We start from the raw sequence: 40,967 nt of genomic DNA, 5'->3' as shown, positions 1-40,967 counted from the left end.
GGTAGTCGGCAAATAATGTCTAACAATTCGTTCAAGCCGACGCCGCTTCGCGGCGCGGCTTAACTCAAGCGTTAGGCATAAAGATGGCTGAGAATCAATACACCAAATTTCTGGCGTTCAAAGGGGTGATTGAAGATCTCTTTGGCTCAGATGCTTGGTACGCATTGAAAGAATCAAATCATATCCCTACTTGGCGGAAGTATTGCTCAAAAGCGCTGAAATTACTGGGATTGGCGATCGAGGATACGGTCACCGTTTGTGATGAAAGCTGGAAGAGGCAGGTGAAAAGCATCTTAGACCACGGAATAGATAGCCTTGGCAAAGCCAAGGAAATTGATGAAATGATAGGCCTCGTGGCAGCAAGCGTTCTTGAGGTTTCTTTTCTCCAGATTGGCCTCATGCCTAGGCGTAAGGGTAGTGATTCAAAAGTATCTCTGCGCAAGGGAGCATGGAAGCTGGATGCGTTTAGAAGTGTTCAGTATGTGCAAACTGATACGCAGAAAGAGGAGAGTGTAAAAATATCTGTGTAAATGGCATTCTTAACAATATCGAAGAAGGATATCAGAATGCCAATATCAGACAAACTCATCGATCAGCTGCTTGATGGCTGTGATTCTTTACGCTGGGCCTCTCTGAGTTTTCTTTTTAACTCATTGGGATTAAACGTTGCCATAGCTACCAACTCCTTTAACAGTTTTTGTGATCTGCTCTAATAACTACCGTAATTTACAAATAGCCCTCTAATTGACGTCCCTCCCCTTTACCCACCAATCTCCCCGTCGTATTATCCATTCGATAATGCACAATACTGCCGTCAATGATGCGTCTGACCACTTCTCGTGCGGTGTCTAATGGCACTGAAAACCATTCTTTTGGGCTGTAATTTTTGCCATCCTTACCCACTAGAGTCATTTTTAAACGTTGAGCATGCAAAAAACCATGAATCAATGATTCAAACTTATTGGGATTTAAGTTATAGCATTCGATAGAGGCTAGGATCTTAACGGGAGCTTCTAAAAAGGCGATATCTCGTTCGGCATTTTTTATACGTTCTTCTACCGTTTGTTCGGTGTAGCCAATTTTAATCAGGTTGGGTATGGCTTTTAAAACCGGATTGTCGCTTAGCGTTGTCACAAAGTAGATTTGTCCAGCACGCTTGTCTTTATGAGAAATATTATTAAACGCATCGACGACGGACTCGGCACTACGTACAACCCTACGCCCTGTTTCATCCATATAAAGACGCTTGGCAAGTGACTGTAAAAGGTGATTTGACTCGGTGCCATTTTCAAAAATGACTCGTAGCCGAGGGTCATAACGACCTTGGCTGTCTTCTCTGTACTCGCCTATTTCATCAATTAAGCAAAGCACCCCTTCCATGATGAACAGATCACCTTCCTCCACCCGTGAGGTCAGGTTAAAGCGAACTGTCTTCATCTCTCCTGATTTCAGCCCTTGCTGCACTTCCAAAAAGATTGGCTCAAACTGATAGAAATCTTCACACACACGACGCTGAGCTATTTCATCAGGCTGCTCTCGCTCTGTGATAGCGGGGACATGTTTAATATCGAATAAACTTTGGTCACCTAAATTTAGGTCATTGAATTCAGCGCTAGCAAAAATATCATCTAAAGAGGTAACCTCATCGGGAGGAATATTCTTGGGCTGTCCATCATCAACCAAATCACAGGAAGCCGCCTCTAGCGCTTCTTGCGGCGCGATGCCCTTTTCCTTTCCCGAAACCAACAAACCATACCGATCATATGGAGCCAAAGTGGAGTGAAAACTGCTATTGTTTTGATAACCCGCCAAACGTCTGGCTAACAGCTTTTCTGCTAAATCGCCATCTTGGCTCGGCGCTCGCCCATGCTGATCCACAAAAGCGTTAATCGCCTCAAAATTCGTAATTTCAATCGGTGCATTTTGGCTTATTGCCTTGGGTGCCACATCCAACAACCCAAACTCATCCGGACCACTAAAAATATCATCCAGTGATAAGCGATTGGCCATTTTGCTTTTACTATGCCTAATTGCCATGCCCCTACCCTATGACATACTAACCTGTGCAGCCTTGCGTTCCTGAGCCTTACGCTTCAAATAGGCCAAACCTTCAGCTAAGCGCTTCTCATACGGATCACCGGAAGTCACAGAGGGCTCTCGTCCTTTATCCTTTCTAAAATTCTGAATGCGTGGCCATAAAATAATCGCTTCTTCTTCAGACATGTTAGAGCGCATAGCGACTACCGTATCTTGAATCGTTTTTAATACAGCAGGGGTCACAGCCTTAGAAAGAATCTCATACGCCCCTTGAAATGGATTAATCTGACGAATTAAATCCACATTCAAATGCTCAATATTAACGAACTTCTTATCAATCAAAACAAACTTACGATTTAGTTTCGGCGCACCGCCCGTCTCCTCAGTTGGCTTCTGGTACGGCTCCCCCGTTTCTTTTACTCCAGGAGGCACAAAGATATCTGCTCCTTCTGGCAAGTCCGCTTCATCAATCACACCACCAGTCGCCTGTACACCCAACGATAACTGCACCGCCTCTGCTACCGTCTGCACCTCATGCTCATCCATATCAGGGTAGAGGGTTTCTACAATCTTAGGGATCTCTACCTGACCTAACACCTCGGAATCAACCTCGCCCGTCACCGCGGGTGCAACCACCTCTGGTTTTTGCAAAATGGCCGCTTTAATGTTGTCTATGTTTTCCAGTGCTTTCATCACCTTTTCAGATACGGGTGCCGTCGTATCATCAATCAGCACGGTGCCAGGCTCCACCTTCTCACCAGGCTCCATACGAGAGCGTGGTTTAAACTTAATAGACGGCGCTAACACCTGCTCCATCAGCAATGACACAGTAATCGCTTTCAGCATGTTATTAACAGAAACTCTCACATCCTTGTCATTGGCATCCGGCTGCGCAATCAGATTCGTAAATTGCGCATGGGTTTTACCCTCACAATCACGTGTAGCACGTCCTATAATCTGCACAATTTCGGTTAAAGACGACCTATAGCCCACGGTAAGCACATGCTCACACCATGGCCAGTCAAAGCCTTCTTTAGCCATTCCCAATGCAATAATAATGTCCATGTCCTCTGCTTTAGACACATTGCGTAGGTAGTTTTGCACCTCGACTCGCATGGGGTTGTCATCGACTAAGTCCGCCACTTTTAATAAGCGACCGCTTTTATCTTTAACCGTGATAATCCCCGTTTTCATATCTCTATCCACGACCGTACCGATCACATCTAAAATATGATCCACTTCTGAGTACTTGTCTTTGGTGGATTCCACGGAATTAACATTTGGAATATGGATAATGGTTTTTTTAGTGGTATCTAATACCTCATGCAGCGCATCCAAATAACGCCCTGTATAAAAGTGATAGCCAATCCCCAAGGACTTTAAGTAGCGATACCCATTTAACTGTTCATAATAAGAATAGGTAACCTGAGTGAATTTTTCCTCGTCCTCGGGCAGCAAAATCGGTACCGCATCACCACGGAAATACGAACCCGTCATGGCAATAATATGGGCATTAGAGCCTTTCATTAAGCCGTCAATCAGTTCTCCTAACCGATTTTCTTCATCCGCAGAGGTATGATGAAACTCGTCAATGGCCACAACGGTGTCATTAAAAGCAGATGGCGTCAGTTTTTGATAAGCAAAACGCAAAGTGGCATGTGTACACACTAAAATCTGTGCGGCAGGATCTGACATAAAGCGCACAAAGGTATTCACCTTGCCTTCTTCATTCGCTCCTGGCACACACAGGTTATAGCCCGCATCAACCACCCAATCTGCAAAAAAACCAAACTCGCTTAAGCGGGTATTTCTGAACGAAGCGCCGATGGACATTTCCGGTACCGCCACAATCACTTTTTTAATACCTTGATGGTGAAGCTTATCTAAGCCCAAAAACATCAACGCCCGTGACTTCCCAGAGGCAGGTGGCGCTTTAAGCAAGAGATACTGCGCATTTCTGTACTCAAAAGCACGGGCCTGCATTTCACGCATGCCCATTTCATTAAGGTTAGCGCTTTTGCCAGTTTGTTTGTAATTGACGGTCAATAAATTAGCCATTACGACTTACTCCCCTTTTTCTTTTTTGCCAACGCCTGTTCTTTCTCTGCCGCAATTAACTTTTCATAGCGAGCAAATAGATGCTCTAAGCGCTCGGAAGCATCACGAAATGGTCTTTCTCTATACAAGGCTTCTACGGCACGGTCTAATTTTTTGTGTGCCTGTAATAAAGGCTCGGGCATGGTGTCGGGATCATAAAGCTGCGCTAAGGTCTTATCTGGGTAATCCTCACGGATAAGTAAAACCTCTTCAGCTAAAGACTCAATGTGCTTACGCTTGGGCTCGGTCACGTCTGGCCAAGGGAACGTGTTATAGACCAAGGTGGCTGAGTAGCGGTAACGACTTTCTAAACGCCCAGCTACGGTGCGCATCCAGTCGTTGTGCATTTCAGAGGTAAGGATGCCGAACTCGTAGAGGGTGGCGTTGGGGATCATCATGTTAGCGTTACTTGCAATCACATCAGCACTCATAAACCCTATAGGTATATAGTGACGGCGCTCAGAGGAAACGCTTGGTACTAGAATGTAATGACCGTCTTTGGGTTGTCGTATTTCACCAAAAAGATGCGGTTGCTGGGCAAGTTGTTGCGTTGCTGTTCTAGCACTTTCTAATCGAGCGGTTTTCACTTGATTAACTCGATTCTGAACCAAAGGTAAAGAATCAAGTTCTGTTTGAGTTATACCTTCAAGCCATAAACACCAACGCTGTTTGCCTTGTAGGAACTCCTGAGCCCCCAACAAAGGTTTAATCCATTTGACTGCATCAGGCTCATGATAAACCAAGCTTTGTTTCTCCTCGTTGCTCAACAAGAGATGGCCGCTGTCGTTTGGCATATTTCCAAAAACCATTGGAGATACCTTGCAAATAGGGTCTCTCCGGCTTATGACCACTCTATCTGTTCCCTCAAAGAGATAAGGACTGACATTTTTAACAACTATACGGTGTGTAGAGCCCTCTTTCTCTGTCCGATACAAGACACATTCTTTTGCATCAGCTACATTGGCGACCCCTATAATCACAACATGAACCGCGGCATTCTGTTTTGCTTGGTTTTTCCATGAAAAAGTGGGGTATGCAAACCGGATCTTTAAATTTTGTTCAAAAATAGTGGGCCACAACATCGCCACTTGCTCCCCTTGGCAAATGGAGTTCGTTGATACCAAGGCAAATTGCGCAGTACGACCTGAGATATATTGCGCTGCTTTCCAAAACCAAGAAGCAACAAGATCAAGGTCTCCATACCCCTTCCACCCAACAAATACAGCGGCCATATCTTGCTTCTGCTCTTTATTCATATTACGAGCCCCAAGATAAGGCGGATTCCCACAAATATAAACCTCTCGCTCTTCACCCTGCTCGTCAACTGGTGGGCAAACCTCCTCCCAATCCAAACGCAAGCTATTACCACAGACCACGTTCCCGCCATCACGTAAGGGTAATGCAGGCTCAGCATAACCAAACTTTGCCTTAAACTCAGTATTCATTTGGTGCTCTGCCAACCAAAGCGATAAGGTAGCGATTTCACAGGCAAAGTCGTCTATTTCGATACCGTAAAACTGGCTTAGCTTAATGCCGGAGTAATACATCACTGTTTGCTGACTGGCGGCATTGAGCGCATCAATGATCTGCATTTCAAGGCGACGTAACTCTTTATAGGCAATAATCAAAAAGTTACCCGAACCACAAGCAGGGTCAAAAATACTCAACTTTTGTAAGCGCACGAGCAATGCTTTGAGCTTTTTCTCGTTGCCTTTGGCTTTGTCTAACTCGGCATAAAGGTCATCAAGAAATAACGGCTGGATGACTTTCATAATGTTAGACACAGAGGTGTAGTGCTGGCCTAGATTGCTCCGCTGTTCCTCATCAATCACTGCCTGAAACATAGAACCAAAAATATCGGGGTTGATTTCAGACCAATTTAGACGAGCACAATCCAGCAAAATACGACGGGCTCTGCGGCTGAACTCGGGAATAGGCTCATCAGCACTGAACAAGTCCCCATTGACATACTTAAAGGACTGAAAGTGCGCTGGCATTTTTTTGCGCTCTGCCGAGTTTTCCTCTAAATTCAGCACAGTGAAAAGATCATAGAAAAACTGATCTAAATCCGAACCGTCCTCTTTGGTATAAGACTCAAGCGCATAACTGAACTGCCCTTCCTCAAAAATCCCTGTATCTTCTGCATAAAAGCAAAATAAAAGGCGCGTCAGAAATACGTTTAATGCATGAATGTCTTCGCTATTGGTTAATTCATTACGCTCACGAATTAAATCAAACAGCTGCCCCATTTTTTCAGAGGCCTTTAGGTCTGCGGGGTGCTCAGAATACATTACGGCTTTTTCATAACCAGCTAAGGGTAAGAAAAAGCCATAATGTTTATCTAATTCGTGAATTTCAATGTCTAATCGCTCTTCCGCCTTCAGGTCAACAGCCAGTAGGTTTTTGAAGTCTGTCACTAGCACAAAACGGATGTCATTGCGTGCGACCACGCTGCTCTCGGACAACGCGTCTAGCTGAGCACTCAGGTCTTCACCCTGATCTACGGCACGAAAATACAGCTGCTTACGTAGCCCGATATCACCATTTTCTGCCACATTTCGGCTGTCCCCCTCTTTTCTTAGCCGAGTGATGGTGCTTTTAGGAAAACCGTAAGCGTCGAGAAAAGAAAAAATAAACTCACTCTGATCCAAGTCAGAGACCAGGTTTTCTAATGACTGAATTATGCTTGCCTGGCTAACTGCCATTTACTACTCCTTAGCGCACCGTAGACATATTGCAGAGCGATCCACTGCTGCAAAGGCCTGTACATCTTGTTTCAAACTAGATAGTAAGGTGTAAAAATCTAATTAGCAATTTTACCTTTAGTAAGCCACCATAAAAAGACTTTAGCAAATAATTGATGTATATTAGAAACCATTTACTCTAGTTTAAAAATACGAATGACCATCCTAAAAAAAATACTCTTTCAGATCGCCCATAAAACCCTTGTGGTTGCCTTGGCCATTTTTTTTATTTTTATTTTTTACTTTGGGGTGGGAAATCTGCTTAACGCACTGCTTTTGTAAAAATAACAAAAGGCCCTACCGTCTTTAAAACGATAGAGCCTGGCTTATTTTCTAAGCGAATAAATTAGCTAAATTTGACGCAGGTTCTGCGTGTTAGGCAGTTCTTTAAGCTGATCTTTTGTATAACCTCGCAAAACAAAACGATCGCCGGTGTGTTCAATGTGATCGCATGCAATACGTACATCATGCTCTCCCATGCCTAAAAAACCTCCCACGCCCACAACATAATATTGGGCGCGGCCGTCTGCGCCTAATATTACATCGCGTAAATCCCCCATTTTGTCGCCATGCTCGTTATAGATGTCTTGATCTAAAAGATTTTCTTTAACTGAACAACCGTTCGTGTAATGGCTGTAAGGGGCTGGGTTGATCGTCGCCTGCCCTGTTGGGTGGGTAGCGGTGGTCTGTCCAGGACGAATTGGATCCATGATAGTACTCCTTACAAGTAGAGTTGAGTGCCGTGAGCTAGTTCCGTATTACTTCCACTTCGGTAACTCTTTTAAGCGCTCTTTGGTGTAACCCTGTAAATTAAAGCGGTCATTAACCAGTTGCAATTCATTAAAAGGAAGGGAGACATCATGCTCACCCATTCCTAAAAATCCACCCACCCCTACTACATAATGGGTAGCCGTTCCATTCTCATTTAAAATCACATCACGGATATCGCCAATTTTTTCATCCTGTTCGTTATAAACATTTTTACCGATCAGGTTATGTTTGACACCCCACCCTTTTACCATTTCAGCCTGTGTTGCCGACGCAGCCGGTGCCGGTGGTGCAGAGGGTGCAGTGGTTTGAGCAAATGCACTGGTACCAAATACACATGCTAATGAGCATACTGTGATAGCTGTTAATTTATTCATTGAACTCTCCTTTTCATTGGTCAAAACAATAAATTAGGGCGGAGCTGTTATGTTCGCCCGGCGTCATTGTTAAGTTCAAAGTAGCACGCCTAATGACATACCAAAATGCTCAAGCTCTCTGCTTTTGTTGCAAAACCTGACAAATACCAAAAAAAAGCGGCCCACACGGAGCCGCTTATAACCCATTGATTTTAAATCGGTTTATTTTTATATAAAAAGTGTCCTTAATAAGGTAATTGATACAACTGAACAAATCCTTTACGAGGTCATCATGAAATCAGCGTGATTTTTGTAAAAACCAAATCGCTATCATTAAAGGCAAGCCCACTAAAGCCCCCACCACATTTGGGAAAATCAGCATAATACCTGCGACAAATAACAAAATCCGCTCGTAAGGTTTGGAGTACGCTTTATAAAAACCGATCATCGAGCTGCTAACAGCTACCATACCTAAAACCGCGGTGATAATCGTAGCAATTAAAGGCAGTGCCGTCACATTTTCCATTACCAGAATAGGGCTATACACAAAGATATAAGGCACAATAAATGCAGCAATAGCAAGTTTTACGGCAGTAACACCGCTTTTAAATGGGTTAGCCTGTGCAATACCCGCACCGGCATAAGCAGCTAAACATACAGGTGGAGTGATGTCTGCCAAAATCCCAAAATAAAATACAAACATATGCACCGATATGGGGGCTAAATCAAAACCGTTAATGAGCGCTGGCGCCGCAATCGTTGCGGTCACCACATAGTTGGCCGTGGTAGGTAGCCCCATTCCTAACACTAAACAAGCAATCATGGTAAAGAACAGCGCTAAAAACAAATAACCGTTTGAAAGCGCAATAATGCTAGCGGCAAATTTTGCTCCTAAGCCTGTCATACTGACTACGCCAGCAATAATCCCCGCGGTAGCAACGGCGGCAATCACCGGCAAAGCCACGCGAGCCCCCTGCTCTAACACATAAAAAAACTTTTTAATCCCCAAGCGTGTTTCTTTGCGAACAAAGCTAACTAAAAAGGCAGTCACAATCCCATAGATCACGGCACGCTGTGGTGTGTAGCCAATCATAACGGTGCTAATAATCACCATCAAAGGAAGCAACATATAGCCGTACTGTTTCATCTGCTGCGCAACATTTGGCAGCTCAGATTTGGGTAAACCAACAATGCCTAAACGTTTGGCTTCAAAATGGGTACCAATAAAAATCCCTAAAAAATAGAGGCTTGCTGGAATTATGGCGGCCGCCATAATCACTGCATACGACACCCCCAGATACTCCATCATAATAAACGCTGCTGCCCCCATAATGGGCGGCATAATCTGCCCCCCGGTGGAGGCCGCGGCCTCGGTGCCTGCGGCAAACTCGGGCTTAAACCCAGAGTTTTTCATCATAGGGATGGTAAACGAACCGGAGGCCACCGTATTTCCCACAGAGCTCCCCGACACCATGCCCTGTAATGAGCTTGCAACCACAGCGGCCTTTGCTGTGCCGCCGGTAAAACGTCCGGTTAAGCCAAAGGCCAAATCATTAAAAAATTGCCCAATACGGGTGTTGACTAAAATCACACCAAAAAACAAAAACAGATAAATGTATTTAGCGGAAATCTGTAAAGGTGTCCCAAAAATCCCGCTGTCGCGATACCAAAGACGAGTCGCTACGTCGGTAAACTCGTAACCCTGATGCGATAAGGTTTTTGTAGGAATGTAATTGCCATACAAGGCATAACCAATCATGACAGTAGCCACAATCACAATAGGTATTCCTACCGTTCTACGTGTGGCTTCTAACAATAAAAAAACGGCAATAACAGACAAAACCGTATCAAACTGGCTATATCCCCACGTAATGCTCTGTAACAACTCATCAAAATTGATAATTTTGTAATAGGTAACGTACATCGCCAAAAAGGCCAAAAGAACGTCATACCAAGGCACCGTTTTCTGAAAAAGCTGCTGCCCTTTTTTAAAGGGAAATAACAAAAAAATCAGCCCGAGCGCGGTTCCCAAATGGACAGCGCCCTGCTTTTGAGAGGGAAAGGTACCAAAATAACCGGTATAAATATGGAATACAGTCAGTGATATTCCTAGAAAAGCAACCACCCAAGCCCACACCCCGATTTCTTCACGAAAATTACTTTCTCTATCGTATTTTTGTAATACGGCTTTTGCTTCTTGTTCTGCTTTTGTTATTTGTTCAACCTGGGTTAACTTGTTATTTTTGCTAATCATAAAAACACCACTTTTCGTTACTGCCCCAAGGAAATCCACAAAAAAACAGAAAAGGAACGTTATGTTCCTTTTCTGTTTTAATTTCATTACTTAGCAAGATCTGCCAAGTTTGTAATACCAGTTTTTTTACGTGTCACGATCTGTACGACTTCTGGGTAAACATGGCCGATAAAAGACACATTTTCGACTTTTCTGCCTTTAAATTCCCCTGTTCCGTTAATCGCATCCAAGGCCGGCACGTGTACTGACATGCCTACATCCATACGACCGCGGCCAATACTTGCCAAGTTTTCTAAAGAGGCGCCTGTTTCCACGTTCGTAAAGCTACCCGCGGTGTGTTTATTCCAAATATTAGCAATCTCCCCACCTAAAGGATAGTACGTGCCCCCCTGACTACCTGTTCCTAAGGTAAATTCGGATTTGCGTTTGCTCGCATCGGCTTTGAGTTTCGCCACAGGGCCCTCTACGGTTAAACCTTGCTCTTCGTAATAACGCTTAGCACCAGGGTGAATAGGAATACCAGCCGCACCATTTAGCGCATTTTCTAGCGTGAGCTGAGCACCTTGAGCATGCGTGATTTCCTTGGCATTTTCTACCATGACTTTAGCCAACTGATAGCCTAGCTCTTCGTCAATGGTGTCATTATTTGCTACCATGATGGCAAAAGCGGCAATGGTGGGTACATCCGCATCTAAAAAACCATAGGCCTCTTTAGGAATGTTATAGCTTTGGTAGCCACTGGTTTGTTCTGCTTTAGCGATCACCTCATCAGATAGCCCCAGCATCACCACATCACCCGTGGAAGCATTTAGGCTCTCAATACTGCCAGCCGGCACACCCAAGATCCCAAAAGAAATATCAATATTACCGTCTTGGACTAAATCTGCCGCGTTCCCAAACCCTTCTTGGAATGCTTGATAATCTTTGATGCCATAGGCTTCTAAAATCACTTTGGAGACAGAGTTCGTCTCACTGGCGGGCGGGCCAATCGCAATACGAGCGGCTTGAGCTGATCCAAAAACAGCAACCATCGATACGATACTTGCCGTCGTAAGCCGCATAAGTGTTTTTTTAACTTTCATTTGTACTCCTCTCCTTCCTCGTCAAGGGGGAACTAAAGATAAGCTCACCTTTTGACACTTTTTACAATTTAAATGAAAAACATCGCCCTAGTGTATTGAAAAGCCGTTTTAACCGTCAAGATAACATAAACCCTAAGCTCCACCCTTCAATTTGCAGTATCATAGGCAACATTTGAGCTGTAGCTCATTTTTGTTTTCTTGTGTATTTCCTATGAACTCCACTCTACGCGCCCAAGATATCATTAGCTTGGGCTTCATGACTTTTGCTCTATTTTTAGGTGCAGGCAACATCATTTTTCCTCCTTTGGTCGGTCAGCTTGCTGGTGACTCTATCTGGGCAGCAGCGCTCGGTTTTCTTTTAACCGGAGTCGGCCTGCCATTGCTAACGGTAGTTGCTTTAGCCCGCATAGGCGGTGGTTTAGAAGTAGTCACCCGACCTATAGGAAGTCTCGCAGGCACTGTTTTTGGCACCGCGATTTATTTGACTATTGGGCCTTTGTTTGCCACCCCCCGGACAGCCACCGTGTCTTACTCCATTGGCGTTGTTCCTTTTCTTGGGGAAAGTGAACTGGCTTTAGCCATTTACAGCTTCATCTATTTCCTCATTGTGATGCTAATCGCGCTCTACCCTGGACGCCTGGTCGATACGGTAGGTAAGCTCATCACGCCTATATTAATCATAGGGTTAGCCGTTCTGGCGCTCGCCGCCATCTTCTGGCCGGCCGGCAGCGTACAAGTGCCCAGCGGTCCTTATGTAGAAAATGCCTTTGCCGAAGGGTTCACTCAGGGCTATCAAACCATGGACGCGCTTGCTGCATTAGTCTTTGGGATCGTGATCATTCAAGCTCTGCGCGCAAAAGGGATACATGACCCTAAACGCCTAACCCGTTACACCATGACTGCTGGGCTGATTGCAGCGCTAGGTTTAGCTGTGGTGTACCTATCATTGATTTGGCTAGGAGCAAGTAGCGGTATACTTGCCCCGCAGGCGGCTACTGGCGCCCCCATTCTGAGTGCTTTTGTTAACCACATATTTGGAGCAATGGGTAATGCGCTCTTGGCTTTGATTATTATTTTGGCGTGCTTAACCACTGCTATTGGTTTAATTTCTGCATGTGGTTTATATTTTAGCCAGCTATTACATATTTCCTATCCTAAAGCGGTCTTTGCTTTGAGCTTAATAAGCATGCTCATCGCCAACCAAGGGCTCGAACAGCTTATTGCTATCGCCGTCCCTGCGCTGCTTATCCTCTACCCCATTGCCATTACGCTTGTTTTCTTATGTTTAGCCATGCCCTATTGGCGCAACGCCTCACGTGTATTTATCCCCACTTTAAGTATTGCTGCCCTGTTTGGGCTCATGGATGGGCTCGTGGCGGCCAATATTACAGGCTTTACTCCCGCTTGGATCCAAACCCTTCCTGGTGCCACCATTGGTTTAGGCTGGGTCGCACCCGTTATAGCCGTATTAATCATCAGCGCTCTTATAGATCAACGCGTCAAATAACCCTGCATGTCTCTAAGCTGCCTATGCGGCAGCGAACAGTGCGAATTGGTAATCGTCGTGACGTGTACATTTCTAAGCTGCCTATGCGGCAGCGAACACATGCCTGACGTCTGGCGCGCTAAACCAGATTTTCTAAGCTGCCTATGCGGCAGCGAACAAGCCAATACAAAGCCGCTCACATCCTCCATATTTCTAAGCTGCCTATGCGGCAGCGAACAAGACGGCACCAGTAATAATGCGTGAAAGTGCTTTCTAAGCTGCCTATGCGGCAGCGAACTGCAATGTGCTCGTTAACTCTTGCCTCATATCTTTCTAAGCTGCCTATGCGGCAGCGAACGGTTCTTTCGTGTTGGGCTGCAACGTTTTTATTTTCTAAGCTGCCTATGCGGCAGCGAACGGCCAGAGCTCATGCGTTTTGATACGCAGGCTTTTCTAAGCTGCCTATGCGGCAGCGAACCGGGCGCACCGATAATACGTGGCTTAACTCGCTTTCTAAGCTGCCTATGCGGCAGCGAACAAGCCAATACAAAGCCGCTCACATCCTCCATATTTCTAAGCTGCCTATGCGGCAGCGAACCCAGAAAACTCGGAGTTAATCGAAGTTGCAAATTTCTAAGCTGCCTATGCGGCAGCGAACGGCTGTGGGCGATAGCGTTGTTAGTGCTTCTCTTTCTAAGCTGCCTATGCGGCAGCGAACTTAACACCTGTGCTTTTTCACGGTCTCGGTCTTTTCTAAGCTGCCTATGCGGCAGCGAACGCGCATACGATTAAGACGGAATTCTTGAAGATTTTCTAAGCTGCCTATGCGGCAGCGAACACTTGTGGGTACACCCCAGCGAGCGCGGCAAATTTCTAAGCTGCCTATGCGGCAGCGAACATGGTGGCGTGGATATGTCGCTTCTTTTCATCTTTCTAAGCTGCCTATGCGGCAGCGAACCTCTGGAGCGTGTGGCAATGGTCAGCGATACATTTCTAAGCTGCCTATGCGGCAGCGAACATAACGGCGAGGAGATCGACCAAATTTACATTTTTCTAAGCTGCCTATGCGGCAGCGAACGACTCAGCCGCGCAGCTATTAAGAGACTACGATTTCTAAGCTGCCTATGCGGCAGCGAACGTTAAGCCGGAGGTTATATGAAACTAGTTAAATTTCTAAGCTGCCTATGCGGCAGCGAACCGATCGTCCAGTAGCCCAAGCTGTCTTTGTATTTTCTAAGCTGCCTATGCGGCAGCGAACTGCAGGAAAAAGCAAAGCAACTTAGACGACAGTTTCTAAGCTGCCTATGCGGCAGCGAACCTATAATAGACGCAACAAGCCCAAGCCTTTACTTTCTAAGCTGCCTATGCGGCAGCGAACTACCATTGGCGTTGGGGGCTGGATTCCCTAAATTTCTAAGCTGCCTATGCGGCAGCGAACTCTTGATCAGGTCGCCAGCTCGGTCTTGGGGTTTTCTAAGCTGCCTATGCGGCAGCGAACCTGTAGTCTTAGCGGTCATAGCGTCTTGCTATTTTCTAAGCTGCCTATGCGGCAGCGAACGTGCTACGTGTTGATGAAGAAACCGACCAAGACTTTCTAAGCTGCCTATGCGGCAGCGAACCCCCCCAGCGGGGGGCGGAGGGGGGAGAATGCTTTCTAAGCTGCCTATGCGGCAGCGAACTAAGACGAGCTCACTGGCATACTTTTGTATCTTTTCTAAGCTGCCTATGCGGCAGCGAACGCATGATGATTCTATTTGTAGCTATGTGGGGTTTTCTAAGCTGCCTATGCGGCAGCGAACGCAGTGCCCGTCGAGCTGGACTTCCTTGCGACTTTCTAAGCTGCCTATGCGGCAGCGAACTATCAAAGCTGCGACGCGAGTTGGACGACGATTTTCTAAGCTGCCTATGCGGCAGCGAACCTCAGTGGATCATCACCAGCCGCGCGCTTCATTTTCTAAGCTGCCTATGCGGCAGCGAACGATCGGCCGCCTGATCTACCAGCCAGAAACGATTTCTAAGCTGCCTATGCGGCAGCGAACTATCAAAGCTGCGACGCGAGTTGGACGACGATTTTCTAAGCTGCCTATGCGGCAGCGAACTGTCAAATCACGCTCAAAGCCTTGCCACATAATTTCTAAGCTGCCTATGCGGCAGCGAACGTTGGTTGGGGGTATCAAATCCAAAGCTCAAATTTCTAAGCTGCCTATGCGGCAGCGAACTTGGTGATGACGTAGCCGAGCAGCCAGACGATTTTCTAAGCTGCCTATGCGGCAGCGAACGTGTCGGGGCGCAGCACCTGACCAAGGTCACATTTCTAAGCTGCCTATGCGGCAGCGAACGGAGCTATGCGGGGTGCTGTAGAGACGCTAAATTTCTAAGCTGCCTATGCGGCAGCGAACTTGACGAGGTGCTAACCGAAAGAGCCGTACAGTTTCTAAGCTGCCTATGCGGCAGCGAACTTGTGTGATGGTAGAAAATCATTGGTGCGTATTTTCTAAGCTGCCTATGCGGCAGCGAACCCCGTGTTGCTACGCACCCGTGGCCTTGTCATTTTCTAAGCTGCCTATGCGGCAGCGAACGAAGCTGCTGAAGCCATTAATGATGGTTTGCATTTCTAAGCTGCCTATGCGGCAGCGAACGGTTCTTTCGTGTTGGGCTGCAACGTTTTTATTTTCTAAGCTGCCTATGCGGCAGCGAACGAAGCAACGCGCGCAGAGCGATTCTCGCTACTTTTCTAAGCTGCCTATGCGGCAGCGAACTTCAACGCTTCATCTATCTTAGACTCGATCTTTTTCTAAGCTGCCTATGCGGCAGCGAACCTCAGCATTTTTCACTTCCTCTAGCGTTGATCTTTCTAAGCTGCCTATGCGGCAGCGAACATCTGATAGCCCTAGAAAATGCTTTTTGTACTTTTCTAAGCTGCCTATGCGGCAGCGAACGATGAAGCGCATCGCATAACGCCTACCGTAAATTTCTAAGCTGCCTATGCGGCAGCGAACGTTTAATGTATTGCTTACCACCAAGCATTGATTTTCTAAGCTGCCTATGCGGCAGCGAACTTGTTTGTTGCTCGACACTTCAAATAATACGATTTCTAAGCTGCCTATGCGGCAGCGAACTGCTTGGTGTAGAATTAACACAAAGGGGCTTTTTTCTAAGCTGCCTATGCGGCAGCGAACGGAATGATTAAGAGATGCCAACACGAGTACGTTTTCTAAGCTGCCTATGCGGCAGCGAACTTTAACAGCTTCCACGGCGTTATACCTCGCTATTTCTAAGCTGCCTATGCGGCAGCGAACTAGATGATTTTAAAAAAAACCTCTTTGTTTTTAAAGACCTATAAGCTCTACATGAAAAATACCCTTTTTTGCATAAAATTATAAATAGCAATGAAATCAATGACTTATGACAACGCTATAAAAAAGGGTAAATATTAAGGATTTAAAACCAAGGGACTGTTGCTTGGCTACTTAACCCATAAAAGCTAAAAACACCTGTTTTTTCTATAGACGTTAGTTGCTGACTGATAAATAATGGAAAAGTCTGCGCACTGCTTTTACTTCGCATTTCAACAAAAGGCCATCTCTGTGTCGAGGGCGTAAAATGCTCATAAAGCTCCAGCGCTTCCTGATAAGATAACGACTTTCTACGCTGTTGGCGTCGCACTAAACGAGCTTTATTATATTTAGGCTGGACACGAGATACATGACAATGCATATCTGTTTGTGGGGCCTGCATCGTATCAGAAACAATAATATGGTCACGCACGCCCTGCTGTAACCATACGCCTTCTCGCAATGCCGCTAAATCCTGCTGCGTACCATGTAGGCGCAATATCTCTCCTAAAGTTCTAGGGTTTTTCCGGTAGTGAGGAAAACTCACCCCAATATGATTCTGCTGTAATTGCACCAAGGCTTGATGCAAACGCATATAAACAGCAGTCATAACCTGATGAACAGGAAAATCAGGATCATTCAAAATATTTATCGTGAAATAATGACTCAGTGTTTTAGCTTGCATCACCAAAAACTCCACCTCGGATTAAAACTGCCATCACATAATGTTGTTGCTCCGTCTCAGGTGCTTGATCTTTTAAAAGCCAATTATCCAACAAACTATAAAAATCCATTTTCTGCCTTGGTTGGCGATATGCTTTGCCCTGAGTAGTCACTGAACCATATGGCTCAACGGCAATGGGTCCTAAACATAGTTGCTCAACGTCCTGAGGGTACCAAGTATCAATAGTACGAATCGCATTACCCACTTTTTGTGAATGCAATGCCGCCGCATTTTCTACCACATATAAAGTCTTACTCTTGTCTGCTCGCCCTCGATCTAAAATTAACTCCTGCGAAGGAAATACCTCTTGCCCTGCTCCCACACGAGCAAATGCCCGAACTTTTAGCAATACATGTTTTTTTCCAAGTAAACCTGCTTCAATTAATGTAGCCAGCTTTTCCAGATCTGAAGAGGACGTTTCAAAATTTCTCAAAGAAAAGTCTAGCGCATTAAACTCCCAGCCATCTTGCACTTGCCCTTGCACAACATGCTCTATATGCACGATGATTTGTTCAGCACCCATACGGTTACGCCATAAGAATCGAGCATTAGCTAAATTAATCGCATAACGTCTAGCCAACTCCTTAAACCCATGCTCTTGCTGATACGCCTGCACCACTTGCTGCAGTTTTTCTTGGTAATCCATATTATTGCAAGCGGAAGGAATCCCCGCCCCTGCTAGGACTCGGAGCGTAAAACGAACCTGCAATGTATCGTCCTCTGAGGACAAGGCAGCCATATCAACCGTTTGTAAATTCGGATTTTCTATTTGGGCATCAACTTTAGTTGGGTCTTGATCTTTCGCTTTTAATCGATTGGATATTGTTCCTCTTACCGATTTCTCTTTAACCTCTACTTTTTGCCATTGATCACCATTACTTCTTTCTTCCCACTTTCCAGAAAAGAACAAAGCATCAGAAGGATCCAGTTTACGCTCAAACGCTAATACAGAAGCAGTTTTTAGCTGTGACATTTTTAACTCCTTAATTAAATTCCTGAAGCGAATTTTTATTAACGCAACGATATATACCTAGCTGATGATCCGTAACGCTAGACCAAAGTAAATCCGTTAAATCAAATAACCGATGAGGGCTCACCCACTGTCCGATCGAACACATACTTTCCACAAACCGAAAGGCAACTCGTGAATCTCTTGTATTATTCACCACGCCAGTCTCGTAACGTTCTGATAAGGCGCTATAACCTACAGGAATCGGAACAATCCAACCAGCCTCACCCGCAGCCCTATATATCTCCCACTTAATCTTCTCGCTATGCATCCCATCCTTTTCTTCTATCTCCATCACACAATGACGGTTAATCCGTGATAGATCTAACCAAGCGTCTAAAGCCGTTGCATTGGCATTTATACTTTGTAAGTACTGCGTGTGTTTGATTAAAAGATCATCTCGACTTAACAGGGCAAATCCAGGTAAGAGACTGCGCTTAATTTTTCCCCACACAAGCTCGTTAGTTTCTTCCCCTTCCATAAAAAACAAAGGGAGCTGACTAAAATGGTCATGAGGAATGATGCTCCCGCCAGCAAACCGCATCGTATTAACTATTGATGAAATATCTCCTAACCTTTGTTGATTTTGATTCTCATCCACTTGCTGCCCCAAAGCGAACACACCAAACACTAAGCTAACTATTGCGTGAGCCCTACCTTCCTCAATAATGCCCTGCGTTTCCCCGCCTTTACCTAAAGGGTTGCGTGTCAAGTTAAACTTTTTAACCCAATCGCCATTGACCTGTGGTTCAAAATCATGAATGACCATCCCTACAGAAGTGAACATCCACTTCCAGTCTTTCGGAAGCCTTCGTTGTAATGCGTGCATAAACCCCAGAGCAGCAGTAATAGAAGGCGCCCCCCAAGTAAATGGGCTAGAAATCGTATTGAGATTTTGAACTTTTAAGCGTGGTAAAACCAAATAAGAATTATGTGTTAACGCCATACTCGCTTTTATCCTTAAAACGTTGTTCTAGCTGCTTTCTACTCTGGCGAATGACTTGCTGCCAAGTCTGCTGGTTACGCATTGCTCTCGCCCACCGATGAAACTCTACATCCCCTAAGTAGCTCACGGATTGCCCTAGCTCTAGATTAAGCCAACGAGCAAAATCATTTTCTAATTGGCGCTCCCAATCTAAACTTAACCAACGTTGAGCAAAATCTTCGTCTTGCAAAGCACGATTTTCATCCAACCAAAATTGCTGTGACGATGGAAGCTGACAACGCACATCTGCACTCCAGCCTGGCTCTAACTGTTGTTGATACATTAAGCCAAACATATACAACTCATCCAACAGCCCTTGCACAAGACGCTCAACTTTCTGCCGAGTTTTTCGATTAGCAGGAGGATTTAATGCAAACAACTGCTTTAACTCTCTAAGCCAGTAGTTAGGGTTACAGACCTCATTACGCTGACGCACAAACAATTTAAATATTGAGTCTATATAAAAAGGAGGTAAAAGCTTCTTTGTTTTCCACTGTGGTGGTAAAGAAGCTAATAAATAGTTCACTCCTTTCCGTTTATTCGTTAATGCAGAAATATTCTGTGGCTTAGAACCACCTATCATCTGTACGGCTAAATTGGGGTAATAATGCGCGACTCCTTCATGTTTCTTATTGTTTTTAATCGCTTCTCGTATTTCTTTTGCCTGTTCACTAAATCGACTGGCATCTATATGCTGAAAAATCGCTTGCGCGAGCGAGCTCGAATGTAACGGTGAAAGCAGTAAGTAATGATCGTCCTCATACGGATCATTACCCTCTAACCAATAGAGTTGCTTTGCAGCTGTATGCGAGGCAACCCCCGAAGTTTTAGGCTCTACCACACTAGCAAAGGCTTGCGCCCACTGCTCAGCAACCTCTAGGTCATCATGTAAAGCAGCAATAAATGCTTTATCTTCATCTAAACATAATTGCAAAAGTGTTTTGTTTTCATATTCTTGTTGCAATAGCGCAAAAATATCTAACGCTGCCGCATTACCTGTTACATCATCCTCAAAACTCTCCCCTAATACATGAGAAGCAATTAAATCGTGCTGAGGCAAGTCTTTAGGTCGGCAATATAAACTGCTACTTTCCCGAATCTGCGCATTCGGATATGTGGATTTCAACGGATGCGTTACAACCTGAATCTGCCCTACGCGTGTCACAGCATTTTCTAGCCATACCTCAGGTTGATATTTCTGCTTTTCTGCTAAATATTTTGGGTCCTCAGTATCCATTTTTTCTAACTTACTCTGCGCTCTCTGCAGAATAAACCCATGGATAACCTGTTTTATCCCCATTTTTCTTTTTTGAAAAGAATCAATCATTCAGCCCTTCCCTTCTATATGAATAAAACATCTAGGTTTTGTTTTTAGAAAAGCCTAACGCTGTGTGATAACGCCATCCCTGGATATTTTCATATAAGCTCACCCCACCAAAGCGTTGGGAACAAGCCGTCACACTTATACCCATATTTTGTGCGTACAATCGGGCCTGCTCAATATAATTTTCTTGTATCCATGGCGACATGTATGGAGTCTGTACACAGCTATCCGGTAAGCGTACTAACATCGACGCATCTATAGGAACATCAATAGCTAAAACGCCCTTTCTTTCTGTCACGCGACGATGCAATACATAGTCATCTTCTGCCTCTGTCATTAGTAAAACAACCTCTATTCGCTCTCCCTCTTCCTTACGAAAGGGCTGTGCTTTTTGTAATAAAGCCATATAGGTAGCATAAGCAGCTGTCCACCAACTATGTGCCCCTAGTTTTGGTGTCAGTGCTTGGTCTCCAACGCCTTCAAGCATCCAAGCTGGCAGATCTTCAGAAATAGGCTGAGCTTGAGGAAGCATTTTTTTCTGTAGCTGATAGTGTTCTAAATCCACTAAGCTATTTTCTGCATCAAGCTGCTCACGTGCCATAATACGAGGGCGTGCATCCAAGCAACGCCACTCATGCTCTTGCAGCAACTCAGATAAAAGATGCGTTTGTAGTCGTATTGTCTTATCTTCAAACCCTGGACGTGTAAAAGCGGGCTCATTAGGATATAAAAACGAGCGTATATTCCGATTCAATAAGTGAATATTTGTTTTCAAATAGGGTTCTGGACGGTGGCGTCTTACCCTCCCTACTAGCTGGATCATAGAGCGTACTGACGACGGCTCAACCACAGCCCAATCATAGTCATGGTCCCTTCCAACTTCGGTAACAGGCGAGCCTAGCACTACAAAAAGATGCTCACTATGAGAGTGAGTATCTAGACATTTTCTAATTCTAGGTAAGGAGAAAACCTGCTCTAGCCGTCGCCTATCTAAACTTGCATCTAGCTCTTGTTCAATAGCAGAACGTAACAATAATGGGAACTGAGAATGATAAACACAAAGATGAATATAATAATTTTCAGGTAGCACTTGTTTAAATAGCTGCAAAGCCACCTCTATCAAGGGCTCTATATTCGCCATTCGCACAAGGCCAAAGCTCACTCTCTTTCCTGTTTGCGGATCAATATGATGGTTTTCTTGATGTAGACTCAAAGCACTTTTTATGATGCGCTGAGCAAAAGCCTGATAAACATCCTGATCTTGCTCAGCGTCAACCACAATATCTACAATTTTAGAAGTTCTACGTACATTTTTTTGTTGAACTAAAGACGCTAGCTTAGCAACCCGCCGTGCAACAAACTCTGTGTGGACCTGCTGAAAGCTCTCCATCGTTGAGCAAAATTGTTTTTTCTGATCATTCTCATCAACCCATAAGCAACATATATTTATTGGCTGGTTGGCCTGTCTACGATTCTCTTGATACTGCTTTCTACCCGCAGCATAAGCCTCAAATAGCCCTGTAACCAAAGCAGGAGGTAATGTTGCTGAAGATAACATCACCCTAGCACCCAATAGCCCCGCCCAATGAACTAGTCGCGCCAAAGCTGGCAAATCCTCTACACCATAATCATCAATCTCATCTAAAACTAGATCACTAGTCATTAAACGCAACATAGGAGCAATTTGACGCCCCCCTCTATACCCCTCTGTAGCGGGTGTAAGATGATCCACTGTACAGACTAAAACGGGCGCTGCAATCAAAGACTTAACATTCTGATTATGCAAAGTACGCTGCAACAAAGGATGAGCATCATAATCGCCCTCGTACAGCACTCCCCCCTCATCATCTATTAAATCCTGTCTGGATTCAGAGCCAAACTTCTCTATCTGCTGCTGATGATAATCAAAGAGTGCACAACTAGCTCCCCCACCAACTCGAACCGCTAACTGCTCATCATCTAAATACATTTTCTCGTCACGGTATGCTTTTCCCGTCTGCATTGTCAGTGTTCTCAACCCCAACGCAATAGAGAAACGGGCCCCCTTTTCTGGGTTAGATAACGCATACATAATCCGAGCATTAGCAAGTGTTTTTCCGCACCCCGTCGATGCCATATTGACAATAAATGCCCCAAACTGTTGGCTATCCTCCCTGCTGCTAACAGCCAAATCCGCTGCTTTATCCTGCCAGCGAAACCGAGCGATGGCGCTACGTTTACGTAATCCTTTATGGTTTTTCAACCGAGGTAAAGATCGTTCTAAGTCTGGGAAACTATGCGATATATAGCCAGCATGAATCGCCACCCCAACTAAATGCTCTTCTAGTGTCTGATTCAAACTGCCATCGTGACGACGTGTATTCGCATACAGCTCTGTACCCGAACGAATTTTTATACGTTGCTTAATGTTCTCTAGACTAGAATAATGATGGTCTGCCAGCATTAAGCTTAATCGTGCCAAATGCATGACATATAAATTATTGAAATATTGATTCAAAGAGGCATTATCTTCCACATAAGCAAGCAATCGCTGTGCTAAACGTGCCGCTCGTTTTTGCCAAGCTATATTCGATACAGGCAAACCACGACTAAAGCTCCAATAGGGTCGTATTAATTTTTTATCTGCCTCGATCAATCTTTCATTCCAGCTAGCATCAATTTGCTTAAAATAATTCTCAAACTGATTTGTCTGCAAACCCGAATCACTACTAGGATTAACCGGTAAGCGATGATGCGTAAGTACTAGCCAAGCAATAGCAGCTGCTAAAGGGGGGAGTTTTGAAAATGGCTTATCAACAGACACATCCAAACCATCTTTTTGTATGTTTTCTAACCAATAGCTAGTATCTAACCTATCTTTTTGTGCTAATCTTTGTAACCATTGTTTATCAGAGCTGCCTCCAACAAAAGATTGAAACAAGCGAACTGACACCCACTCATGACGATAAAGATTGCGCTCTTTGCTATATAATCCTACTAACCTAGCTTGAAATGCATCACTGGCTTTACCTAAATCATGTAATAAAGCAGCAAGTCCACTTAACAAATAGATTAAATCCCCAGTTAGCCAGTCATCCTCATCACTTAAACGTAATATATTGCGTCGAGTCATATTCGTTGGTACAGCGCCTTGAGAATTAAATCGCCTCGTATTACCCACTACCCATAATAACTCGCTGTGGTTTACACCACGTATCCAATGGCAAGCTACTGCTGTATTTTTTCTAGCCGTTTTTCGTAATAAACGCCTTAATGTTTTTAACCCCTCTGCTGTAATAGCTGTTTGCCAAGTTCTCTCTCCTCTGCGTTCAGCAAATTGATCTAAAATACGTCGACTTTCTTTTAAAGCCGCTTTTGTACATTCTGAGATCAAAACGACATTCACGCTTTTACCCTTGATAAGTCTTGTGCTATTTGCTGTAGGGATTTAATCATAAAATCTAAGGCTTCGGCTTGAGTTAATTGCTGGATACACCGTTGTCTAAACACTTGCTCTGAGTCTCCATGCACAGCAGCAATAAAAGCTGTAGGTAAGACTAAAGCATCCTTAACCAAATCAGCCACATCAAAAACCAACCCGCCCCGACGCGTTTTCCCATGTAAGACAGCTAGCCCATGCGGTATTCCCAAAACCCAGGTAGCGGTAGCACCTAAACCATAGGCTAAATAATTGCCATGATCTAAAAATCGATTAGCAGGATCAATACTCTCCCCCCTTTTAGAGCGCGTAAACTCACCATACTTCATGGTGTCAGCAGCTAACTGATAGAGCTTTTTTGTTAAGCGCGCCTCTGCAGTCAAAAGATCTATGCTACTTCCTTTTTTATCTATTTCTGTCATAGCATTCTCTATCAATTCTTCAATTTTTTCTCTGCTAACAACAAACCCTTGATCATGTATTTTTTTATTGTTTAACCAATTTCCACTTAAAAATCTCAAACGTAACTTTTGAAAACGCTTAGCAGCCTCCAACCGAAGTCCTTCGTCAAACCAAAAAGAAACCCAATCTTGTAAATATTGTGTCGGCCTGTATTCGGATTGTGGGTTTAGCCAACTCACTTCAACATCCACATCATTTGCACTAAATAAAGGTGTGCCACCCCCACCACAAAAACCTACTAAAACACCAGCTTTCGCCAACTCTCTCATTGCCGCCTGCGTAATAGAAGTTCCAGTCCCTAATAGAATACTAGTGGTATTAGCTATAGGTATATTCCAATATAAAGACTGTTTTCCCTCATCGGTCACGTATTCTACCCGCCCCCCATTTACTAACACGCGACAGTGCTCTAAGTAATAAATATTTGCCCTTTTAGAGTGCAGAATAGACTTTAGATCTGAAGAAGATATGGATTCCATCAGATAAAAAAGAATTAATTAGTTACAAAAAAAACAGTATATTAAATTATGAAAAACAAATCCACTGCCTCCAATACTCAAGTATATTTAAATACTACTCTGTACTCACTGCCTGCGCATACAATTCAAAAGCAACCATCATGTAAAACTATCGTGCTATAGCCCATACTACTGCATCCATACATATGGCTCATCGCGCCAACAAACACCAACGCCTCTACGTCATTTGCAGTAAGTTATTGCCGCAAATCGGCTTCTCTAAAAGCATTGATATGATGCTTAGTAAATGACGGACTCTTTTTTCAGGCCCAATCTAATACCCGAGCAGCATTGACAGCAGCCTCTTCAATTCCCGTTAAGGGCAGTTTGCCTGTTACTAAGTACTCATTTTGTAAATCCACTATAATTAAAGCCGTTTTTTTCATCCTTTTTCCTCTTAATTCATGATCTGAGTTCTGTATAGCTATACATATAAATAAAAATCAGGTGCAAGGAAAGGGGGGGTAACGATAGGTTCAAATGCATATTAGGAGCACCGCCATGAAAAAAAATCCCGCAGATCAATTACGCGCTCGCATTCATGAGCACGCCGAGTCCATTGGTAACTTACTGGTCGAAGCCTTTCATTATCTGGCGCTTTTTGCCATTGGTGCCATTACCGTCTGGGCTGGAGGCATGACAGCACTGGAGATTTTTGCTAAAGGCAAAGCATCTATTGATGATATCTTGCTGCTATTTATCTATCTGGAGCTTGGTGCTATGGTAGGGATATATTTCAAAACCAACCATATGCCCGTGCGCTTTTTGATCTATGTGGCGATCACCGCTTTGACGCGTTTGATGATTGCCGATATTTCCCACCACAATGACCCGAATATGGGGGTGGTTTATATTTCTGGCGCCATTTTATTATTAGCTATCGCTGTCTTAGTCGTACGTTATGCGTCAGCACGTTTTCCTGCAACGGAAAAACAAAGCAAAAGCCACCGCATTACCGATGAAAGCCACGAAGGCATTGAACCCTAAGAAAACATGAGAATGACGTTGATGCACAAAGCCTATATCGCCATTATTCTACTTGTAGCGACGTGGCTAGCACCTTTTGCGCAAGCCCAAACCATTGACCATGTCGATGCGGTTTTTACCGTGAAGTACAACAATAAGCTCACCGATGGTGAGAACCATCTTAAGATCCACCGCCATCAAAACCATTACGAAGTCACTTTTTCCATGGATCACTGGATGTCCATGGCAACACAAACGGCACGCTTTGTGATGCAGGACTGCCAAGTCCAACCTCAGCACTACGCCTCAAGCACCAAGCGACCGCTAAAAGCAGAAATAACGCAGCGTTTAGATTTCGATTGGCAAGCTCAAACGGCGCATTATCAGGATAATGACACACAAAAAGACTTTGCCTTGCACACGACACTATACGACCCTTTAAGCTTTTTTTTCGAAGCGCGTTGTGACTTAATGGCGGGCAAAACACAATTTTCTTACCCTGTCATTCATAAAGGCAAACAAAAAACGCATACTTATCGTGTCGTAGGACAAGAAAAAGTCGACACCGGTCAGGGTACTGTAAACGCCCTTATCGTTGAACGTCAACGCAGCAGCAAAAATCGTAAAACACGACTCTATGTTGCTCCCGAACTCGATTACCTTTTAGTCAAAATCGAACACCAAGAAAGCCGCTTAGCCACCATCAACGCCAGCTTAAAAAAGATGGAGTATCAAGTCCAATAGCACTGCTACTAAATTGATATATATCATACAAATCCAGCTTAATACTTCCGCTATCTCCCCGCTCCTTTATACTAAAGATAGGTCACTCTTTCTTCCCACTTTAAAGGAGCTTGTATGTTCGATCTAAATCAACAAATCGCTATTGTGACAGGGGGTGCAAAAGGTATTGGTAAAGGCATTGTTGCCACCCTAATCCAAGGGGGTGCAACCGTAGTGATTGCCGATATTGATGAGGCCGCTGGCAAGCAAACAGCAGCCGAACTTGGCGCCACCTTTAAAACAGTGGATGTGACATCACAAGCCGCATGTAAAGCCCTGGTTGATGAGGTGATCCAAGAACATGGGCGTCTGGATATTCTCTGCTCTAATACCGGTATTTTCCCACAAGCCAGCCTAGCAGAGATGACCGAAGCCGATTGGGATCAAATGCACAATGTTAATCTCAAAGGTACGTTTTTCATGACACAAGCCGCGCTGGCCCCCATGAAAAAACAAGGTTATGGGCGGGTAGTCATCACCTCCTCCATTACAGGTGCCATTACTGGCTATCCAAACTGGAGTCACTACGGCGCCAGCAAAGCCGGCCAGCTTGGCTTTATGCGTAGTGCAGCCTTAGAATACGCCAAAGACGGTATTACTATCAACGCCGTTATGCCTGGTAACATTTTAACCGAGGGCTTAGCCGACCAAGGCCAGTCCTATCTGGATCAAATGACCCGTGCTGTACCTGTGGGCACCTTAGGTAAGCCCGAGGATATTGGCTATGCGGTCTGTTTCCTCGCCTCTAAAGAAGCCAGCTTTATTACCGGACAAACGATTATTGTCGACGGTGGTCAGATCCTTCCTGAGTCGCCCGAAGCCATTCTCTAAGCTTGTCTTTTCTCGCCCCCTTATCTAGGGGGCGCAGCCATTTTTTTGCTGATGGTGTATCGTATAAGCTCACTGACTTCTCTTTACCCCATCGCCTATGAAAAACCGTTCCACCTCTTCCCCCTCTACTCCTAGTTTTAATACCATTCGCTGGCGCATATTACTGGTGATCCTCGGAGCGATTTTTATGTCGCTCATGAGCGTCAGTGTGGTCAATGTGGCTCTACCTGCGATGCAAATTGGTCTGGATGCGAGTCACTCGGATTTGCAATGGATTCTGTCTGGGTATGCTCTTACTTTTGGTGTGGTCTTGGTGAGCGCTGGTCGCGCCGGAGACCTCATGGGGCGTGGTGGTTTTTTTATGCTAGGGGTGGGGATTTTTACCCTCTCCTCTATAGCAGCTGGTTTCGCTCCTGATGCCCACTCATTAAACCTAGCGCGTTTTGCCCAAGGGGTTGGCTCGGGTTTCTTAAACCCTCAGGGGGTAGGCATGATCCAGCAGTATTTTAAAGGCCCGGAACGCGGCCGTGCCTTTGGCTTATTTGGGACAACGGTAGGGGTTTCCGTCGCCATTGGTCCTGTATTAGGGGGGTTGTTAATTAAATTAGGCGGTCCAGAACTGGGCTGGCGCTTCACCTTTTTAATCAATGTACCTGTGGGCTTGCTGACTCTCTATTTAGCGTGGCGCTGGTTCCCTCGCCCCCTTATTAGTTTTGCTGAGCTCAAAAAACCCCATGGTTTTAGCTCACTCGATCCTATCGGCGCTCTGTTACTCGGTGCTGGTGTGCTAAGTGTCCTTTTCCCTTTTGTCGAATCCCAAATTTCCCCGTATATTTGGCTACTTATTCCACTTGGCTTATTACTCTTTTACCTTTGGGTCCAATGGGAAGCTTGGTATACCAAAAAAGGCTATAGCCCCATGGTTGACCTTGCTATCTTTTCCATCCCCAGCTACCGCAATGGTAGCCTGATCATGGCCTTATATTTTTTAGGCATGACAAGCGTATGGGTACTGATTCCAATCTACGTTCAACAAGCCATTGGGCTCAGTGCTTTTGAGGCCGGTTTTATCGGTATCCCGTCAGCCTTATTATCTGCTACGGCTTCTCATTGGGCAGGCAAACGCATTAGTCAATATGGCAGAAAGGTAGTGATTGGTGGGCTTTGTATGGCTATGTTCGGCTTAGCATTAAGCGTAGTCGTCATTTTATTACACCAATATGCAGGCATCAGTATTTGGTGGTTGTTGGGTAGTCTTGGCTTATTTGGTCTAGGACAAGGCTCTTCCATTAGTCCTAATCAGGCATTAACTCTTGCCGAAGTACCGTTGAATTATGCCGGTAGCTCAGGTGCCATCATGCAAACAGGCCAACGTATTGGTACCTCGGTCGGTATCGCCGTCATTACCGCCCTTGTCTTTGGTATCCAACCCTATACCTCGTGGACTACTGCTGTAACCATCGGTTTTATCGCTATTCTGTTCATTATGAGCCTCGCTCTCTGGATGGCATTTAAAGACTTACAGCAACGTCAACGTCAACGTCAACAATAACAAAACCCTCTTGCTTGGTAGCAAGAGGGTTTTCACCACCGATCACCGTTATTGATCACCAAACCGTGTTTCTAGGTACTGAATGATCGCATTGGACTCATAGAGCCAGCGCTCACTGCCATCACTTTCTTGAATACGCAAACAGGGTACTTGGCGTTTCCCCCCTTTTTGTATTAATTCCTGTTCAATGACTGGGTCTTTTTGGGCATCTTTAAGTGGGACTGGTACATTAAGCTTATGCATGGCTCGACGCACCTTGATACAAAACGGGCAGGCATGGAACTGATAAAGCGCCATGGTTGCTGCCGCGGCATCCACCTGAGCCTGCACTTGGGGATCCCGTTGTTTTTTAGGGGGGCGCGTTAATGTATCAACACCCGCTATTAACGAACCTAAACCATTCCGAACGACTTTTAAAATCATAAAATGCTCAATAATGAGTGAGTTATCAACAGATAACATTATTTTACGCTTTAGCGCATGATTATCGCAAACGGCTGACTTTTCTGTTCGCGCTTGTCGATATAATGATGCTTCTTGTTCTGCTTATCACAAAGGGCAACTATGTCTACTCGAAGCCGCCTCTATTTTCACAGCTTCCTCGTTTTATTAGGCGTTGTATCGCTGGCCTTTATTTGGGTTCTCCTGCCCTTTTACGGTGCTATTTTTTGGGGGGTAATCCTGGCGATTATTTTTGCCCCAGTCCAGCGCAAACTGCTTTTAAAAACCAAAGGGCGTAAAACTATCTCTGCTCTCATCAATCTCGTTTTTATTCTGCTGATTGTGATTATTCCCGTTATGCTCCTTACCGGAGCCATCATTCAGGAAATCCTCTCCCTCTATAAACGGATGGATAGCGGTGATATCAACGCAGGACAGTACTTAGAGCAAATCATCAACTCGTTACCACCTTTTGTCACAGACGGCTTGCACCGCGTAGGGATTGCTAACCTAAACGATGTGGCAGAAAAATTCTCTGATTTTGCCATGAATGCGGGACAGTTTTTAACCAAGCAGGCCGTCAACATTGGCTCGAACACCTTTCAATTTATTGTTAGCCTTGGGGTCATGCTGTACCTGCTCTTTTTCTTACTAAAAGATGGTCCTGAGCTGGCCCGTCACTGTAGTCGCCTGATCCCTTTAAGCGAAGACCAAAAAACGCACCTTTTCCGAAAATTCACTACGGTGGTGCGCGCAACCGTAAAAGGCAATATTGCCGTTGCCGCCACCCAAGGTGCCTTAGGAGGAATTATTTTCTGGATTCTGGATGTAGAGGGTGCCTTATTTTGGGGGGTACTCATGGGGATTCTTTCATTGCTCCCCGCAGTCGGCGCCTCGCTGATTTGGGTACCTGTAGCTATTTACTTCTTTAGTACCGGCTTAGTGGTAAAAGGCGCGATTCTAACGGCATTTGGTTTACTAGTGATCGGCTTAGCCGATAATGTTCTACGCCCCCTATTAGTGGGCAAAGATACAAAAATCCCTGATTACGTGATCTTAATCTCAACCCTTGGGGGCTTATCATTATTTGGTTTAAACGGTTTTGTGATTGGCCCATTGATTGCAGCGATGTTTATGGCTTGCTGGGACCTATTCCCCTCTGCCATTCAACGCCAAGATGAGCTAAATGAGGCTGAGCATATTGAAATCCACGCTGGCCCAATCGAAAGCATTGAACAAGCGACGGTAACCATTCAAGCTCCCCCACCCTCACAGCCCCCTGCTTAATCGATACGCCGCCTAAATAAGGCGGCGTTTTTTATGCTTGAAATAGCAACCAAATATTTACCAACAGCGCAGCGGCCCATAGCCCGCTGCGCAATAAGCCAATATTTAATATATAAGCCCCAATATAAAGCAAGCGCAATACCAACCAAAGCCCCGCTAAATAATGAATCTGCCCTGCTTGTGCTCCACTAAAATGTGCATACAATATCGCCACATAAAATAAAGGGAGTGCCTCAAACGTATTGGCCTGTGCCGCATTTGCTCGCGCTCGCCAGCCAACTTGCTTAGCTAACCACTCACGCGGCATCTGGTTATCAAATTTCTCCCCTCCCGCCTTAGCGCTAACCGCTGCCACAAAGGGCAACAAGGCTGCCAACACTATCCAGCCAGCAATAGACATACCCGCTCCTTGAAAAAAATCCTACTAATGGTTTACAGTATTTTATGACAGGTTTATACTATATCGTGTTGCCGACATAGCTCAGTTGGTAGAGCAGCGCATTCGTAATGCGAAGGTCGGAGGTTCGACTCCTCTTGTCGGCACCACTTACTGCCCACCGTTATCGGTGGCTTTTTTATTCGCCGCTGTCACACCCTTTTCCTTATAATAAAACAAAGACCATCGCTAAGGAAAAAAATGGAAAGTATTGGTGTGATTTTTGCGATGCTTATCGCTATTGTCATCAGTGGTGTCATCGTTCGGGTTATCCCGTGGGGCATTCCATTGCCTCTTATCCAAATCTTACTTGGGATTGTTATTGCTGGGGTTTTCCAAGAGGGCATGGAGCTACACCCCGATGTTTTCTTTTTACTTTTTTTACCCCCGCTATTATTTTTAGATGGCTGGCGTATTTCCAAAGAAGCGTTAAAAAGAGAACGAGCTAGCATTTTTCATTTAGCCTTTGGTTTAGTCATTATCACCGTATTTGGGCTAGGCTTTATCATCCACTGGCTAATCCCAGCTATGCCTTTACCCGTAGCCTTTGCTTTAGCAGCGATTGTTTCTCCTACCGACCCGATTGCAGTAGCGGGGATCGCACGCAAGCTGGCAGTACCTGAGCGAATTTTATCCATTCTAGAGGGCGAGGCCTTATTTAATGATGCAAGCGGTCTAGTCGCCTTTAGGATGGCAATTTTAGTCATGATGACTGGCCATTTTTCCCTTTCAGAGGCCGTCATGTCTTTTGTTTGGGTCGCTTTTGCTGGCTTTTGTACTGGTATTATTATTACGTGGCTCTTGTCTTTTTTCCGTGGTCAATTCACCAAAAAATATGGCGAGGACATTGGGGCAGAAATCCTGTTAAATATTCTTATGCCTTTTGCTGCTTATGTAGCGGCTGAACATATTGGCGCATCGGGCATTTTAGCCGCCGTAGCTGCTGGGTTAACCATGAGCTATCTCGAGCTTTCAGGGCAGGTTTCGCCACTGACGCGCATGCGGCGCGCTACCATTTGGGACACAGTCCAGTTTACTCTCAATGGCATGATGTTTGTTTTACTAGGAGAGCAGCTTCCCAATATTTTTAAAGGCGCCGTTCAAGTCGTACAGCAAACCGGTCATCATAATCCATGGTGGTTAATTATTTATGCCAGTGTGATCTGTTTATCCTTGGCCGCCTTACGTTTTGGCTGGGTATTTTTCTCTATTCATGTATTGCGCTGGCTTAAAAAAACACCCAAAAATCAGTCACAACAAGCCACCCTGCGGGATATTCTTATTCTATCTTTAGGTGGGGTTCGAGGTGCTGTGACTTTAGCCGGGGTGTTAACCCTGCCACTCCTGCTACCAAACCAAGAAGCGTTTCCTGCTCGAGACCTTGCTATTTTCTTAGCGGCTACTGTCATTATTATTTCTTTAATTACCGCCAGCATCTTATTGCCCTGGTTACTCAAAAAACAAAATCTGGCTCCTCAAGCCATCGCTAGGCCTTTGCATAAGCAACAAACACTCGCTTTACAGATGGCCCAAGATGCCATCACTAAACATTTATCTGGTCTGCTACCAAGCTTACAAAAAGCCTACCCACAAATTGAACCCAACTTTTATACAGCAGTATTAGAGCGCGTGCTGGTCGAGTTTAGTAATAGCTTAGATCCCGACCCTGATACCAATTCAGAAAGTTATCAAAAATACCTTAGTGAAAAACAAATTCGTCTTATGGCTATCGACACAGCACGTCAAACCATTTATCGCTTAGCCCGCGATCAAAAAATATCCGATGATGTCGCTCGCGACATGGTGAAACAATTGGATTTTGATGAAATACGTTTCACCCCTTAGCCGCTATTTTTTCTTTTACGGGGGAAAATTCGCAAAGTGAGCCCTCAATCGACACGGGCCCGCTTTGCCTAGCCCCATTACAAGGTGCGATTAAACTCAATTTGCTGATCTTTTAAAAATGCCTCGATGCGTTTGGTTTGTTGATGATCTCGAGAATGCATCACTAATGACCAATAACCTTCGTCCACTGCTTCATCGACCTCTTGAATCACAGCTTGATGATCGACACGCATCGTGACAAATCCCCCTAGCATCAGACCACCCGCTGTACAAAAAAACAAAATAGGAATCAGACTTTTTATGGGCGACGACACAATGAGCTCCACGCCAGCCAAATATAACCCACCCCAAATCAACCAAGCCAAAACAAACCCCGCCGCGCCTAAAACCACATGGGACCGTATCGCTGTACGCTTAACCCCTTGCTGCTCGGGCTCAAGTTTTCGGCTATAGTGTTTTTCATGGGGCGCAATAATCGCTAACTGATTGCTATCAAAACCTCGCTGTTGTAATTGCTCGGCACATTGTTCAGCACCTTGCTTGGACTTAAAAATAGCGACCAGCTTGGTATTGGATTGCTCACCTGACAACATATTCGTACTCATCATGCTCTCCTTACTGAACAGAAAAAACAGCTTAATACTTTAAGCCTATGTTTTGACTGTAACGCAGGAGCTGGTCTAGCCTCTTTCTTAAATGCAAAGAGTTACTACGACCCTAGCCCTTTCTGCAGCACGAGCAATAATTAGTAAAACCCATTACATTTCGCAATACGATTTTTTTATTTTAGTTCTGATTATGACCCTTCACACTGCCAATGCCGTCCTTCATTTTTGGTTCCATGTGGCCACCCCCACCCAATGGTTTACCAAAGATGCCCATTTTGACCAAATGATCCGTACACGGTTTTTAGCTACAACCCAAGCCGCTGCTCAAGGAGAATGCGCCCATTGGCGTTACTCTTTATATGGGCGTCTGGCTGAAATCATTGTTTTGGATCAGTTTTCTCGTAATATTTGGCGAGATACTCCCCAAGCTTTTAGCCAAGACCCCATGGCTTTAGCATTAGCTCAGGAAGCCATTCGCCAACCAGCTTTTGCCACACTAAACATCGATCAAAAAAAATTTATGTTGATGCCTTTTATGCATTCGGAATCCCGTGCTATTCATGCCCAAGCTGAACCACTTTTTCGTATGCACACCGATGAAAACACCCTACATTATGAGCAGCTACATAAAAAAATTATTGATCGTTTTGGGCGCTACCCACATCGCAATGCGATTTTGAACCGCCCCTCTACACCAGAAGAGAAACAGTTTTTACTTGAGCCTAATTCCTCTTTTTAATCGTTTCACCAACATAAAGCGGGGTTTAGCAACGTAACAACCCGCTTTATAACCATTTCATGCGTTTAAAACGATAATATAAAACACCACAAATACCGGCCATCGTACCCAGTGCTGCTGGATAACCAAAACGCCAGCTAAGTTCCGGCATGTGTTCAAAGTTCATGCCATAAATCCCCGCTACGGCGGTAGGAATCGCTATCATCGCTGCCCACGCCGCCAGCTTACGCGTAATATCATTTTGCTGGAGCTGAATAATCATCATGCCGCCTTCAAAAGCAAAAGCCAATGTTTCGCGTAAAGCACCGATCAGTTCAGCTTGACGAGCAATACGATCAGCCACTTCAGCAAAATAGGCGCGGCTATCCTCTCCAATATAAGGCGTATTTTGGCGGGCAAATCGACGTGACAGCTCTGATAAAGGACTAATACTACTCTGAATACGTAATAACATACGGCGTAACTGGTACACCTGCTCAATATCTTTTTTCTGTGAACGCCCTACAAAAAAATGCGTCTCCGCTTTTTCTACTTTTTTCTCAAAACCTAATAAGGCTTCTGTATAGTCGTCCGTAATCGTGTCCAATATTTCTGCAGCAATATAATCAGCGCCCCGTGCAATAAGCTGTGGACTGGCTTCTAAATGTTGCTGTACCGTTTCATCGGTTAATTGCGTATTACGCCATATGGTAATTAAAAAGCCCTGTCCAAATAACAGCTGGCTCTCCCCAAAACGCACGACCCCTTGATCCATAGAAAAAGTCACGGCCACAATCAAACTAGCCCCTTCATACTCGATGACTTTAGGGCGGCGATGTAAAGTTTGCATTTCCTCGACTACCCGCTCTACCCCCACCCATTTCTTGACAACTTTGGCGATTTCTTGGGCACTGGGATCCACCAAGCTGATCCAAACTAGTCCTTTATGATCTTTAGACAAGAGCAAGTCGTCAACATCAGCTACATTTATAGGAGCTTGGGTTGGTGCATAGTAACGAATACGCTGACGCTTTGATATCAATGGCTGAGACATAAAGTTTACTCATTTGCTAAGGTAAATAAGCATTAATGTAACACTTACTCTTCTTCTCTCAAGCTCATTGACAGTTATACAAGCTGCCGATTACTCGTATAACCAAAAGTTAATCTTGAATCTATACCGCTAAAAATTCACGCACAAAAGGCGTGGCTGGCTGCGCAAACAACTGTGCTGGCGTATCCATTTGCTCTACGTTGCCTTTATTCATCACAACAATGCGATCAGCGACTTCCGCGGCCTCTTCTTGGTCATGCGTCACAAATACACTTGTGATTTTTAATTCGTGGTGTAACGCACGTAACCACTGCCGTAACTCTTTGCGCACCTTTGCATCGAGCGCGCCAAATGGCTCATCAAGCAATAACACACGCGGCTTAATTGCCAACGCGCGTGCAAGCGCTACCCGTTGCCGTTGCCCCCCCGATAACTGAGCAGGATAACGATCACCCAGTCCTTGTAACTGTACCAACGCCAGTAAATCATCAACCGTTTTTTGAATCTGTGCTTTATGCGGACGTTTTGCTTTAGGCAACATGCGCAAACCAAAAGAGATGTTATCGTTTACTGTCATAGATGGAAATAAAGCATAGTTTTGAAAGACAAATCCAATACCACGCTCTCGTACAGGCACATGCGTACTGTCTTCCCCATCTAAATAAACATGCCCGGTATCCGCTGACTCTAAGCCTGCAATAATACGCAAAAGCGTTGTTTTCCCACAGCCCGACGGGCCTAATAACGCTACCAGCTCCCCAGAATACATTTCTAAAGAAATACGGTCTAAGGCCTGATAATCGCCAAAACGGCGAGAGATATGTTGCACACGGATGGACATAATTTACCTACTTATAATCGCTAACTTTTCTCATTTTAGGAAATATAAAAATTTCCAATCAGATGTTTTTGTTATAAGCAAATAGATGAAAAAAGAATAAGCAAACAAGTTTTTATTCGTTTACGCATATAAAACCTTCACGCACAATAAGCTTATTCTTCGATTTTTGATTAGGTGATTTCCATGCTGAAAAAAGTAGCTCTGCATTTCGCTTTAGCTGGTGTTATTGGGTCGCTTCCCGCCCACGCCGCCGAAGCCGATCGACTATTGAACGCCTCCTACGATATTGCCCGTGAGCTTTTTGCTGAATACAACCCCCTATTTGAAAAACACTGGCAACAAGAACATGGCCAAAAAATTACGGTAGAGCAGTCTCATGCTGGTACTTCGCGCCAAGCGCAAGCCATCATGCAGGGCTTAAAAGCCGATGTGGTCACGTTTAATCAGGTCACCGACATTGATGTCCTCGCCAACCGTGGCTTTGTCAATAAAAACTGGCAAGAGCAGTTTCCTAATAATGCCTCGCCTTACTACAGCACCATTGCTTTTCTTGTACGTAAGGGCAACCCAAAAAATATCCAAAGCTGGGAAGACTTAGTGCGAGAAGATGTCAAAGTGGTGTTTCCTAATCCAAAAACCTCTGGCAATGCGCGTTATAGCTACTTGGGCGCGTGGCTTTATGCCAATGAACAATTTCAAGGGGATGACACCAAAACCAAAGACTTTGTACAAAAGCTCCTAGCTAATGTAGAAAGCTTTCCTACTGGTGGCCGAGGGGCAACCGTTGCGTTTGCTACCAACAACCAAGGCGATGCTCTGCTTACCTTTGAATCCGAAGTCATCAATATCGCTAACGGTGATGAGTTTAAAGACCAAGGCTTTGAAATTGTTGTACCTCCCGTTAGTGTCTTAGCCGAGTTCCCTGTCGCCGTAGTAGAAAAAGTAACCGAAAAACAAAAGAGTACAGAGCTAGCCAAGGCGTACTTAAACTATTTATACGCAACACCCGCACAAGAGTTGCTCAGCCGTTACAACTATCGGGTCCATGATGAAAAAGTCAGTAGCCAACTGCCCGAAGTGCGCTTAATCAGTCCTACAGACGTGTTAGGGAACTGGGATACCATACAAAAAACGCATTTCGCAGCAGGCGGAATTCTAGATCAACTTTTAGCAAAATAACTACTCTGAGCAGCACTCATGTCAAGTCGTACACTTAACTGGCACTTTATCGAGCAAAAAGCGGTTTTACCAGGATTTGGTTTAAGCCTAGGTATTAGTGTTTTATATATAAGTCTGGTTATTTTATTACCGCTTTCCGCACTTTTTATTTATGTCAGTGACATGAGTCTCGCTCAATATTGGGCCGCGATTTCGCATCCACGTGTAGTAGCGAGTTATAAAACCACTCTCAGTGCTGCTTTTTTTTCTACTCTCTTAGTCAGCACGATTGGGCTTTTATTAGCTTGGGTATTAAGTCGTTATGATTTTCCAGGACGACGTTTGGTAGATGGCTTGATTGATTTGCCTTTTGCTCTGCCTACCGCCGTTGCGGGTCTGACTTTAGCGACACTCTTTGCTCCCAATGGCTGGCTTGGTCAATATTTTGCTGCTTTAGGTATTAAAGTTGCTTTTTCTTGGTACGGTATTGTGCTTGCCATGACCTTTACCAGCCTGCCTTTTATCGTACGTTCGGTGCAGCCTCTCATTCAAAATGTCGACCATTCTCTCGAAGAGGCCGCTGATACCTTGGGTGCGCTTCCTTGGCAGCGCTTTTATTATGTAGTGCTTCCCCTGCTTATACCAGGACTAGTGACCGGTGCCTCGCAAGCCTTTATCCGCTGTCTGGGGGAATTTGGTGCCGTGATATTTATCGCGGGCAATAGCCCCTATCACACTGAAGTGGCCTCTTTGATGATTTTTGTACGCCTAGCTGAATATGATTACGCCTCAGCCGCTGCTATTGCTTCTGTCGTTTTAGCCACCTCGCTTGTTTTGCTTTTTGGGCTGCAACGCATCCAGAACCACCTTTTTGCTAAAAAGCACTAAAATGAAAAATCGCCTATCTGCTACCCAAACTAGCCTAATTCTCGTATCACTAGGCATTGTTTTTATTTTATTGGTTTTACCCCTACTTCTTATTTTTAGCCAAGCGTTTAGTCAAGGCTTTTCTGGATTCTGGTACGCTATGCGTGACTCAGATATGCAACACGCTATTCGGTTAACCTTGCTTGTTGCCGTCATTACGGTGCCTTTAAATGTCATATTTGGTGTGTTTTTAGCTTGGTGCGTTACACACTATCGCTTCAAAGGACGTCAATTACTTATTACTTTGATCGATATCCCTTATGCCACTTCGCCTGTCGTTGCAGGGTTGTGTTACTTGGTGGTTTATGGCGCAGAAAGCCATTTTGGGCAGTGGCTTTCTCACTATGACATTCAGCTGATGTTTGCGTGGCCAGGTCTCGTGATGGTGACCATTTTTGTCACCAGCCCTTTTGTGGCACGCTTATTGATCCCTTTAATGCAAGAGCAAGGCTCCGATCAAGAGCAAGCAGCCCTTACCCTAGGCGCTTCTGGATGGCAAATTTTCTATCACATCACGCTACCCAAAATCAAATGGGGCCTACTCTATGGAGTAATTCTGAGTAACGCTCGCGCCATTGGCGAATTTGGTGCCGTCTCCGTCGTATCAGGAGCCATTCGAGGACAAACTTTAACCCTAGCTCTATTAGTTGAACAGTTAAACGATGATCATAAAGTAGTAGGGGCATTTAGCGCAGCCCTGCTCTTAGCAAGTATGGCTATCATCACCATTGCACTTAAAGCTTTTTTAGAAAAAAACACTAAAGCCGCTTTCTAAGCAAAAAAGCCCTAGTACTGATAAGTACCAGGGCTTTTACACAGTTCAAAAGAAGACTAAATAACTATTTATGATAAGGTTTCGTGCACGCCTGCATCACCTTGACGCCAATAACTCGACGCTCGTATCTGCGTATTTTCTAAACCTTTTTCCACTAATTCTGCTCGTACCGCTTTAGCTACTGCTGATTCTGCAGCAGCCCACGCAAAACCTAGGCCCTCAGGTAAGACCAATTGTTGCACTTTCTGCGCCAGCTGCAGTGGTTGATTTGCCTGACGCTGTACATAATACGTCCTCAGTCCATCACGCACCGGTAGCTGGTGCTGTAACTGTGGATCGTCCGTTTCTAACACAGCCAATACCGTTTTTGAAGCGGGTAACTCCGCTATACGACGTGTCATAGCAGGCAAAGCCGTCTCATCCCCAATCAACAAATGCCAGTCATACTCTTCGGGTATAACCATAGAGCCACGAGGGCCCGCCATCACTAACTGATCCCCTACCTCGGCCTGTAGCGCCCATGATCCTGCTGGTCCATCCTCGTGCAAGACAAAATCCACTTCTAACACCAAACGCTCTGCATCAAAAGCCCGTGGTGTATAGTCTCGCGCCACTGGCTTATTGGCCGGATCCGGAAATTTCAGTCCTTGCTCTGTCATTTGGGGCTTTTGTACTGCCTTACCTGAAAGTGGGAAAAACAGCTTGATATGATCATCAAACGAAGAGGAAACAAAACCGGCTAATTCTGGACTGGTAAAATAAAACCGAACGTAATTTTGTGCTAACTGCTCTTTGGCTTTTACGGTAATCGTACGTACAACAATAGGATGACGTACACGTTGTACGGCTAATTTAGATTGCATCATTGTCATATTCACTCTCTGGTGGTTCATTACCTAACTACTTTAGCAGCCACCAAAGTAAATAACAATCATTCTCATTATCAAATGATAATTGCTTTTTATGCAACAATAAAAAAACCTGCCGTAGCAGGTTAATGATTAATTCACCAATTGTCGCTTATACACTAAAAATCGCCCTGAGTAGGGCTGTGGCTCAGCCGCTCGATCATATTGGAATGGACGTTGGATTTTTTTATCATGCGCTAAGATAAACCCATAATCCGCCATCGCGCGGCTAAATCGGTTTCGATAACCCCGATTTGGATCCATAACCCAAACATCTGCCTTAGGAGCAGCAAACTGATGGATAAACTCAGCTACCTGCTGTGGGCTACTCGGATCATATAAAAGATCGCTGCCTATGATTACATCATACTGCCCACTTAACATCGGTGCCCCCGCATCAAAAACTGAAACGGGTCCAGTTTGTCCCCATTGACCGTACCGATAAGACATTAATGGTAACTGATTTTTTTCTAAGTTCTTGTATAAAAATCTTTTTGCTAAGGGATGCCTATCACTTGCCGTGATATTTACCCCTAACTGATGGGCCGTTAAACTTGCTAAAGCCAGACCGCATCCTATTTCTAACACCCTTTGCTCTGCTGCAAAGTCGTATTTAGCCACTTTCAATGCGAGTTGATAACCGGACGGCCAAAGCATACCAAACAACGGCCACGCAGCAGAACAAATCCCCAGACGCTCTGCTGCTCCTTTGGGATCATAGTATTGTTGACGATCCAGTAATGTGTAGAGCTCTAATGGCTCCAGACCCGGAATTTCTATAGTGCGTAAAGTCGTTTGATAAGGTTTGGACATAAATAAAGAGAAAAAGAGCTACAATAAATAAAATTTATTTATCTGCTTTAATTAATTGATAAATTCAATATAGCACTTATTCTCTTTAAGACAAAATCTATCCTTAGCAACATGAGCAGGCATAAAAAAACCCCCATCGGATCACCGATGGGGGTTTTTGGTATAAGAGCTTGACGATGACCTACTTTCACAGGCGTACGCCCACTATCATCGGCGCTAAGGCGTTTCACTGTCCTGTTCGGAATGGAAAAGGAGTGGGTCCACCTTGCTCTGGTCGTCAAGCGGTAACTGGTCGATACGGGGTGGGTAGCACCACGTATCCAATCTGGGAAAAAGCACGAACTGATCAGGGTCAGTTTTGATATGTATTCGTTTTATGGGTTGCGTTAGTAGTATAAATGTACGACACGCGAACGCTACAACCT

Annotated in this window: 32 protein-coding genes, 1 tRNA gene, 1 rRNA gene, 1 pseudogene and 1 CRISPR repeat array; of the genes and pseudogenes, 13 read left to right on the top strand and 22 right to left on the bottom strand. The window is 44.8% G+C overall.

Features of this window, described 5'->3' with window-relative positions; translation table 11 throughout:
* The first annotated feature begins 83 nt into the window (after window positions 1–83).
* Window positions 84–530, top strand: coding sequence for a hypothetical protein (locus ABD980_RS03820; protein ID WP_345369745.1), 447 nt, complete (start codon window positions 84–86; stop codon window positions 528–530).
* Between the two features lie 196 nt (window positions 531–726).
* Here the strand turns inward: ABD980_RS03820 and ABD980_RS03815 are convergent, their stop codons facing one another.
* The 7 genes from ABD980_RS03815 to ABD980_RS03785 form a co-directional block, all read right to left on the bottom strand.
* Window positions 727–2,037 carry a GIY-YIG nuclease family protein gene (locus ABD980_RS03815; protein WP_345369743.1) on the bottom strand — a complete coding sequence of 437 codons (1,311 nt, stop codon included), beginning with the start codon at window positions 2,035–2,037 and terminating at the stop codon, window positions 727–729.
* 9 nt (window positions 2,038–2,046) lie between these two features.
* Window positions 2,047–4,095, bottom strand: coding sequence for a DEAD/DEAH box helicase (locus ABD980_RS03810; protein WP_345369741.1), 2,049 nt, complete (start codon window positions 4,093–4,095; stop codon window positions 2,047–2,049).
* Window positions 4,095–6,839, bottom strand: coding sequence for a class I SAM-dependent DNA methyltransferase (locus tag ABD980_RS03805; protein ID WP_345369739.1), 2,745 nt, complete (start codon window positions 6,837–6,839; stop codon window positions 4,095–4,097). The genes ABD980_RS03810 and ABD980_RS03805 overlap by 1 nt, the downstream gene beginning before the upstream one ends.
* Before the next feature lie 389 nt (window positions 6,840–7,228).
* The gene (locus ABD980_RS03800) at window positions 7,229–7,588 is read right to left on the bottom strand and encodes a PRC-barrel domain-containing protein (RefSeq protein ID WP_345369737.1); all 360 of its coding nucleotides are present in this window, start codon (window positions 7,586–7,588) and stop codon (window positions 7,229–7,231) included.
* A gap of 48 nt (window positions 7,589–7,636) precedes the next feature.
* A complete protein-coding gene (locus tag ABD980_RS03795; RefSeq protein ID WP_345369735.1) occupies window positions 7,637–8,023 on the bottom strand; it encodes a PRC-barrel domain-containing protein in 387 nt (128 codons plus the stop codon).
* A gap of 277 nt (window positions 8,024–8,300) precedes the next feature.
* Window positions 8,301–10,256 carry a TRAP transporter permease gene (locus ABD980_RS03790; RefSeq protein WP_345369733.1) on the bottom strand — a complete coding sequence of 652 codons (1,956 nt, stop codon included), beginning with the start codon at window positions 10,254–10,256 and terminating at the stop codon, window positions 8,301–8,303.
* An 86-nt stretch (window positions 10,257–10,342) separates the two neighbouring features.
* Window positions 10,343–11,338: a TAXI family TRAP transporter solute-binding subunit gene (locus ABD980_RS03785; RefSeq protein ID WP_345369731.1), complete on the bottom strand. Its 996-nt coding sequence runs from the start codon at window positions 11,336–11,338 to the stop codon at window positions 10,343–10,345.
* A gap of 211 nt (window positions 11,339–11,549) precedes the next feature.
* On the opposite strand from ABD980_RS03785, the gene brnQ reads away from it, so the two are divergent.
* Window positions 11,550–12,845 carry a branched-chain amino acid transport system II carrier protein gene (gene brnQ, locus ABD980_RS03780; RefSeq protein WP_345369729.1) on the top strand — a complete coding sequence of 432 codons (1,296 nt, stop codon included), beginning with the start codon at window positions 11,550–11,552 and terminating at the stop codon, window positions 12,843–12,845.
* Window positions 12,846–12,854: 9 nt separating this feature from the next.
* Window positions 12,855–16,123: a CRISPR direct-repeat array (repeat unit 28 nt; unit sequence TTTCTAAGCTGCCTATGCGGCAGCGAAC).
* Window positions 16,124–16,265: 142 nt separating this feature from the next.
* Here brnQ and cas6f read toward each other — a convergent pair.
* The 7 genes from cas6f to ABD980_RS03745 all read right to left on the bottom strand — a co-directional run bounded on the left by cas6f (window position 16,266) and on the right by ABD980_RS03745 (window position 24,985).
* Window positions 16,266–16,844, bottom strand: coding sequence for a type I-F CRISPR-associated endoribonuclease Cas6/Csy4 (cas6f, locus tag ABD980_RS03775; RefSeq protein WP_345369727.1), 579 nt, complete (start codon window positions 16,842–16,844; stop codon window positions 16,266–16,268).
* Window positions 16,834–17,856, bottom strand: coding sequence for a type I-F CRISPR-associated protein Csy3 (csy3, locus tag ABD980_RS03770; protein WP_345369725.1), 1,023 nt, complete (start codon window positions 17,854–17,856; stop codon window positions 16,834–16,836). Before csy3 ends, cas6f begins: the two co-directional genes overlap by 11 nt.
* Window positions 17,857–17,866: 10 nt before the next feature.
* Window positions 17,867–18,838, bottom strand: coding sequence for a type I-F CRISPR-associated protein Csy2 (gene csy2, locus ABD980_RS03765; RefSeq protein ID WP_345369723.1), 972 nt, complete (start codon window positions 18,836–18,838; stop codon window positions 17,867–17,869).
* Window positions 18,822–20,204, bottom strand: a complete 1,383-nt coding sequence (gene csy1, locus ABD980_RS03760; RefSeq protein ID WP_260648924.1) for a type I-F CRISPR-associated protein Csy1 — start codon at window positions 20,202–20,204, stop codon at window positions 18,822–18,824. Before csy1 ends, csy2 begins: the two co-directional genes overlap by 17 nt.
* Window positions 20,205–20,235: 31 nt before the next feature.
* Window positions 20,236–23,586 (bottom strand): type I-F CRISPR-associated helicase Cas3f, encoded by a 3,351-nt coding sequence (gene cas3f / locus ABD980_RS03755; RefSeq protein WP_345369719.1) that lies wholly within the window; start codon window positions 23,584–23,586, stop codon window positions 20,236–20,238.
* Window positions 23,583–24,560 (bottom strand): type I-F CRISPR-associated endonuclease Cas1f, encoded by a 978-nt coding sequence (gene cas1f, locus ABD980_RS03750; protein ID WP_345369717.1) that lies wholly within the window; start codon window positions 24,558–24,560, stop codon window positions 23,583–23,585. Before cas1f ends, cas3f begins: the two co-directional genes overlap by 4 nt.
* Before the next feature lie 302 nt (window positions 24,561–24,862).
* The gene (locus tag ABD980_RS03745; RefSeq protein WP_345369715.1) at window positions 24,863–24,985 is read right to left on the bottom strand and encodes a cysteine hydrolase family protein; all 123 of its coding nucleotides are present in this window, start codon (window positions 24,983–24,985) and stop codon (window positions 24,863–24,865) included.
* 115 nt (window positions 24,986–25,100) lie between these two features.
* On the opposite strand from ABD980_RS03745, the gene ABD980_RS03740 reads away from it, so the two are divergent.
* From ABD980_RS03740 to ABD980_RS03725, 4 genes are all read left to right on the top strand, one after another.
* On the top strand, window positions 25,101–25,586 hold the full coding sequence (locus ABD980_RS03740; RefSeq protein WP_345369713.1) for a phosphate-starvation-inducible protein PsiE: 486 nt from the start codon (window positions 25,101–25,103) through the stop codon (window positions 25,584–25,586).
* A gap of 12 nt (window positions 25,587–25,598) precedes the next feature.
* Window positions 25,599–26,309 carry a DUF3108 domain-containing protein gene (locus ABD980_RS03735; RefSeq protein ID WP_345369711.1) on the top strand — a complete coding sequence of 237 codons (711 nt, stop codon included), beginning with the start codon at window positions 25,599–25,601 and terminating at the stop codon, window positions 26,307–26,309.
* A gap of 114 nt (window positions 26,310–26,423) precedes the next feature.
* Window positions 26,424–27,179 (top strand): 3-oxoacyl-ACP reductase FabG, encoded by a 756-nt coding sequence (gene fabG, locus ABD980_RS03730; RefSeq protein ID WP_345369709.1) that lies wholly within the window; start codon window positions 26,424–26,426, stop codon window positions 27,177–27,179.
* 97 nt (window positions 27,180–27,276) lie between these two features.
* On the top strand, window positions 27,277–28,731 hold the full coding sequence (locus ABD980_RS03725; RefSeq protein WP_345369707.1) for an MFS transporter: 1,455 nt from the start codon (window positions 27,277–27,279) through the stop codon (window positions 28,729–28,731).
* Between the two features lie 48 nt (window positions 28,732–28,779).
* Here the strand turns inward: ABD980_RS03725 and ABD980_RS03720 are convergent, their stop codons facing one another.
* Complete coding sequence (locus ABD980_RS03720; RefSeq protein WP_260648940.1) at window positions 28,780–29,193, bottom strand: glutaredoxin family protein; 414 nt, start codon at window positions 29,191–29,193, stop codon at window positions 28,780–28,782.
* 102 nt (window positions 29,194–29,295) lie between these two features.
* Here ABD980_RS03720 and ABD980_RS03715 point away from each other — a divergent pair, with 102 nt between their 5' ends.
* A complete protein-coding gene (locus tag ABD980_RS03715) occupies window positions 29,296–30,459 on the top strand; it encodes an AI-2E family transporter (RefSeq protein WP_345369704.1) in 1,164 nt (387 codons plus the stop codon).
* Window positions 30,460–30,490: 31 nt separating this feature from the next.
* Here the strand turns inward: ABD980_RS03715 and ABD980_RS03710 are convergent, their stop codons facing one another.
* Complete coding sequence (locus ABD980_RS03710) at window positions 30,491–30,859, bottom strand: MAPEG family protein (protein WP_300647512.1); 369 nt, start codon at window positions 30,857–30,859, stop codon at window positions 30,491–30,493.
* Window positions 30,860–30,929: 70 nt separating this feature from the next.
* Between ABD980_RS03710 and ABD980_RS03705 the strand changes: the two genes are divergently transcribed.
* Both ABD980_RS03705 and ABD980_RS03700 read left to right on the top strand, forming a co-directional pair.
* A tRNA-Thr gene (locus ABD980_RS03705) sits at window positions 30,930–31,005 on the top strand.
* 91 nt (window positions 31,006–31,096) lie between these two features.
* Window positions 31,097–32,740 (top strand): Na+/H+ antiporter, encoded by a 1,644-nt coding sequence (locus ABD980_RS03700; protein ID WP_345369702.1) that lies wholly within the window; start codon window positions 31,097–31,099, stop codon window positions 32,738–32,740.
* Window positions 32,741–32,817: 77 nt separating this feature from the next.
* Here ABD980_RS03700 and ABD980_RS03695 read toward each other — a convergent pair whose 3' ends face one another.
* On the bottom strand, window positions 32,818–33,348 hold the full coding sequence (locus ABD980_RS03695; RefSeq protein ID WP_345369701.1) for a hypothetical protein: 531 nt from the start codon (window positions 33,346–33,348) through the stop codon (window positions 32,818–32,820).
* Between the two features lie 190 nt (window positions 33,349–33,538).
* On the opposite strand from ABD980_RS03695, the gene ABD980_RS03690 reads away from it, so the two are divergent.
* Entirely contained in the window at window positions 33,539–34,087 is a 549-nt protein-coding gene (locus ABD980_RS03690; RefSeq protein WP_300647515.1) for a DUF924 family protein, read from the top strand.
* Window positions 34,088–34,133: 46 nt separating this feature from the next.
* Here ABD980_RS03690 and ABD980_RS03685 read toward each other — a convergent pair whose 3' ends face one another.
* Together ABD980_RS03685 and ABD980_RS03680 are read right to left on the bottom strand one after the other, a co-directional pair.
* Entirely contained in the window at window positions 34,134–35,120 is a 987-nt protein-coding gene (locus tag ABD980_RS03685; protein WP_345369699.1) for a magnesium and cobalt transport protein CorA, read from the bottom strand.
* A 130-nt stretch (window positions 35,121–35,250) separates the two neighbouring features.
* A pseudogene (locus ABD980_RS03680) lies at window positions 35,251–35,961 on the bottom strand (sulfate/molybdate ABC transporter ATP-binding protein); the annotation flags it as partial.
* A gap of 183 nt (window positions 35,962–36,144) precedes the next feature.
* Between ABD980_RS03680 and cysP the strand changes: the two are divergent.
* From cysP to cysW, 3 genes are read left to right on the top strand one after another with little or no spacing between them, the layout of a single operon-like run.
* Complete coding sequence (gene cysP / locus ABD980_RS03675; RefSeq protein WP_345369697.1) at window positions 36,145–37,140, top strand: thiosulfate ABC transporter substrate-binding protein CysP; 996 nt, start codon at window positions 36,145–36,147, stop codon at window positions 37,138–37,140.
* Window positions 37,141–37,158: 18 nt separating this feature from the next.
* Entirely contained in the window at window positions 37,159–38,007 is an 849-nt protein-coding gene (cysT, locus tag ABD980_RS03670) for a sulfate ABC transporter permease subunit CysT (protein WP_260648949.1), read from the top strand.
* Window position 38,008: 1 nt separating this feature from the next.
* On the top strand, window positions 38,009–38,821 hold the full coding sequence (gene cysW, locus ABD980_RS03665; RefSeq protein WP_345369693.1) for a sulfate ABC transporter permease subunit CysW: 813 nt from the start codon (window positions 38,009–38,011) through the stop codon (window positions 38,819–38,821).
* A 68-nt stretch (window positions 38,822–38,889) separates the two neighbouring features.
* On the opposite strand, the gene ABD980_RS03660 is transcribed toward cysW, so the two are convergent.
* The 3 genes from ABD980_RS03660 to rrf all read right to left on the bottom strand — a co-directional run bounded on the left by ABD980_RS03660 (window position 38,890) and on the right by rrf (window position 40,824).
* Window positions 38,890–39,693 (bottom strand): siderophore-interacting protein, encoded by an 804-nt coding sequence (locus ABD980_RS03660; protein WP_345369691.1) that lies wholly within the window; start codon window positions 39,691–39,693, stop codon window positions 38,890–38,892.
* Between the two features lie 129 nt (window positions 39,694–39,822).
* Window positions 39,823–40,542 (bottom strand): class I SAM-dependent methyltransferase, encoded by a 720-nt coding sequence (locus ABD980_RS03655; protein WP_300647519.1) that lies wholly within the window; start codon window positions 40,540–40,542, stop codon window positions 39,823–39,825.
* A 168-nt stretch (window positions 40,543–40,710) separates the two neighbouring features.
* A 5S ribosomal RNA gene (gene rrf, locus ABD980_RS03650) occupies window positions 40,711–40,824 on the bottom strand.
* Window positions 40,825–40,967: the final 143 nt, after the last annotated feature.

Origin of the sequence: Paenalcaligenes hermetiae (assembly GCF_039543645.1) — a bacterium.
GTDB classification, from domain to species: domain Bacteria; phylum Pseudomonadota; class Gammaproteobacteria; order Burkholderiales; family Burkholderiaceae_B; genus Paenalcaligenes; species Paenalcaligenes hermetiae.
Note: the sequence above shows the minus strand (reverse complement) of the source record. Positions and strands in the feature narration are given on the sequence as shown.

Coding starts and splice junctions, on each gene's coding strand:
- ABD980_RS03820 (WP_345369745.1), top strand. CDS start 84: ATGGCTGAGAATCAATACACCAAATTTCTGGCGTTCAAAGGGGTGATT.
- ABD980_RS03815 (WP_345369743.1), bottom strand. CDS start 2,037: ATGGCAATTAGGCATAGTAAAAGCAAAATGGCCAATCGCTTATCACTG.
- ABD980_RS03810 (WP_345369741.1), bottom strand. CDS start 4,095: ATGGCTAATTTATTGACCGTCAATTACAAACAAACTGGCAAAAGCGCT.
- ABD980_RS03805 (WP_345369739.1), bottom strand. CDS start 6,839: ATGGCAGTTAGCCAGGCAAGCATAATTCAGTCATTAGAAAACCTGGTC.
- ABD980_RS03800 (WP_345369737.1), bottom strand. CDS start 7,588: ATGGATCCAATTCGTCCTGGACAGACCACCGCTACCCACCCAACAGGG.
- ABD980_RS03795 (WP_345369735.1), bottom strand. CDS start 8,023: ATGAATAAATTAACAGCTATCACAGTATGCTCATTAGCATGTGTATTT.
- ABD980_RS03790 (WP_345369733.1), bottom strand. CDS start 10,256: ATGATTAGCAAAAATAACAAGTTAACCCAGGTTGAACAAATAACAAAA.
- ABD980_RS03785 (WP_345369731.1), bottom strand. CDS start 11,338: ATGAAAGTTAAAAAAACACTTATGCGGCTTACGACGGCAAGTATCGTA.
- brnQ (WP_345369729.1), top strand. CDS start 11,550: ATGAACTCCACTCTACGCGCCCAAGATATCATTAGCTTGGGCTTCATG.
- cas6f (WP_345369727.1), bottom strand. CDS start 16,844: ATGCAAGCTAAAACACTGAGTCATTATTTCACGATAAATATTTTGAAT.
- csy3 (WP_345369725.1), bottom strand. CDS start 17,856: ATGTCACAGCTAAAAACTGCTTCTGTATTAGCGTTTGAGCGTAAACTG.
- csy2 (WP_345369723.1), bottom strand. CDS start 18,838: ATGGCGTTAACACATAATTCTTATTTGGTTTTACCACGCTTAAAAGTT.
- csy1 (WP_260648924.1), bottom strand. CDS start 20,204: ATGATTGATTCTTTTCAAAAAAGAAAAATGGGGATAAAACAGGTTATC.
- cas1f (WP_345369717.1), bottom strand. CDS start 24,560: ATGGAATCCATATCTTCTTCAGATCTAAAGTCTATTCTGCACTCTAAA.
- ABD980_RS03745 (WP_345369715.1), bottom strand. CDS start 24,985: ATGAAAAAAACGGCTTTAATTATAGTGGATTTACAAAATGAGTACTTA.
- ABD980_RS03740 (WP_345369713.1), top strand. CDS start 25,101: ATGAAAAAAAATCCCGCAGATCAATTACGCGCTCGCATTCATGAGCAC.
- ABD980_RS03735 (WP_345369711.1), top strand. CDS start 25,599: ATGACGTTGATGCACAAAGCCTATATCGCCATTATTCTACTTGTAGCG.
- fabG (WP_345369709.1), top strand. CDS start 26,424: ATGTTCGATCTAAATCAACAAATCGCTATTGTGACAGGGGGTGCAAAA.
- ABD980_RS03725 (WP_345369707.1), top strand. CDS start 27,277: ATGAAAAACCGTTCCACCTCTTCCCCCTCTACTCCTAGTTTTAATACC.
- ABD980_RS03720 (WP_260648940.1), bottom strand. CDS start 29,193: ATGTTATCTGTTGATAACTCACTCATTATTGAGCATTTTATGATTTTA.
- ABD980_RS03715 (WP_345369704.1), top strand. CDS start 29,296: ATGTCTACTCGAAGCCGCCTCTATTTTCACAGCTTCCTCGTTTTATTA.
- ABD980_RS03710 (WP_300647512.1), bottom strand. CDS start 30,859: ATGTCTATTGCTGGCTGGATAGTGTTGGCAGCCTTGTTGCCCTTTGTG.
- ABD980_RS03700 (WP_345369702.1), top strand. CDS start 31,097: ATGGAAAGTATTGGTGTGATTTTTGCGATGCTTATCGCTATTGTCATC.
- ABD980_RS03695 (WP_345369701.1), bottom strand. CDS start 33,348: ATGATGAGTACGAATATGTTGTCAGGTGAGCAATCCAATACCAAGCTG.
- ABD980_RS03690 (WP_300647515.1), top strand. CDS start 33,539: ATGACCCTTCACACTGCCAATGCCGTCCTTCATTTTTGGTTCCATGTG.
- ABD980_RS03685 (WP_345369699.1), bottom strand. CDS start 35,120: ATGTCTCAGCCATTGATATCAAAGCGTCAGCGTATTCGTTACTATGCA.
- cysP (WP_345369697.1), top strand. CDS start 36,145: ATGCTGAAAAAAGTAGCTCTGCATTTCGCTTTAGCTGGTGTTATTGGG.
- cysT (WP_260648949.1), top strand. CDS start 37,159: ATGTCAAGTCGTACACTTAACTGGCACTTTATCGAGCAAAAAGCGGTT.
- cysW (WP_345369693.1), top strand. CDS start 38,009: ATGAAAAATCGCCTATCTGCTACCCAAACTAGCCTAATTCTCGTATCA.
- ABD980_RS03660 (WP_345369691.1), bottom strand. CDS start 39,693: ATGACAATGATGCAATCTAAATTAGCCGTACAACGTGTACGTCATCCT.
- ABD980_RS03655 (WP_300647519.1), bottom strand. CDS start 40,542: ATGTCCAAACCTTATCAAACGACTTTACGCACTATAGAAATTCCGGGT.